General features: G+C 43.6%; 57 protein-coding genes and 1 pseudogene (2 of these 58 running past the window's edge). All 58 read left to right on the top strand.

What is annotated here, in order from left to right; all coding sequences use genetic code 11:
* Nucleotides 1-1,078, top strand: the 3' portion of a protein-coding gene (locus tag P9L93_03795) for an ATPase, T2SS/T4P/T4SS family (GenBank protein ID MDP8230207.1). It extends 593 nt beyond the left edge of the window; only the last 1,078 of its 1,671 coding nucleotides appear in the window; the start codon falls outside the window, past its left edge; the stop codon is at nt 1,076-1,078.
* On the top strand, nt 1,071-2,594 hold the full coding sequence (gspE, locus tag P9L93_03790; protein MDP8230206.1) for a type II secretion system ATPase GspE: 1,524 nt from the start codon (nt 1,071-1,073) through the stop codon (nt 2,592-2,594). Before P9L93_03795 ends, gspE begins: the two co-directional genes overlap by 8 nt.
* A 125-nt stretch (nt 2,595-2,719) precedes the next feature.
* Nucleotides 2,720-3,154, top strand: a complete 435-nt coding sequence (gspG, locus tag P9L93_03785; GenBank protein MDP8230205.1) for a type II secretion system major pseudopilin GspG — start codon at nt 2,720-2,722, stop codon at nt 3,152-3,154.
* Nucleotides 3,120-3,617 (top strand): prepilin-type N-terminal cleavage/methylation domain-containing protein, encoded by a 498-nt coding sequence (locus tag P9L93_03780; protein MDP8230204.1) that lies wholly within the window; start codon nt 3,120-3,122, stop codon nt 3,615-3,617. The genes gspG and P9L93_03780 overlap by 35 nt, the downstream gene beginning before the upstream one ends.
* A gap of 6 nt (nt 3,618-3,623) precedes the next feature.
* The gene (locus tag P9L93_03775; GenBank protein ID MDP8230203.1) at nt 3,624-4,376 is read left to right on the top strand and encodes a glycosyltransferase; all 753 of its coding nucleotides are present in this window, start codon (nt 3,624-3,626) and stop codon (nt 4,374-4,376) included.
* 149 nt (nt 4,377-4,525) lie between these two features.
* Nucleotides 4,526-6,355, top strand: a complete 1,830-nt coding sequence (locus tag P9L93_03770; protein MDP8230202.1) for a hypothetical protein — start codon at nt 4,526-4,528, stop codon at nt 6,353-6,355.
* A gap of 10 nt (nt 6,356-6,365) precedes the next feature.
* Nucleotides 6,366-6,755: a PilZ domain-containing protein gene (locus P9L93_03765; GenBank protein MDP8230201.1), complete on the top strand. Its 390-nt coding sequence runs from the start codon at nt 6,366-6,368 to the stop codon at nt 6,753-6,755.
* A 68-nt stretch (nt 6,756-6,823) separates the two neighbouring features.
* Nucleotides 6,824-7,195 carry a response regulator gene (locus tag P9L93_03760; protein MDP8230200.1) on the top strand — a complete coding sequence of 124 codons (372 nt, stop codon included), beginning with the start codon at nt 6,824-6,826 and terminating at the stop codon, nt 7,193-7,195.
* 17 nt (nt 7,196-7,212) lie between these two features.
* Nucleotides 7,213-7,581, top strand: a complete 369-nt coding sequence (locus P9L93_03755; protein MDP8230199.1) for a response regulator — start codon at nt 7,213-7,215, stop codon at nt 7,579-7,581.
* A gap of 174 nt (nt 7,582-7,755) precedes the next feature.
* Nucleotides 7,756-9,216 (top strand): two-component regulator propeller domain-containing protein, encoded by a 1,461-nt coding sequence (locus P9L93_03750; protein MDP8230198.1) that lies wholly within the window; start codon nt 7,756-7,758, stop codon nt 9,214-9,216.
* A gap of 40 nt (nt 9,217-9,256) precedes the next feature.
* Nucleotides 9,257-10,468, top strand: coding sequence for a tetratricopeptide repeat protein (locus P9L93_03745; protein ID MDP8230197.1), 1,212 nt, complete (start codon nt 9,257-9,259; stop codon nt 10,466-10,468).
* A gap of 47 nt (nt 10,469-10,515) precedes the next feature.
* Nucleotides 10,516-13,245, top strand: a complete 2,730-nt coding sequence (polA, locus tag P9L93_03740) for a DNA polymerase I (protein MDP8230196.1) — start codon at nt 10,516-10,518, stop codon at nt 13,243-13,245.
* Nucleotides 13,239-13,781, top strand: a complete 543-nt coding sequence (gene coaE, locus P9L93_03735) for a dephospho-CoA kinase (protein ID MDP8230195.1) — start codon at nt 13,239-13,241, stop codon at nt 13,779-13,781. Before polA ends, coaE begins: the two co-directional genes overlap by 7 nt.
* A gap of 1 nt (nt 13,782) precedes the next feature.
* Nucleotides 13,783-15,048 carry a transcription termination factor Rho gene (gene rho, locus P9L93_03730; GenBank protein ID MDP8230194.1) on the top strand — a complete coding sequence of 422 codons (1,266 nt, stop codon included), beginning with the start codon at nt 13,783-13,785 and terminating at the stop codon, nt 15,046-15,048.
* Between the two features lie 10 nt (nt 15,049-15,058).
* Entirely contained in the window at nt 15,059-15,259 is a 201-nt protein-coding gene (rpmE, locus tag P9L93_03725) for a 50S ribosomal protein L31 (GenBank protein ID MDP8230193.1), read from the top strand.
* Between the two features lie 3 nt (nt 15,260-15,262).
* Nucleotides 15,263-16,351 carry a peptide chain release factor 1 gene (prfA, locus tag P9L93_03720; GenBank protein MDP8230192.1) on the top strand — a complete coding sequence of 363 codons (1,089 nt, stop codon included), beginning with the start codon at nt 15,263-15,265 and terminating at the stop codon, nt 16,349-16,351.
* A 32-nt stretch (nt 16,352-16,383) separates the two neighbouring features.
* Nucleotides 16,384-17,046, top strand: a complete 663-nt coding sequence (gene prmC / locus P9L93_03715; GenBank protein MDP8230191.1) for a peptide chain release factor N(5)-glutamine methyltransferase — start codon at nt 16,384-16,386, stop codon at nt 17,044-17,046.
* On the top strand, nt 17,028-18,293 hold the full coding sequence (murA, locus tag P9L93_03710) for a UDP-N-acetylglucosamine 1-carboxyvinyltransferase (GenBank protein ID MDP8230190.1): 1,266 nt from the start codon (nt 17,028-17,030) through the stop codon (nt 18,291-18,293). Before prmC ends, murA begins: the two co-directional genes overlap by 19 nt.
* Entirely contained in the window at nt 18,293-18,535 is a 243-nt protein-coding gene (rpsP, locus tag P9L93_03705; GenBank protein ID MDP8230189.1) for a 30S ribosomal protein S16, read from the top strand. Before murA ends, rpsP begins: the two co-directional genes overlap by 1 nt.
* Before the next feature lie 11 nt (nt 18,536-18,546).
* A pseudogene (gene trmD, locus P9L93_03700) lies at nt 18,547-19,227 on the top strand (tRNA (guanosine(37)-N1)-methyltransferase TrmD).
* A gap of 20 nt (nt 19,228-19,247) precedes the next feature.
* Nucleotides 19,248-19,637: a 50S ribosomal protein L19 gene (gene rplS / locus P9L93_03695; GenBank protein ID MDP8230188.1), complete on the top strand. Its 390-nt coding sequence runs from the start codon at nt 19,248-19,250 to the stop codon at nt 19,635-19,637.
* Nucleotides 19,591-20,265, top strand: coding sequence for a ribonuclease HII (locus tag P9L93_03690; protein ID MDP8230187.1), 675 nt, complete (start codon nt 19,591-19,593; stop codon nt 20,263-20,265). The genes rplS and P9L93_03690 overlap by 47 nt, the downstream gene beginning before the upstream one ends.
* Nucleotides 20,255-20,638, top strand: a complete 384-nt coding sequence (locus P9L93_03685; GenBank protein MDP8230186.1) for a YraN family protein — start codon at nt 20,255-20,257, stop codon at nt 20,636-20,638. Before P9L93_03690 ends, P9L93_03685 begins: the two co-directional genes overlap by 11 nt.
* A gap of 63 nt (nt 20,639-20,701) precedes the next feature.
* Nucleotides 20,702-22,411, top strand: a complete 1,710-nt coding sequence (locus P9L93_03680) for a formate--tetrahydrofolate ligase (GenBank protein MDP8230185.1) — start codon at nt 20,702-20,704, stop codon at nt 22,409-22,411.
* A gap of 148 nt (nt 22,412-22,559) precedes the next feature.
* Complete coding sequence (locus tag P9L93_03675; GenBank protein ID MDP8230184.1) at nt 22,560-23,141, top strand: cyclodeaminase/cyclohydrolase family protein; 582 nt, start codon at nt 22,560-22,562, stop codon at nt 23,139-23,141.
* Complete coding sequence (locus tag P9L93_03670) at nt 23,116-23,964, top strand: bifunctional 5,10-methylenetetrahydrofolate dehydrogenase/5,10-methenyltetrahydrofolate cyclohydrolase (GenBank protein ID MDP8230183.1); 849 nt, start codon at nt 23,116-23,118, stop codon at nt 23,962-23,964. Before P9L93_03675 ends, P9L93_03670 begins: the two co-directional genes overlap by 26 nt.
* 129 nt (nt 23,965-24,093) lie before the next feature.
* Nucleotides 24,094-24,960: a methylenetetrahydrofolate reductase gene (locus tag P9L93_03665; GenBank protein ID MDP8230182.1), complete on the top strand. Its 867-nt coding sequence runs from the start codon at nt 24,094-24,096 to the stop codon at nt 24,958-24,960.
* Between the two features lie 9 nt (nt 24,961-24,969).
* The gene (cooS, locus tag P9L93_03660) at nt 24,970-26,886 is read left to right on the top strand and encodes an anaerobic carbon-monoxide dehydrogenase catalytic subunit (GenBank protein MDP8230181.1); all 1,917 of its coding nucleotides are present in this window, start codon (nt 24,970-24,972) and stop codon (nt 26,884-26,886) included.
* 4 nt (nt 26,887-26,890) lie between these two features.
* Nucleotides 26,891-27,412, top strand: a complete 522-nt coding sequence (locus P9L93_03655; protein MDP8230180.1) for a 4Fe-4S dicluster domain-containing protein — start codon at nt 26,891-26,893, stop codon at nt 27,410-27,412.
* Nucleotides 27,400-28,689 carry an FAD-dependent oxidoreductase gene (locus tag P9L93_03650; GenBank protein ID MDP8230179.1) on the top strand — a complete coding sequence of 430 codons (1,290 nt, stop codon included), beginning with the start codon at nt 27,400-27,402 and terminating at the stop codon, nt 28,687-28,689. The genes P9L93_03655 and P9L93_03650 overlap by 13 nt, the downstream gene beginning before the upstream one ends.
* A 12-nt stretch (nt 28,690-28,701) precedes the next feature.
* Nucleotides 28,702-30,879: an acetyl-CoA decarbonylase/synthase complex subunit alpha/beta gene (gene acsB, locus P9L93_03645; protein ID MDP8230178.1), complete on the top strand. Its 2,178-nt coding sequence runs from the start codon at nt 28,702-28,704 to the stop codon at nt 30,877-30,879.
* A gap of 131 nt (nt 30,880-31,010) precedes the next feature.
* Nucleotides 31,011-32,348 carry an acetyl-CoA decarbonylase/synthase complex subunit gamma gene (gene acsC / locus P9L93_03640; GenBank protein MDP8230177.1) on the top strand — a complete coding sequence of 446 codons (1,338 nt, stop codon included), beginning with the start codon at nt 31,011-31,013 and terminating at the stop codon, nt 32,346-32,348.
* Nucleotides 32,349-32,468: 120 nt separating this feature from the next.
* Complete coding sequence (gene pgsA / locus P9L93_03635) at nt 32,469-33,023, top strand: CDP-diacylglycerol--glycerol-3-phosphate 3-phosphatidyltransferase (protein ID MDP8230176.1); 555 nt, start codon at nt 32,469-32,471, stop codon at nt 33,021-33,023.
* Nucleotides 33,020-33,640 (top strand): glycerol-3-phosphate 1-O-acyltransferase PlsY, encoded by a 621-nt coding sequence (gene plsY / locus P9L93_03630; protein MDP8230175.1) that lies wholly within the window; start codon nt 33,020-33,022, stop codon nt 33,638-33,640. The genes pgsA and plsY overlap by 4 nt, the downstream gene beginning before the upstream one ends.
* A gap of 86 nt (nt 33,641-33,726) precedes the next feature.
* Nucleotides 33,727-35,784 carry a helicase C-terminal domain-containing protein gene (locus tag P9L93_03625; protein MDP8230174.1) on the top strand — a complete coding sequence of 686 codons (2,058 nt, stop codon included), beginning with the start codon at nt 33,727-33,729 and terminating at the stop codon, nt 35,782-35,784.
* Nucleotides 35,785-35,866: 82 nt separating this feature from the next.
* Nucleotides 35,867-37,327, top strand: coding sequence for a hypothetical protein (locus P9L93_03620; protein ID MDP8230173.1), 1,461 nt, complete (start codon nt 35,867-35,869; stop codon nt 37,325-37,327).
* 22 nt (nt 37,328-37,349) lie between these two features.
* On the top strand, nt 37,350-38,528 hold the full coding sequence (locus P9L93_03615; protein MDP8230172.1) for a hypothetical protein: 1,179 nt from the start codon (nt 37,350-37,352) through the stop codon (nt 38,526-38,528).
* 152 nt (nt 38,529-38,680) lie between these two features.
* Nucleotides 38,681-39,862: a tryptophan synthase subunit beta gene (trpB, locus tag P9L93_03610; GenBank protein ID MDP8230171.1), complete on the top strand. Its 1,182-nt coding sequence runs from the start codon at nt 38,681-38,683 to the stop codon at nt 39,860-39,862.
* Between the two features lie 46 nt (nt 39,863-39,908).
* Nucleotides 39,909-40,700, top strand: a complete 792-nt coding sequence (gene trpA / locus P9L93_03605) for a tryptophan synthase subunit alpha (protein MDP8230170.1) — start codon at nt 39,909-39,911, stop codon at nt 40,698-40,700.
* Nucleotides 40,688-41,737: a sugar phosphate nucleotidyltransferase gene (locus P9L93_03600; protein MDP8230169.1), complete on the top strand. Its 1,050-nt coding sequence runs from the start codon at nt 40,688-40,690 to the stop codon at nt 41,735-41,737. The genes trpA and P9L93_03600 overlap by 13 nt, the downstream gene beginning before the upstream one ends.
* Nucleotides 41,734-42,159, top strand: coding sequence for a Holliday junction resolvase RuvX (gene ruvX, locus P9L93_03595; protein MDP8230168.1), 426 nt, complete (start codon nt 41,734-41,736; stop codon nt 42,157-42,159). Before P9L93_03600 ends, ruvX begins: the two co-directional genes overlap by 4 nt.
* Nucleotides 42,137-43,408, top strand: coding sequence for a pitrilysin family protein (locus tag P9L93_03590; GenBank protein ID MDP8230167.1), 1,272 nt, complete (start codon nt 42,137-42,139; stop codon nt 43,406-43,408). Before ruvX ends, P9L93_03590 begins: the two co-directional genes overlap by 23 nt.
* Nucleotides 43,408-44,118 carry a ribulose-phosphate 3-epimerase gene (locus P9L93_03585; GenBank protein ID MDP8230166.1) on the top strand — a complete coding sequence of 237 codons (711 nt, stop codon included), beginning with the start codon at nt 43,408-43,410 and terminating at the stop codon, nt 44,116-44,118. The genes P9L93_03590 and P9L93_03585 overlap by 1 nt, the downstream gene beginning before the upstream one ends.
* Nucleotides 44,118-45,521, top strand: a complete 1,404-nt coding sequence (locus P9L93_03580) for a phosphoglucomutase/phosphomannomutase family protein (protein ID MDP8230165.1) — start codon at nt 44,118-44,120, stop codon at nt 45,519-45,521. The genes P9L93_03585 and P9L93_03580 overlap by 1 nt, the downstream gene beginning before the upstream one ends.
* 46 nt (nt 45,522-45,567) lie before the next feature.
* On the top strand, nt 45,568-47,361 hold the full coding sequence (lepA, locus tag P9L93_03575; GenBank protein MDP8230164.1) for a translation elongation factor 4: 1,794 nt from the start codon (nt 45,568-45,570) through the stop codon (nt 47,359-47,361).
* Nucleotides 47,362-47,430: 69 nt separating this feature from the next.
* Nucleotides 47,431-47,973, top strand: coding sequence for a signal peptidase I (gene lepB, locus P9L93_03570; GenBank protein ID MDP8230163.1), 543 nt, complete (start codon nt 47,431-47,433; stop codon nt 47,971-47,973).
* Between the two features lie 56 nt (nt 47,974-48,029).
* Entirely contained in the window at nt 48,030-48,332 is a 303-nt protein-coding gene (locus P9L93_03565; GenBank protein MDP8230162.1) for a glycine zipper domain-containing protein, read from the top strand.
* Between the two features lie 551 nt (nt 48,333-48,883).
* A complete protein-coding gene (locus P9L93_03560; protein MDP8230161.1) occupies nt 48,884-49,213 on the top strand; it encodes a hypothetical protein in 330 nt (109 codons plus the stop codon).
* 366 nt (nt 49,214-49,579) lie between these two features.
* Nucleotides 49,580-51,490, top strand: a complete 1,911-nt coding sequence (locus P9L93_03555; GenBank protein ID MDP8230160.1) for an ASKHA domain-containing protein — start codon at nt 49,580-49,582, stop codon at nt 51,488-51,490.
* A gap of 138 nt (nt 51,491-51,628) precedes the next feature.
* The gene (locus P9L93_03550) at nt 51,629-52,351 is read left to right on the top strand and encodes an AAA family ATPase (GenBank protein ID MDP8230159.1); all 723 of its coding nucleotides are present in this window, start codon (nt 51,629-51,631) and stop codon (nt 52,349-52,351) included.
* Nucleotides 52,339-53,292 carry an acetyl-CoA decarbonylase/synthase complex subunit delta gene (locus P9L93_03545; GenBank protein MDP8230158.1) on the top strand — a complete coding sequence of 318 codons (954 nt, stop codon included), beginning with the start codon at nt 52,339-52,341 and terminating at the stop codon, nt 53,290-53,292. The genes P9L93_03550 and P9L93_03545 overlap by 13 nt, the downstream gene beginning before the upstream one ends.
* 82 nt (nt 53,293-53,374) lie before the next feature.
* The gene (locus tag P9L93_03540; GenBank protein ID MDP8230157.1) at nt 53,375-54,169 is read left to right on the top strand and encodes a dihydropteroate synthase; all 795 of its coding nucleotides are present in this window, start codon (nt 53,375-53,377) and stop codon (nt 54,167-54,169) included.
* 59 nt (nt 54,170-54,228) lie between these two features.
* Nucleotides 54,229-54,648 (top strand): secondary thiamine-phosphate synthase enzyme YjbQ, encoded by a 420-nt coding sequence (locus P9L93_03535; GenBank protein ID MDP8230156.1) that lies wholly within the window; start codon nt 54,229-54,231, stop codon nt 54,646-54,648.
* A 67-nt stretch (nt 54,649-54,715) separates the two neighbouring features.
* Nucleotides 54,716-56,002, top strand: a complete 1,287-nt coding sequence (gene hxlA / locus P9L93_03530) for a 3-hexulose-6-phosphate synthase (GenBank protein ID MDP8230155.1) — start codon at nt 54,716-54,718, stop codon at nt 56,000-56,002.
* Nucleotides 55,999-57,099: an AAA family ATPase gene (locus P9L93_03525; protein MDP8230154.1), complete on the top strand. Its 1,101-nt coding sequence runs from the start codon at nt 55,999-56,001 to the stop codon at nt 57,097-57,099. Before hxlA ends, P9L93_03525 begins: the two co-directional genes overlap by 4 nt.
* 13 nt (nt 57,100-57,112) lie before the next feature.
* Nucleotides 57,113-57,259 (top strand): twin-arginine translocase TatA/TatE family subunit, encoded by a 147-nt coding sequence (tatA, locus tag P9L93_03520; GenBank protein ID MDP8230153.1) that lies wholly within the window; start codon nt 57,113-57,115, stop codon nt 57,257-57,259.
* 132 nt (nt 57,260-57,391) lie between these two features.
* Nucleotides 57,392-57,571 carry a 30S ribosomal protein S21 gene (gene rpsU, locus P9L93_03515; protein MDP8230152.1) on the top strand — a complete coding sequence of 60 codons (180 nt, stop codon included), beginning with the start codon at nt 57,392-57,394 and terminating at the stop codon, nt 57,569-57,571.
* Between the two features lie 43 nt (nt 57,572-57,614).
* A protein-coding gene (locus tag P9L93_03510; GenBank protein ID MDP8230151.1) for a pitrilysin family protein crosses the window boundary here: on the top strand, nt 57,615-57,671 show its 5' portion. Its footprint extends 2,541 nt past the window's final position; the window shows 57 of its 2,598 coding nt (coding positions 1-57); the start codon lies at nt 57,615-57,617; the stop codon falls past the right edge of the window.

The following is a 57,671-nucleotide window of genomic DNA, read 5'->3' as shown; positions in this document are numbered from 1 at the left end:
TAAATTTCGTGTGCGCTACAGAATAGACGGGGTCTTGTATGAGGTGCCAGGTCCTTCGCAGCGATTGCAGGGTTCTATCATAAGTAGGCTCAAGATCATGGCGGGCATGGATATTGCGGAAAAACGCCTGCCCCAGGATGGCAGGATAAAAATAGGCATTGATAAAAAGGAATTGGATCTCAGGGTATCGAGCTTACCTGGCATACATGGAGAGAGCGTTGTCATGAGGATCCTTGATAAATCAAGTTTTCTAGTCGGGCTTGAGGACCTGGGATTTATGCCGGATCAGCGAAAGGCATTTGAGAGATTGATAAACCTGCCGAATGGTATGCTGCTTGTGACTGGCCCTACAGGCAGCGGAAAAACAACCACGCTTTATGCAACACTCAGTCATGTGAATCAGAAAGAACGCAAGGTCATCACCATAGAAGATCCTGTAGAGTATCAGCTGGACGGCATAAACCAGGTGCAGGTCCATCCTCAGATAGGCCTTACATTTGCTGGCGGTCTCAGGTCGATGCTGAGACAGGCGCCTGACATTATAATGGTCGGAGAAATAAGAGACACGGAAACAGCTCAGATAGCAGTGCAGTCTGCTCTTACAGGGCATTTGATATTCAGCACACTACACACAAATGATGCGGCAGGCGCTATTACGAGAATGGTTGATATGGGCATTAAACCATATCTGACGTCTTCAACAGTGCAGGGCGTGCTGGCCCAGAGATTAGTAAGGTCCATATGCCCGTCGTGCAGGATTGGCTACAAGCCCTCTGATGAAGAATCCAAATTACTTGGTTTAAAGCCGCCAGGCCCAGACGAAAAGGTCGAACTCTATAAAGGTAAAGGGTGTTCTGCCTGCAGTGATACAGGTTTTAAAGGAAGGATAGGTATATTTGAGCTCTTGACAATGACTGACGCGATACGCGAGATGGTATTGAATAATGCCTCCAGCACTCAGATTGCCCAAAAGGCAAGAGAGGCAGGCATGCGGGGCTTAAAGGACGATGGCCTGGAAAAGGTAAGGCGAGGCTATACAACGATCCAGGAAGTGCTAAGGGTGACACAGGATGTCTGAAAAATCGCAATATAATTTATCTAATATAGACAGGGCCGCTATCAATAAGATATCAGCCTCCACTGCGAAGTTTTACAATATTGTGCCGCTAAAGATCGAGAAAGGCGCTATTATTATAGCTGTTTCTGATCCGTCAAACATGAAAATGGCGGATGACCTGCGCTTTGTAATAGGATTAAACATCAAGATGGTCGCCGCGGATGAATCTGAGATAAAAAAGGCAGTTGAGCGCTATTATGGCGAGGAAGAAGAGTCGCTCGGCGAGATCATTGATGAAGCGAAAAAGACATCTGCTAAAGTCACGAGCAAGGCAGCAGCTGATGCAGATAAGCTTAAGGAGATCGCGTCGCAGGCGCCAGTCGTGAAATTATTAAATATGGTGCTCCTTCGCGCAATAAGGGAGAAGGCATCAGATATACACTTTGAGCCGTTTGAAAAAGAATATAAAATACGCTACAGGATAGACGGTGTGTGTTATGATGCCGCGCATCCGCCAAAAGACCTTAGCCTTGCCATAAGCTCCAGGATAAAGGTCATGGCAAACCTGGATGTTGCAGAGAATAGACTTCCGCAGGACGGCAGGATCATGATGGAGATAGGCACTAAGTCTGTGGATCTGAGGGTCTCGACATTGCCGACTCTTTATGGCGAGAGCATTGTCCTGAGGGTATTGGATAAAAGTGTTGTGAGCCTGTCGCTTGACCAGCTCGGCATGAATGACGACGTTAAATCTAAGCTCAGAAAGGCAATAGACAGGCCCAATGGCATAATACTTACTACTGGTCCAACAGGTAGCGGAAAGACAACAACACTGTACTCGTGTTTACGGGAGATAAATAAGATCGAATCCAAGATAATTACTGCTGAGGACCCTGTTGAATATGACATAGAGGGTATTATACAAATAGCAATAAATACCAAGATAGACCTTACATTCGCAAAGACATTGCGCCATATGCTGAGGCAGGACCCTGATATCTTAATGGTGGGAGAGATCCGCGATTCTGAAACAGCAGAAATAGCGATTCAGTCCGCGCTCACAGGCCACCTGGTCTTTAGTACCCTGCATACCAATGACGCGCCAGGCGCTATCACAAGGCTAATGGACATGGGCGTGGAGCCATTTCTTATAACATCTACTGTGAGGGTAGTTATTGCGCAGAGGCTATTGAGACTGCTTTGCCGGAAATGCAAAAAGCCATACGAGCCCCAGAAGAATGAGATCTCTGAACTAAGCCTTTCAGCGGACGAGCTAAAAGGTGTAAAATTTTATAAAGGCAAGGGTTGTTCAGAATGCAATGGTTCAGGATATAAGGGCCGCGTAGGGATATACGAATTGTTTATAATGGAGGAAAAAATAAGAGACCTCATTGTAAAACGCGCGAGTTCCTCAGAGATCAGAATCGCTGCGCAACAACTCGGCATGAAGACATTGCGTCAGGACGGTATAGCAAAGATCATTGCTGGGGAGACTGGCGTGGAAGAGGTCTTGCGCGAGACGAAGGAGTATGTATAATCGCGGAACCCCGCGGAAGCTCAACTTTACTTGGCAAGGCTGGACCTCGGCTTTTTTAAAAAAGCCGAGGTCCAGCCTTGCCAAGTAAAGTTGAGACGCGGAAATACGCTGAAGAAAGGTGAGTTATGAAAAATAAAGGCTTTACCTTGATCGAACTCTTAGTTGTGATAGCAATCATCACCATTCTTGCTGGTATGGTAGTTAGTGGTGCGCAGCAGGCTAGGAAGCGTGGCGCCATGACTAAGGCAAAGGCGCAGATCGCCACGATGGAGACAGCCATAAGCATGTATGAGACAGACATGGGCGAATATCCTGAATCTGGCAACGTGAATTTGGTCGCAGCTTTAACAGAAGACCCAGAAGATCTTGACTGGAGCGGCCCGTATATGAAGATCAAAGACAAAGAGCGGGACGAAGAAGGCGCATATCTCGATGCATGGGGCAATCCCTATGTTTATACGAACCCTGGCGTGAACAATGAATATTCATACGACATTTATTCCCTGGGCCCAAATGGAAAAGGCGATGGAACAGAAAAAGACGACATTACGAATTGGTAAAATTGGTTTCACGTTAGTGGAGATGCTTGTTGTATTGGCTATTATTGCGATGCTTCTTGGGATTTCTTTGCCGTTTACGTCTGGATTTGGCAAGGGTTTGCGCATAAAAACTTCTGCAAGGGCTATCATGGGTACATTGCGCGTTGCAAGAAGCAATGCTATTACACACAGGGAAGAAAATACAGTTGTGTTTGATATAGAAGAGGGAGAATACTGGATAGAGGATTCTACTGGAGCTATTTTTGAAAAGAAAAGAAGACTTTCGCGTTCTATAGAATTCAAAGTCCCAGAGACTGAAGAAGGCGAGAAGGACGACCCTATAACCTTTGAAGAGGACAAAGTCACTTTTTTTTCAACAGGCGCAATAAAAGGCATAAGCGGCTCCATCACCATTGCTGACAAGCGCGGCGAATCCAGAACCATCTCAATAATCGGAAGTACAGGCAAAATCACAATAGAATGACCAGACATGATAAGCGTCATTATCCCCACCTATAATCGCCCAACTCTTTTAAAAAAGGCCATAGATTCAGTCTCATCCCAGACATATAAAGATTTTGAGTTGATCGTTATCGAAGACACTGCTCAGAAAGGCCCTGCATGGGCGCGAAATAGAGGAATAGAAAAATCCACAAAACCTTTTATAGCATTTCTCGACTCAGATGACTGGTGGGACAAAGATAAGCTTGCCATACAAATCGACGCAATGCAGAAAAGCCCCCAGCGTCTCATTTCACACACGCAAGAGATATGGTATAAAAATGGCAAACTTCTTAACCAGAAGAAAAAACACAAAAAGCATTCTGGGTATATTTTTGATAAATGTCTGCCTTTATGTGTCGTAAGCATGTCCACAGTAATGGTGCGGCGTGAACTTTTTGATAGAGTGGGAGTCTTTAACGAAAACCTCCCATGCTGCGAAGACTATGATTTCTGGCTCCGCACAAGCGTAAACCACGAATTCCTGCTGATAGACAAGCCCCTGACCTTAAAAGACGGCGGCAGACCAGACCAATTATCGTCCATTTACGCCACAGGTATCGACAAATATCGTATACAATCAATTCGCAAACTACTAGATTCAAGTGCACTCACCCCAGGCCAGCGCAATCTCGTCGCAGCTGAGCTCCAGCGCAAATGCCAAATCTACGCTAAAGGCTGCCTCAAACACGGCAAAAAAGAAGAAGGTGAGCATTATCTTGGGCTAGTAGGCCAGGTTTAAACCTGGCCTACAGCTACAGCTTTTCTGTGTGTCACAAAAATGTAAAGTTAAGTTGAAAATGGCGCATCTATATGGTATAATTATCATTAGAATAGGTATAGGAGCAATATAGCCTTATAAAAAGGGGAGGCTAATTTTTTGGGTAGATTATGAGAAAGTTTGGAAAAGGATATAATGCAGGAATCGCAGTTATCTTAATGGCCACATTGTGCCTGTCTAATGGTTTAGTGTATGGGTCTGATGTGGGATATCTAAGGAAACCCTTAATTTCACAACAAGAGATAGAAAGAGTAGAAACTCTTGCACGCGCAGCGAATTCCGATGGGGATTTGATTCAATATGAAAGTTCGGATAACTATGTCGGGCTTAGTTTTTTTGATAAGAAAATACTTATCGATCGGAGATTGTATCAGCTATTTTACACGTATAGGATGTGCAGAACTAGTGGGTCTACTTTAGATTTTCATTTATGGTGGCGTAAGAATGAATACCTGGGGGAAGAGATTTATGGGTTTGCCAGCGACTTCAATAAAGAGATAGCCAGCTTGAGCGAAGAAGAAAAATGGTGGAAAACAACAGATGAACATGTATATCTTTCTCCTGAAAATGCGGTATTTCTTCACCCTCCTTATGTATTGCAACTGATCGATCTATTAAGAATGCTGGACGATAACAATGAGTCGATAGAAGATTTTGTCGAAGATCATCCAGCGGATGTCTTGGATTTAGGTAACGATAAGTTTTGGATACTTCAAGGTCAAAATAGGACATCCATTTGTTTTGCAAAAGGCAAACGCACAAAAGCAAAGATTGTAAGGATAAAATCAGATAGAAAGGAGTTTCTTGATTATTTAAAAAAAGAGGCTTTTAGCGTAGATCCTCGTCTTTTGCAAGAGAGATACATGGGGAGTTTAGCTGCAAATATCCTCAGTTGGATCGCTAAGCTTAAAAAGGGTTACTTGGATCACAGAATGGGAACTGATTTACTGCACATGGATATCAATAATATATCGAAAATTGCAAAATCGCCAGACCATGATTTTGTGACAAAAGATATTATAAACGGCAAAGAAGTTATCAAGATAGATTTTCCTACTGAGAACATTATTGAACTCTGTTATCTTCAAAATCTTGTTCCAAGCGGTTACCTTTTGGATGCTTTACCTCTTTTTTATAAAGTAATCAGTGATATATCAGAGAGAATTAAAGTGGGCCAGGACTTTTATTTTGCAGACACTATCTTTGTCAAGGAGTCTAGGAGGCGTTTATCAGACGATAAACTAAAGATTCTTTATCTGCAGCGCAAGAATGAAGTACTTGGTACTGTAGTCGATTCAAAAGACCACTTAGGTGTTAAAGATAGAATTAGAATAGACGAGTTTTTGATAGACATTATTGATATTTTTATTTCTCTTGCAGCAGTAGGATGGATTGAAGAAGTTGAATTCCCTGTCTTTAAGCGACTCCATAATCCTAAAGAATACCCAGAGTTTGATTCATTTGTTTCAGTTCAAGCAGACAAATGGGTCGCTGTTGCTAGAGAGCCCTATCCTGCGTCATATAATGGAGATAAAAAAGACTGGGAAAAAGTGCAATCCGTTGATTTAAAATCTTTACCCATAGGTACACTTGTATATATGAAAGATTCTGAGACTTGGGTTAGCCATATGGTTGAAATTGTAAAAGGAGGATTTATAAAACTATGGGTTAATCAGAACAACGGCTGCTTTGTTGGCCCTCCTAGATTGTTAAACATTGAAGGGGAGGAGAAGACTGTACTCAAGGTACATAAAAAGCTTGGATTTCCTTATTTTAGATGGGACAATAAAGATAATTTATTAGAGTTCGATCCAATTGAAAGTGGCGACGGAGGGATAACTGATTTTTCAGATTTTTATATTTTATACCCAAAAGAAGCAAAAACCCAAATAATAAGGACAGGACAAAAGATGTTTAGATTTTTGAAAAGCTTTATCTGAGGAGAGTGTTGTGACTTATAAACCCAGGAGATATCAGAGGTATTTGGTTGAGGGGAGTGTTACGCTAAAGATCAAATCTTGTAGTATAGCTGCGGATTTGAAGGATATAAGTTTTACTGGGATGCATGTGTGTGCAGATAAGGAGATAAAGCCAGGTAGTAAGGTTAAGTTTGAAATAGTGTCTAATTTAAGCAGCGTGACTATAGCTGGCGAAGGAGAGGTTAAGTACGCAAAGAAAAAAGCAACGCATGACGCAAAACTTTTTAAAATGGGTATAGAGTTCATTAATGTCAATGAAAGCGCTATTGAGCATCTTATAAATAGGATCCAGAAGGCTATAGCTACGGAAAAGAGGAAAAAGAAAGCCAAGGCAAAGCCTTTTATAAACTGGGATTGGTAATATTTACTTGAATTTCCTTAAAAGTATGATATTCTAGGCTATATTGGTATAGAAAGAGGAGTTTGATCATGGATAAAAAGAGAATATTACTGGTTGAGGACGAAAAAGACATATCGCGCATGACAAAGTCGCGCCTGGAAAGTGATGGCTATGAAGTTATGGTAGCTTATGATGGTCATATGGCCCTCCAGGAGGCACGCAGCAAAAAACCAGATCTAATAATATTAGATGTCATGATGCCAAAGATGGACGGTTATAAGGTCTGCCGTATGTTAAAATACGACTCCGAACATAAGGACATTCCTATAGTTATGCTTACAGCCCGAGCTTTGGATTCAGATAAAAAGACAGGCGAAGAAGTGGGTACAGACGCCTATATAGTAAAGCCATTTAAGTGGGACGTTCTTACGGACAAGATCTGTGAATTGCTTGGAAAATAAGATACGGAGGATATACAATGGTTAAATTATTAATAGTTGATGATGATCTCCCAACCAGTGATTACCTGCAAAACTTTTTTAGCAAGAGAGATTACGAAGTCTTTGTAGCCAATGAAGGGAAGAGTGCTTTAGCTATAGTAAAAGAAAAGCGGCCAAGCATAGTGCTCTTAGATATAAGAATGCCTGGGCCATCAGGGATAAAGGTTTTACAGCAGATAAAAGAAATCGATAAGAATATCAAGGTCATTATGATGACAGGCGTTGATGAAAAAGTAGTAATGGACCTAGCAAAAGAATCAGGAGCAGCTGATTACATCACCAAACCCTTCAGCCTAGAAAACCTAGAAAACAACGTCATCCCAAAAATTCTAAAGCAACTCCTTTAACTTTATACTTTTCTGTGTGTCACAAAAGTATAAAGTTAAGGGGTTGGTCTGTCTCTCAGGCATTATTTTGTGACCCGTTTATGCTTGCCTTTTATCCTTCCGCAAGACTATACTGAAAAAAAATGAAAGAATTTCGCCTTCTCATGTGTCTAATATACTAAAGGGAGGTGTTTTATGAAGCATGTTTTAATTTTACTGGCGGTAATTTTGTGCTGTTCCAGCGTATTCGCCGACCACGCATGGGACATAGTAACGGGAATAAGCGAGGCTGAGATGAAAGAGGTCGCGGTGGACCCTACCAAGGTGGGTGTTATTTATGCTTCGTCTGAGAAGAAGATGTACAGGAGCGAGAACAGCGGTGAGAGTTGGACCGTAGTATTTACCGCAAGAGAGGATGGGAATAGTATTAATTTCGTAGCGGTTTCAAGAAAGGCAGTGTTTGTGTGCACGGAAAGAGGCGCATTTAAAAGCATTGATGGAAAAAGCAAATGGAAGAAGGTGTTTAAAGGTGTAGGGGCAAAAGAGAATAATGTATCGCATGTGGCCTTTTCCCGGAATGGCGATATTTATCTTGGGACAAGAAGAGGTCTTTTTATTAGCAGTGATAATTGCGCAACTTGGAAAAAAGATCAGGATCTTAGCGTAAAGTGGGTCGCGTTTCTAGGTGATCATGATTTTCTCGCGGCAGAAACAGGTGTATATAAAGGAAGAGAGGGAAAATGGAAAAGGGTATTTGTGACTGCTGTAGAAGAGTCAGAATATGACAGCGATGAAGCAGATTATGCGGCGACTTCAACTAAACCAGTCAATAGCATCGCGATTGACAAGGGAAAAATTTATCTCGCGACCGACTCAGGGATATTTACAAGCAGCAATACAGGAGAAACATGGGGCGTGTTTCCATCCAGCGGATTATTATCCCAAAAGATAAAAAGACTTTTATTTAAAGACGATCTTTATGCGGCAACAGATAAAGGCATTTTTATTTTCAATAAAAAAGACCAGAGCTGGACAGCGCTATATAAAGGCATGTCAGCGAACAAGGCTTACTCTTTATCAATCGACAGCAATAAGAGGATCTGGGTCGCAACAGATAAGGGATTGCATAATACAAAAAAGCCGAGGCCCAGCCTCGGCTTTTTTGATGAAGGAGATGTGTTTGAAGATTTTGACTATGAGCCTACGATCAGGGAGATCCAGGAAGCAGCTATTGAATACGCAGAGGTGCATCCGGATAAAATAAAAAACTGGAGGCGAGGGGCAAGAATGAAGCCTTTATTGCCGGAAGTGTCAGTGGATTATGATAAGACTATAAATTATGACAGCGGAGCAGATAGGTATTACACAGGCCCGCACGACTGGGGTGTTTCTGCTAAATGGGACCTTGGCGAAATCATCTGGAATCCTAACCAGACTACAATAGACATAAGATCAAAGCTCATGGTGCAGCTAAGGGATGATGTACTTGACGAGATCACTAGGACATATTTTGAGCGTCGCAGGTTGCAGATAGAGCTTGAGCTTTCACCGCCAACTGACATAAAGAATAAAATGGAAAGCGCGCTTCGCGTAGAAGAACTCACTGCAGATCTGGACGCCATGACTGGAGGATATTTTTCCAAAAGTATAAAATAGCCCTTGACGTAACAAAGCCCATATGATACACTTGTGAAAAATGGAGATATTAATGCGAAGGTATTTTTCGCAAGTCCTTATAATATTATTTTATCTAACACTTATATCTTTAGTAAATACTAGTTATATATATGGTGCAGTACTTAAGGATGAGGCTGCATCTTATCGTGGAAAGGGATATGAGGCACAGGAAAGAGGCGATATAGACAGTGCTATTTCCTGGTATCAAAAGTCAATTGCCCTGGATGTAGATTACGCTGCCCCGCACAATGACCTGGGGATTTTGTTTGAGGCCAAGGGTTGGCTTGATAGGGCTGAGTCAGAATATCAGAAGGCCCTGATAATAGATCCTGGCTATGAAAAGGCCCACACGAATCTAGCGCTTCTATACGAGAGAAAAGGAGAACTTGAAAAGGCCGCGTATTACTGGATGAAGCGATATAAGCTTGGCAGGCCCAATGACGCATGGACAAATGAAGCAAGGCAAAGGCTAGAGAAATTAGGATTACTTGATGCAAAAAAGATACAAGAGATCGAAAGGACTTTTGAACAGCAAGCACCAGAAGAAGAAACAGGACAGCAAAAGAAAAAAGACTCGGACGAGTGGACAAGGATAGAGCGCAAATCAGAAGAGAAGACAGTAAAAAGCGATATAAAACCAAGGCCAAAGAAAAAAATAGTAAGAAAGCGAGCGAAGCGAAGTCCTGAGCTTGTCGAAGGACCCAGGCCAAAGAAAAGAATAGTAAAGAGAAAAAGGGTTAAGAAAAAGCAGGCGAAGAAGAAAAAGACCTCTAGCGATGAATGGACAAGGCTCGGAGGTGTTCCAAAGGAAGAGGCAAGGAGATCTGATATTGATGCAGAGCTAGAGGAGTCGTTGAGGCTGGCAGAAGAAAGACTGCGAGAGGAAAAGCAAAAGACACCCGCCGTTACTACGAGTAAAAAGACTGCTAAACGCTCAAGCAGTGTTAAAAAGGCCAGGCCAGCTTCTGGTGGTGCTAGCAGCTCTTACTCAAAGGCCCGAAATTATCTGGGTAAAGGAGAATACGCAAGGGCACTTGATGCACTAAGGCTGGCAAAAAAGGATAATCCCAGTGATCCAGCGCTTTTGGAGCTGGAACAGGAAGTAAAAAATAAAATGAAGGAGGAGAGGATAGGAGATCATTATAATGAAGGCATAATGCGCTATCAGAAGGACGATTTTCCTGGCGCAAGAAAAGAGTTCGAGGCAATACTTAATATTTTGCCGGAATAGCTTCACTAATTTTCGCACATAAATCCTTCCATTTCATACAGCAATCCATGAAAAAGAAGAAATTATTTTTGATTGATGGAAATTCTTATTGTTACAGGGCTTTTTATGCCATAAAAGAGCTCAGAAACTCGAAGGGCATGCCGACAAACGCGGTCTACGGATTTGTGTTGATGCTCAAAAAGTTGCTCGCTAGCGAAAAACCGGATTATCTCGCTATAGCCTTTGATCTAAAAGGCCCGACATTCAGGCATAAGAAATTCAAGGATTATAAGATAACGCGAAAACCCATGCCAGATGACCTTGTCTCGCAGATGGCGCTCATAAAAGAGGTAGTATCGGCGTATAATATTCCGATATTTGAAAAACAGGGCTTTGAGGCAGATGATATCCTTGCCACGATCGCCAAAAAGGTTTCAAAAAAAGACATAATGACCTACGTAATGACTGGCGATAAAGATATGTTGCAGTTCGTAAGCGAGAATATAAAGATATGTTCCACGCATAAGGAAGGCCTTATTTATGATAGAAAAAAGGTGGAAGAGAGGTTTTCCGGCCTGGGGCCTGAGAGTATCGTGGATCTTATGGCGCTTGCAGGGGACCAGACAGATAACATACCAGGCGTGCACGGCATAGGCGAAAAGACAGCCATTGATTTAATAAAGGAGTTTGGTGATATAGGCATGCTCTACAAGAATCTTGATAAGATAAAAAGCGATTCAAAAAGAAAGACTTTAAAGGACGGCGAAGAGAGCGCTCACATGTCAAAGGAGCTGGCTATCCTGGATAGCGCTGTGCCTATAGATATAGACGAAGAATCCATGCGCTTGAGTGAACCTGATACACAAAGACTTTTGGGTATCTTTAAAGACCTGGAATTCAAGGCCTTTGCAAAAGAGTTTTCGTCTCAAGATTCTCAGGTGCGGCAAGAGGCCAGCTACGAGACCATAACCAATAAGGCCAAATTTGATGAGCTTGTGAAAAAATTGAAGAAGCAGGATTCGTTTGTCTTAGACTTCGAAACTACAGGCGAGGATCCTTTGCAGGCAAGGCCACTTGGTGTTTCGTTTTGCTGGGAACCAGGCAAGGCATACTATGTGGCGTTAGCGAAGGGACAAGGGACCCCATACGAAAATCAAAGATTTCGTACGGGGCAGGCAAGGGACAAGGGACAAGGGGTTGGGATGGCGTATGCGTTTAGTGCTCTGAAACCAATCCTAGAGGACGAAAAGATAAAAAAGATCGGGCAAAATATCAAGTATGAAAAGCTTATCCTGGCAATGCAGGGTATAGAGCTTAAGGGGATCGAGTTCGATACGATGATCGCGTCGTATTTATTAAATCCTTCAAAGCTTAATCATAATCTCGATGACATTGCATTTGAATACCTTGACCACAAGATGATATCAATGACAGATCTTTTAGGCTCTGGCAAAAAAAAGATAAACATGGACGAGGTGCCCCTGGATAGCCTTTCTGAATATTCCTGCGAGGATAGCGATGTTACGTTGAGACTGAAACAGATCTTAGAAAAAGAGCTTTTCAAAAAGGAACTGTCCAGCCTTTTTAATGATATAGAGATGCCTTTGGTAGAAGTGCTGTCGCAGATAGAGAGAAATGGCGTAAAGATAGACACTGCCTTATTAAAGAAGGAATCAAAAGAGGTAGAGGCGATTTTAGCTGACACAGTAAAAAATATTTATAAAATGGCAGGGGGTGAATTTAATATAAATTCACCAAAGCAGCTGAGCAAGATCCTGTTTGAGCAGCTGGAACTGCCAGTGATAAAAAAGACAAAGACAGGCTTTTCAACGGATGTAGGTGTATTGGAGAGATTATCGAGCGTGCATCCATTACCAAAAGAACTTTTGCTGTATAGAGAACTGTCAAAGCTGAAATCAACATATATAGACGCGCTGCCCGAACTTATAAATAAAAAAACAGGGAGGCTTCACACGTCGTTTAATCAAACAGTTACAGCTACAGGCAGGCTTTCTTCCAGTAAGCCAAACCTGCAAAATATACCTATTAAGACAGAGCAGGGTAGAAGAATCAGAAAGGCGTTTATTGGAGAAAAAGATAGATATATCGTGGCAGCGGATTACTCGCAGATCGAACTGAGGATCCTGGCGCATTTATCAGGCGACGAGGAGCTGGTAGACGCATTTGAAAAAGACATAGATGTACACACGCATACCGCGTCCCTGATCTTTGACGTAGATGAAAAGGGCGTTACCCCTGAGATGCGTTCGAATGCCAAGACAGTAAACTTTGGTATTGTCTATGGTATTAGCGCGTTTGGTTTGTCTCGAGGCCTTTCTATTGATCCGGCAAGCGCACAACAGTTTATAGACGCATATTTCGAGAGATATCCGCGCGTAAAGACTTATATGGAGGATACGATCGAGAGCGCCAGGGATATAGGGTACGTAACAACGCTTTTTAACAGACGAAGATATATCCCTGAGATAAATACAGGCGGCGCCAGAGAACAGCAGCAGGCTGAGAGGATAGCGATCAATGCGCCTGTACAGGGCTCAGCAGCTGACCTTATAAAGATCGCAATGATAGATATTCACAAGGAAATAAAAAAGCAAAAACTCTCTTCTGTGATGACGCTCCAGGTGCATGATGAACTGGTGTTCGAGGCGCCGAAGAAAGAGCTTGAGACAATGAAGGAGCTTATCCGCACAAAGATGGAGGGAGCTGTAAAATTGCGCGTGCCTGTAAAGGTAACAGTGAAGTGCGGGAAGAATTGGCTGGAGATGGAAGAATGTTAATAGGAATCACGGGTAATTATGGCAGCGGCAAGAGTACTGTTGCAAAGATGTTTGCGAGGTGCGGCGCCTTTGTGATCGACGCTGACAGGGTTTGCCATTCCCTGATGGAGCGCCCTAAACAAGTGTACAAAAAGATCATTAAGCATTTCGGAGCAGGCATACTTGATGCGAGAAAGAATATCCACAGGCACAGGCTTGCAGAGATCGTGTTTAGTAATAGATCGAGATTGGATCTATTGAATAAATTAGTACATCCATCTGCGATAAAAGAAATAAATAAAATAATTCGAAGAAATAAAAAGAGAAAGATTGTTGTGGATGCCGCGCTTCTGATAGAGAGTGATTTTTATAAAAATATGGACAAAATAATCGTTGTCAAAGCCGACTCAAGGAAAAAGGACAGCTTACAGAGAATAAGGATGCAGGCGAGTTTAAAAAAAAAGCTGACGCTTGCAGACTTTACCATAGATAATAGCGGATCGAAGAAAAAAACACTATCCCAGGTCAGGAAGATCTGGAAACAATTAGGAGTGTGACATGAATGTAAAAGAGAAATTAGATATTGAAAAACTTAAATCCTTGAAAGTGTCAGAGCTGAACAAGGTGGCGGTAGATCTAAAGGTCAATGGTGTGAGTGGGCTGAGAAAGCAGGAGCTGATATTTAAGGTGCTTCAGGCGCAGACAGAAAAGGCAGGCCTCATATTTGGCGAGGGCGTGCTGGAGACGCTTCCTGATGGATTTGGATTTTTGCGCTCTGTCAATTACAATTATCTTCCAGGTCCGGATGATATATATGTCTCACCTTCGCAGATTAAAAAATTTAGCATGCGCACGGGCGATACTGTGAGCGGGCAGATAAGGCCGCCAAAGGAGGGTGAAAAATATTTTGCGCTCCTTAAGGTAGAGGCGATAAATTTTGAAGGGCCTGAGGCCTCAAAGGATAAGATATTATTCGATAACCTTACACCTCTTTATCCGAACGAGAGATTTAAATTGGAAACAAAAAAGGATGAGCTTTCAACACGGGTAATGGATCTATTGACACCCATAGGAAAAGGGCAGAGGGGTATGATAGTCGCCCCGCCTTACAGTGGAAAAACCATTATCATGCAGAAGGTGGCGAATAGCATAGCGATAAACTGTCCTGATGCCTCTATAATGGTACTTCTTATAGATGAGAGACCTGAAGAGGTTACGGATATGCAGCGCTCAGTAAAAGGCGAGGTAGTAAGTTCGACATTTGACGAGCCTGCTGAGAGGCACGTGCAGGTGGCAGAGATGGTGCTTGCGAAGGCAAGGCGGCTTGTCGAGCATAAGAAGGATGTCGTGATACTTCTCGATAGCATAACGCGTTTGGCAAGGGCGTATAACACAGTTGTGCCGCATTCTGGAAAGATACTTTCAGGCGGTGTGGATTCGAGCGCGCTTCATAAACCAAAGAGATTCTTCGGCGCTGCCAGGAACATAGAAGAGGGCGGGAGCCTTACGATAATAGCTACTGCCTTAGTTGACACAGGCAGTAGGATGGACGAGGTCATATTCGAGGAATTTAAAGGAACTGGAAACATGGAGCTGCAGATGGATAGAAACCTGTTCCAGAGAAGGGTCTACCCAGCGATCGACATCAAAAGATCAAACACAAGAAAAGAAGAGCTTTTGATGAGCGAGAAAGAACTGCAGAGGGTGTGGATATTAAGAAAGGTCCTGAATGAGCTAAACAGTATTGAGGCAATGGAGCTTCTTCTTGGCAAGCTCAGAAGGACAAAGTCGAACGAGGAATTTTTAGAGAGCATGAACCAATAAGGAGGAGAACATGAGGGAGAAGATACATCCGAATTACAAGGATACGACCATTATATGCGCGTGTGGTGAGGTTATTCATACACGCTCTACAAAGCAGAATATCCGCGTGGAGATATGTTCCAAATGTCACCCATTCTTCACGGGCAAGCAAAAATTCATTGATTCTGCCGGCAGGGTCGAGAAGTTCTTGAAGAAATACAAGAAGAAATAAATTATGTTTGAGAAATTTGATGCTCAGCTAAAACGCTATGAAGAGATCCATGGTTTTATGATGGATAGTGGGGTGGTTTCTGACAGGGAGAGATATCAGAAGCTTGCCAAGGAACTTGCGTCCCTGGAAGATACCGTAGCGAAATACAAAGAATACAAGAAGATCCTTGCTGAGATAAGCGACACAGAGAGGCTTTTGGAAAAAGAGTCGCATGCTGAGCTTATTGACATGGCAAAGAAGGAGATCAGCGAGCTGAAAAAGAAGAAGGGTGGATTGCAACTCAAGCTCGAAGAGATGATCCTGGATGAGGATGTAGATGCCGCTAAAGACGTCATTATGGAGATAAGGGCAGGCACAGGAGGCGCGGAGGCATCGTTATTCGCGGGAGATCTTTTCAGAATGTATTCCAAGCATGCTGTAAAGGCTGGCTGGAAGATAGAGGTGATGGATAGCCACATTGCAGAGGCTGGAGGCTTCAAGGAAGTAATATTTTCCATAAAAGGAAAGAATGTCTATAAAAAATTAAAGCATGAAAAGGGAGCGCACAGAGTGCAGCGCGTTCCTACCACTGAGTCTTCTGGCAGGATACATACCTCTGCCGTAACTGTGGCTGTCTTGCCTGAAGCAGAGGATGTGGATATGCAGATAAATCCGCAGGATTTGAAGATAGATACTTATCGTGCGGGTGGCGCAGGAGGTCAGCATGTGAATGTCACGGATTCTGCTGTAAGGATCACGCATATCCCGACCGGGACAGTGGTGCAATGTCAGAATGAGCGATCTCAACACAAAAACAAGGCCGCCGCAATGAAGGTGCTTAAAGCGAGGGTGCTTGATAATCTGCGGCGGGAACAGCAAAAAAAGACAGCAAGCGATAGAAAAAACCAGGTAGGCACAGGCGATCGCAGCGAAAAGATACGGACGTATAATTTTCCAGATAGGCGCGTGACTGACCACAGGATAGGATTTACGATTCACAAGCTGGACAGGGTAATGGAAGGTGAGATAGACGAGATCATAGACGCGCTTTTGCAGGCAGAGAGAAAATTAAAACTGGGACAGGGTGCCCAAGGCGAAACCTCCGCCACATAACATGACGGAGGTTTCGCCTTACTCGACATGACATGATTGAACCTATTCAATATACAGAAGGTCGTACTGATTTCATGGGACTGGACTTTGTCGTGAATAAAGACGTGTTTATTCCGAGGCCGGAGACGGAGATGCTTGTTTGGGAGGTGTTGGAAGGGACAAGGGGCAGGGGACAAGGGACAAGGGTGTTGGATCTCTGTACTGGGTCGGGGAATATTGCTGTTAGTTTGGCGCATGCGCTTCCTGATGCAGAAATCGTTGCTACGGATATTTCAGGGGCAAGTCTTGAGATTGCAAGAAAAAATGCTACGCGTCATAAGGTTGAGAAGAACATTACATTTTACGAAGGCGATCTTTTTAAAGGTTTACCGTTGGAAAAAAGAGAGAAATTTGATATAATAGTATGCAACCCGCCGTATGTAAAAAAGGCTGATTTTGAATGGCTGCAGGAAGAGGTGCGCTGCGAGCCAAGAAGAGCCCTGTATGGCGGAGAGGATGGCTTGGATTTTTACAGGCGCATAGAGAATGAGGCGCCAGTGTATTTAAGAGAGAAGGGCTCTATATTTTTAGAGATAGGTTTTGGGCAGAGGGATGCAATATTGGATATATTTGGGGCAAAAAGTATATATAGGATATATAGGGTAAAAAGGGACTTTAGTGACATAGATAGGATTGTATGGATAAGTTTATTGTAGAAGGCGGGGTAAGGTTAAAAGGCAGCGTTGAGTTAAGCGGCGCAAAGAACGCGGCGCTCCCTATTCTGGCAGCAACACTTTTAACAGACAGAAAATCAATAATAAAAAATGTGCCGCCACTGAGAGACGTCTATACTATGCTTCGGATAATGCGTTATCTGGGCGCAAAGGTGGCAATGGAAGACGATACTGTTATAGTGGAGCCAGCTGGTTATTCCAATTATACTGCGCCATATAAGCTGGTGAGTACAATGAGGGCTTCTATATGCGTGCTTGGCCCTGTATTGGCTAAGCTAAAGCATGCAGAAGTTTCAATGCCTGGCGGATGCGTCATAGGTCCAAGGCCTATTGATTTACATGTAAAAGGGTTGCGTTCAATAGGAGCTGATATCAAGATCGAACATGGTTATATAGTAGCAAATGCGAAAGAGCTTCGAGGGAGCAGGGTGTATCTTGGTGGAAATTTTGGTTCAAGTGTCCTGGCAACTGCAAATCTTATGATGGCTGCGACACTCGCAAAAGGTAAGACTGTGATTGAAAGCGCTGCATGCGAACCAGAGATAGATGATCTGGCAAGATTTCTTATTAAGATGGGCGCTAAGATAAAAGGAAACGGAACACCTGTCATAGAGATAGATGGTGTACGCTCGCTTCATGGCGCAGAGCACTCAGTGATTTACGACAGGATCGAGGCAGGCACCTTTATGATAGCGAGCGCTATTACAGGGGGAGACATATTTATAAAGCATGCCAGGATAGAGCATGTAGGGGCCTTGGTAGATAAATTAAAGAGTGTTGGGATAAAGGTTACGAGTGTCAAAGATGGTCTGCACGTTAAAAAGTCCCGCTCTTTAAAGCCAGTAGATGTTGCGACTCTGCCATACCCTGGCTTTCCAACTGATATGCAGGCGCAGATGATGGCGCTTATGACAGCGACAAAGGGCATCAGTGTCATCACTGAGAAGATATATCCTGAAAGGTTTATGCACGTGAGCGAGCTCGCAAGGATGGGCGCGCAGGTATTTCTCGAAGGGCCAAGCGCGATCGTGAAGGGAGCTACGCGGCTTAGCGGCGCGCCAGTAATGGCGTCAGATCTTCGCGCGTCCGCGGCATTGATACTCGCGGGCTTGGTTGCCAAAGGAAAGACAGAGATATCCAGGATCTATCATATAGACAGGGGATATCACAACATCGAAGAAAAGCTAGAAAAATTAGGAGCTAAAATAAAAAGAGAGAAGGAGGAATAATGGCAGTACGAATTAGACTCAAGAGGTTTGGTACAAAGAAAAAGCCGCATCAGAGAATCGTTGTGGCAGACAAAAAACGCGCAAGAGACGGCAAGACAATAGATGAGATAGGTTACTACGATCCATCAAAGAAGCCGCCAGCCATAAAGCTCGACAAAGAGAGAGCCAAATACTGGATAAGTAATGGCGCTACGCCATCTGAGATCGTGCGTGTCTTGCTTAAGAAGCAAGGTGTAATTTAAACGCGGAACTTATGCGCATAGATGTTGTCACTATATTTCCAAAGATGTTTGATGCTGTGCTGGGCGAGTCTATCATAAAGCGGGCGCAGAAAAAAGGCGTTGTCGAAATAGACATAGTAGACTTGAGAGAGTTTACTAGCGATAAGCATAGGAAAGTAGATGACAAGCCATTCGGCGGCGGACCTGGCATGGTCATGAACGCCGAGCCATTTTTTGAAGTAGTAAATTATATAAGACAAAAGACTAAAGACAAAAGACTAAAGACCAGAGTTGTTTTGTTGAGCCCAAAGGGCAAGACATTTAATCACAAGCTGGCAAAAAAATTATCTAAATATGAGCATATGGTCTTGCTATGCGGGCATTATGAAGGCATTGATGAGAGGGTGCAGGAACACCTTGTTGATGATGAGATTTCAATAGGAGATTATGTTTTGACCGGAGGGGAACTTCCAGCAATGGTAGTCATAGATGCTGTTACAAGGCTTTTACCTGGCGCGCTGGGAAACGAAGACTCTTCTGAGAACGAGTCCTTTTCAAAGGGAACATTGGAGTATCCGCAATACACAAGGCCTGCTGACTATAAAGGCATGAAGGTCCCTGATGCGCTTTTGTCAGGTGATCATGAAAAAATAAAGGAGTGGCGCAAAAAAGAGTCTTTAAAAGCAACGAAGAAAAAAAGACCGGATTTACTAAAGAAAAAGAAAGGGGATTTATGAACAAGATCAGTGAGATAGAAAAAGATTTTATGAAAAAGAATGTGCCTATGTTTAATGTGGGGGATACGCTGAAAGTATCCATCAAGATAAAAGAAGGTGATAAGACTCGACTTCAGGCCTATGAGGGCACGTGTATAGCAAAGAAGGGCTCTGGAGTCAGGGAGACCTTTTCAGTAAGGCGTATATCATATGGCGAAGGTGTAGAAAGGCTTTTTCAATTGCACTCGCCTGTGATCGACTCTATAAAGGTAGTAAAAAAAGGCAAGGTCAGACGCGCCAAACTGTATTATTTAAGGAAAAGAATTGGAAAGCACACGAAGATCGAAGAAGAGCGTGAGTTTGAGAAAAAAGCGGATGCTTCTCTGGGAGAAAAAGGCATTTCTTGATGGAGCGTCTTTAATAATAGGCATGGATGAGGCGGGCCGCGGCCCTCTGGCAGGGCCAGTAGTGGCAGGCGCGGTGAGTCTGAAGCGATCTCCTCTAAAGAGATTTAGCTTGCCTCAGTATAGAGAAAGAATCGACGATTCCAAGAAGATAGCTCAAGGACAGAGAGAAAAGAGTTTTTGCGAGATCTCAAAAAAGGCTGTATTTGGTATAGGTAAAAAGGATCATCAGTTCATTGATAAAAAGAATATACGCGTTGCGACTCTTTCAGCCATGAGAGAGGCTGTAAAAAATCTTCTCAAGGACTATTGCCGCGTAAATAATAAAAAAGAGTCTCAGATAAGAAAGAAGGTTTGTGTACTTGTCGATGGCAATATGGACCCAGGACTCCCGTATCGCACGGTGCGCATTATAAAGGGGGACTCGAAGAGCCTTTCAATAGCAGCAGCGTCGATTATTGCCAAGGTCACGCGGGATAGGATGATGGACTTTTTTGACAGGAGATTCCCTCGATATGGATTTTCGAGGCATAAGGGGTATGGCACAAAGGCGCATTTAGAGGCAATAAAGACGTATGGCCCGTGCCAGATCCACAGAAAAAGCTTCGCGCCTATGAAAAATGACTTTTGAGAGATTGTCGACAGGAAAACGCGGTGAAGACCTGGCGCTTTTATATTTAAAGAAGCAGGGTTATAAGATAATTGGAAAAAATTACAGGACAAAAATGGGTGAAATAGATATAATAGGTACTGATAAAGATGTAATTTCTTTTATCGAAGTCCGGTCTATAAATAGCGCGACATCGGTATCTCCAGAATATACCATTAACAAGAAAAAACAGGATCAAATCACGAAAACAGCTCTTTCCTATATAAAAAGTAATGGCCTTGAAGATAAGGACTGTAGATTTGACGTGGTGTGCGTTGAAGGCGTCAGAAACTCTTTGCCAAACATAAGACTCATAAAGGATGCCTTTGAATTAGCATTGCGCTACAGATATTGAGGCCTAACCTCGGCTTTTTTAAAAAAGCCGAGGTTAGACCTCGGCTTTGGAGAAGGAGAATACATGAAAAAGGTTCCGAGTGACCTCGATATAGCACAAGCCGCAAAGCTAAAACCTATTGTTAAAATTGCCCGTCACATAGGAATAAGAGAAGACGAGCTGGAATTATATGGTAAATACAAAGCAAAGATATCCCTTTCAATATTAGAGCGCCTCAAAAATAAACCCCAGGGAAAATATATAGATGTTACAGCTGTTACGCCTACTCCGCTGGGAGAAGGCAAGACAGTTACTACTATAGGTCTGAGCCTGGGCCTTGCAAAGCTCGGCAAGAAGGTTATCACTACATTGCGCCAGCCTTCTATGGGGCCTGTTTTTGGCATAAAGGGCGGTGCTGCTGGAGGCGGTTACTCGCAGGTCCTGCCCATGGAGGATATTAATCTACATTTTACAGGCGATATCCATGCTGTGGGCGCGGCGAATAATCTGCTGGCAGCATTTATCGATAATCATTTACTAAAAGGCAATTTGCTTAAAATTGATCCTGATAGTATTGTCACTCGCAGGGTAGTTGATATAAGCGATAGGGCCTTGCGCCAGATAAAAATCGGCCTTGGCGGACCTGAAAATGGTATACCCAGGGATACTGGATTTGACATAACAGTGGCGAGCGAGGTCATGGCTATCCTGGCGCTTGCAGAAAGCCTGACTGATTTAAGGAAGCGACTCTCCAGGATGGTGGTTGCATCTACAAAGGATGGTAACCCTGTCACAGCTGAGGATTTAAAATGCGCCGGCGCAATGACTGTGCTTTTAAAGGACGCGCTTAAGCCAAATCTTATTCAGACAACAGAGAATACGCCCTGCATCATGCACGCTGGTCCTTTTGCCAATATCGCGCATGGCAATAATTCTGTTCTGGCAGACATGATCGCATTGAGATTAGGGGATTACGTAGTAACAGAGAGTGGTTTTGGCGCGGATTGCGGCGCGGAAAAGTTTTTAGATATAAAATGTAGATCCAAGGCGCTTAAGCCTCCAGACGGCATCGTGCTTGTTTGTACTGTAAAGGCATTAAAGATGCATGGTGGAGGGTTCGAGGCAATACCTGGAAGGCCGCTGGACATGGAGATCGTGAAAAAAGAAAATGTCGAGGCTGTGAAAAAAGGCGCTGAGAATTTAGTGAAGCATATTGAGAACATGAAACTCTTTGGCGTACCTGTAGTTGTTGCCATAAATAGATTTTTGTATGATACAGAAAAAGAGATCGATGTAATTAAAGACATCGCCAAAAAGGCCGGCGCATTTGATGTTGCATTGAGCGAGGTTTGGGAAAAAGGCGGAGAAGGCGGCAGGGAATTAGCAAAGGCAGCCTTGAAGATGTGCGAGAAAAAGAGTGATTTCAAATTCCTGTATCCTCTGGAGATGCCCATAAAAGAGAAGATCGAGACAATTGCAAAAAAGATCTATGGCGCAAAGGATGTGGAGTACTCAGAAGAGGCGGAAAAGAAAATCGCGTCTTATACCAGGCAAGGCTATGATAAATTACCAATAAACATGGCAAAGACACATCTTTCGATCTCGCATGACCCTAAATTAAAAGGTAGGCCCAGCGGGTTTACTTTACCTGTACGAGATATCAGGATCTCAGCAGGCGCGGGATTTTTGTATCCTTTATGCGGAAAAATGCGCACTATGCCAGGCCTGCCATCAGTACCCGCGGGCACAAAGGTAGACATTGACAAGAACGGAAGGATAGTCGGATTGTTTTAGGAGATGTATAAATGAGTTGTGAGGGTGTGTTGTGAGTTGTGTGTCGAGTTGTGGGGGTGAGTTGTGAGGCGTTAACTCACTACCCACAACTCAAAACTCGACCCACAACCCATAACTCATCCTCACCCTCACAGCCAAAAGGAGTAACATGTATATCAATAAATCTCTAAAGAAGTATATCGACGATCTTGCGGCAAAACTTCCAGCGCCAGGCGGAGGAAGCGCGGCTGCCTTGTCAGGGGCGCTGGGCATTGCCTTATTGGAGATGGTGTGTAATTTTACCATTGGCAAGGAAAAATACAAGGCTGTGGAGCAGGATGTCCAGGCTCACCTCGACTCTTTAAAAAAGATCCGTGAGGAGTTTAGCGCGCTTATAGACGAAGATGTAGCAACATATACCTCTATATGCAGCGCCTATAAGTCAAAAGACAAAAAACTTATTGATAAGGCATTGAAAAATGGGTATGATATCTCTTTAAAAATGTGTAAGTTATCAAAAAATGCGATAGAGATAGCAAAAGATCTTTCTAAAAAAGGAAACCCTAATTTAATAACAGATGTAGGGTGCGGTACTGAATTATTAGATGCCGCGTTTAATAGCGGCATAATCAATGCCAGGATAAATCTCAAGGGCATAGAGGATAAGGATTTTGTTTCAAAAGAAAATAAGGCGTTGGACACATTAAAAAAAGAATGGAGCGGAGATGGCTGCGAAATTATTGGATGGTAAGGCACTGGCTGCAAGCATAAAAGAAAAAATAAAAGCTGAGGTGGCACAGCTCAAGGCAGCGCCAAGGCTCGTGAGCGTACAAGCAGGAGAAAATCCAGCTTCAGAGGTATATCTCAGATCCCAGCGCAAGAATGCAGAAAATCTCGGCATAGATTATCATATTGAAAAACTCGCCTCAGATGTCTCGCAGGCAGACCTTATAAAGACCATTGAGAAATTAAATAAAGATGCTGCGGTTAATGGCATAATTATTCAGATGCCGCTTCCTTCTCACATAGATGCCAAGTCAATATCCAAGCACATAGCGCCTTTAAAAGATGTAGAGGCAGTGCACCCGCAGAACATGGGCGAGATCGTGTTTGGCAACGCAAAGGTCTTGCCGTGCACAGCTGCAGCGTGTATGGAGATATTAAATTCGATCGAAGGATTGAAGCTTTACGGAAAAGAGGTTGTTGTAGTAGGGCATAGCGAGATAGTCGGAAAACCGCTGGCGCTCATGCTGCTAAATAAATTTGCGACTACTACTGTGTGTCATATTGCTACAGGCGAAAGAGGAAACTTACCCGAATTTGTAAAAAAGGCAGAGATTCTGATAGTTGCAGTGGGCAAAGCAGGGCTCATAAAGGGCGAGTGGATAAAAGAAGGCGCGATTGTTATTGATGTAGGCATAAATCGAGTAGAAGGCAAGTTGGTTGGAGACGTGGAATTTGATAAGGCGCAGGAAAGAGCCGCGTATATCACGCCTGTTCCAGGCGGCGTAGGCCCTTTAACCGTAGCCATACTTATGAAGAATCTGCTGGAAACGACTAAGTTGCAGAAGTAATGAGGGTGTGGGTGGGTTATGGGTTGTGGGTCGAGTTGTGAGTTGTGGGTAGTGAGTTAGCGCCTCACAACCCACCCCCACAACCCGACTCATAACACATAACTCACCCTCACAACCAAAAGGAGCAACATGTCTTTATGCGAAAGAATCAAGACAGAGAAGTTCATAATTACCTCTGAGATAGGGCCACCTAAGGGTACGGATATTGAAGAGGTGTTAAAAGACGCAGAGCTTATTAAAGGTAAAGTGGATGCGATAAATGTCACTGATCTACAGAGCTCAGTGATGCGCGTGGGGTCTTTGGCTATATGCAAGCTTTTGATCGAGCAAGGCTTAGAGCCAGTATTTCAGATGACATGTAGGGATAGGAACCGGCTTGCTCTTCAGTCTGATCTTCTCTCAGCAGCGGTCCTGGGCATAGAGAATGTGTTGGCGCTAACAGGTGATCATCCTGCATTAGGTGATCATCCTGATGCAAAGCCTGTGTTTGACATGGATTCAGTGCAGCTTTTAGATGCGATCAGGACGCTCGAGTCAGGAAAAGACATGGCAGGAAAGGAATTAAAGGGCGCTCCAAAATTCTGCACAGGCGCGGTTGTGAATCCAGGCGCAGATCCTATAGAGCCAGAAGTTATAAAGATGGAGAAGAAGATCGAAGCTGGCGCGCAGTTTTTCCAGACCCAGGCGATTTACGATATAGAACTGTTCAAGAAATTTTTAGACGCGTCAAAGCATTTAAAAACCACGATTATTGCAGGCATTGTGCTTTTAAAATCAGCAGGCATGGCAAAATTCATGAATAAAAATGTGAGCGGCGTGTTTGTGCCTGACGATCTCATTCAGGAGATGGACAAGGCGCAGGATAGAAGCGCTAAATCAATAGAGATAGCAGCACGGCTAATAAAAGAACTAAAACCCATGTGCCATGGTATTCACATCATGCCTATTGGCTGGGATAAGAAAGTACCTTTAGTATTGGATGCAGCTGGATTATAAGGAGGCAAGATGACGAAGTATTCAGAGAGGTCTGCAGATAAAGCGTCTCAACATATTCTAAAACAGGCAGAGAAAGATTCAGTACAGCTTGCGTGGGACAGGCTGGAGGCGATGCAGCCGCAATGCGGCTTTGGCGAGCTGGGCGTGTGTTGCACGAATTGCAGGATGGGTCCGTGCAGAATAGACCCGTTTGGCGAAGGCGCGCAGGTCGGCGTATGCGGCGCTAATGCTGACACAATAGTTGCAAGAAACCTGCTCAACCACATAGCAGTTGGCGCAGCAGCGCATTCAGACCATGGCAGGGATGTGGCCCATACGCTAGCCCTTGTTGGCGAAGGAAAAACGCACGATTATGGCATTTCAGACAAAATAAAACTCATAGAGATTGCCAGGATATACGAGATCTCTGTAGATGGAAAGTCAGATATCGAAATAGCCAAAGAGATTGCTGAAAAGGCGCTTTCTGAATTTGGGCAGCAGCATGGCGAGCTGAAATTTGTTTCAAGGGCGCCCAAGAAAAGGGTGGAGCTGTGGAGAAAGTTGGGCATTATGCCTCGGGGAATAGACAGAGAAATAGTCGAATCACTGCACAGAGTTCACATGGGTGTGGACAATGATTATAAAAACATAATCACACATGGCATGCGGTGTTCATTGGGCGACGGCTGGGGCGGCTCAATGATAGCTACTGAGTTACAGGACATAATGCTAGGCAGCCCCCAACCCATAAGGAGCAAGGTAAATCTTGGGGTCTTAAAAGAGGATGAGGTCAATGTTGTAGTACATGGCCATGAGCCTACGCTTTCAGAAATGGCTGTTAAGGCGTGCAAAGATCCAGAATTATTGGAACTGGCAAAAAAACAAGGCGCAAAAGGAATCAATCTAGTGGGTATGTGCTGCACTGCCAATGAAATACTGATGCGCCACGGTGTACACACTGCCGGGAATTTTCTCCAGCAGGAGTTAGCGATCCTTACAGGGTCGGTAGAAGTCATGATGGTGGATGTACAGTGTATTATGCCTGCATTGACAGACCTGGCGCAGTGTTTTCATACAGAGATCGTCACTACCTCGCCTAAGTTGAAATTTCCAGGAGTAACTCACATTGAATTCAAGGAAGAAAAGGCCTACGAGGTAGCAAAAAGCATAATAAAGCGAGCAGTCGACAATTATAAAAAGCGAGATAAGAATAGAGTGAATATCCCAAAAGAGATAATGGACTTAGTGGCTGGGTTTACAGCAGAACAGGTTAAGCAGATATTGGGCGGCCGTTTTAGGAGCACTTACAGGCCATTAAACGATGCAATAATATCTGGAAGGATTCGCGGCATAGGAGGAGTGGTTGGATGCAATAATCCAAAGATAAAACATGATTGGGCCCATATCGAAATGGTTAAGGAGTTGATCAAAAACGACGTCATAGTATTGCAGACTGGCTGCTCAGCTATCGCATGCGCAAAGGCAGGCCTTATGACGCCCGAAGCAGCAATGGAAATGGCAGGCCCTGGCCTAAGAGAGGTCTGCGAGGCAGTGGGTATTCCTCCTGTTCTTCACGTGGGCTCTTGCGTGGATAATTCGCGTATCCTGATAGCTGCAGCCGAAGTTGTAAAGGAAGGTGGGCTGGGCGAAGATATTTCTGATCTGCCTGCAGCAGGCGCTGCGCCTGAATGGATGAGCCAGAAGGCCATATCCATAGGTATGTATTTTGTTGCTTCAGGTGTTTTTACAATTTTTGGAGGTGCTCAACCTGTATTAGGAAGTAAAAATGTCACTAATTATATATGCAATGAGATTGAAGAAGTCGTTGGTGGTAAATTCGCTTTTGAGGAGGATCCCATAAAGGCAGCGCATATGATGATAGAGCACATAGATAGAAAACGCAAGGCATTAAAGTTGAAACCCAGGATGTACGCTACTGCGGCATAAGGTTATGAAAAAAATATATTGTGATATTAAAAAATGCATAGGCTGCAGGGCATGCGAGATTGCATGCGCAGTGGAGCATTCTAAATCCAAAAAGCTTGATGAGGCAATAAAAGAAAGGCCGCTGCCAATAAAAAGGCGCAAGGCTGAATCAATCGAGGGAGACGTGCCCCGTTCCAAATTTCCTAAAATTACAGAAGCTGGCAATTTGGAATGGGGTATAGTTATTTCAACAGGCTGTCATCACTGCGAGGACGCGCCGTGCGTAGCAGCGTGCATGTCTAGTGCGATGTATAAAGACAAGAAGACCGGTCAGACAAAACATGATGAAGAAAAATGCGTGGGCTGCTGGATGTGCATAATGAGCTGTCCATTTGGCGCACTTTCAAGGCAGAAACAAGATAAGATCATTGTAAAGTGCGACCTTTGTCCTGATAGGGATATACCCGCATGCGTAGAGGCATGCCAGACAGCCGCGTTATTCTTAGGCACAGAAAAGGAGTTTAAGAAAAAATTATGCAATACGTGATCATTGGCTCCAGCGCTGCTGGCATAAACGCGATAGAGGCCATTCGCTCAAAGGATAAAAAATCCAAGATAGTAGTTTTATCTGACGAAAAAACACCTCTTTACTCCAGATGCCTGATCTCATATTTTCTGGCAGGGACTATTGACGAGAAAAAAATATGGTACCGGTCTGAAAATTTCTTCAAGGAAAACAAGGTCGATACCGTTTTAGGGGTCAGGGCAGAAAAAATAGACACTGACAAAAAAGAGATCACTCTCGCGAACAAAGAAAAGATAAAATTCGACAAGCTTCTTATTGCAACAGGCGCGTCCGCAAAGATGGAAAGCGTAAAAGGCGTTGACAAAAAAGGTGTATTTCCTTTAAGGACTATAGAGCATGCCTTGGAAATGCAATCCATGCTGGGCAGGGTCAAGCAGGTCGCAGTACTGGGTGGCGGTCTTGTGGGTCTGCGAGCTGCATACGCGCTTAAGAATAGAGGTAAAGAGGTCACAGTATTTGTGCGGTCGCCTCAGATCCTTTCCCAAATAATAGACAAAGGTTCTGCTGACATAATGCAGGCACATATAGAAGAAAAAGGCATAAAGATCAAGACTGGAAGCGCTGCAACCGAGATCAAAGGAAGCGATTCTGTTAAAAATTTGATCATCGACAATAGATCTGAATATCCCTGCGAGCTGGTTATTATAGGTAAAGGGGTCAGCCCAAATATAGCTATAGCAAAAGACGCGGGAATAAAGACAAACTGGGGGATATTAGCGGACGGATTTTTAAAGACGGATAACAAAGATATCTTTGCAGCCGGTGATGTTGCTGAGGCGCATGACATTGCTCTAGAAGAGAACTCGATAAACGCGATCTGGCCAGCTGCCTGCGAACAAGGCAGGATCGCTGGTTTAAATATGACAGGTGAGAAAGAATCTTATGAAGGTTCTCTTGCCATGAATTCTTTGGAGTTTTTTGGCCTGCCTGTGATCTCAATAGGGATCACAAAGCCCAAGAAAGATATATACGAAGAACTGATAAAAAAAGACGAGAATAGAAAGATCTACAAGAAAATAGTTTTGCGTAACGGCATTATTGTAGGCGCCATAACGCTAAACGCAGTTGAAACAATCGGTATCCTGGGTACCTTGATCAAGAATAAAGTAGATGTAAGCGCAATAAAAGATACGATCCTCGAAGACCATTTTAATTATGGCAAGATAGTCAATATTGTAAAGAACTCAAAGCAGGGCTTTAAGCAAAAGGAATTCAAAGAAACAACAATGACATTATAATCAGGAGGAGATATGTCGAAGATCATTGCATCGGCTGCTATTAGAGGCGCGCAGAAAATTTATAAAGAAGCAGAAGATTTTCTATTAAAGGCTATAAAAGAGAAGGGCGAGTCATGTGAGGTCAAGTTTCCAGAGACAGCTTTTTATTTTCCTATGGCATACGCGCTGCTTGGAAAAGAAGTGCAGACCTTGAGCGGCGCCAAAGAGGTCCTGGATTTTTCAAAGACACTGCTTCACGATGAGCCCACGCAGAAGATATGGCTGCCATATTTAGGAGATACTCTGGATTCAGGTATAGCTGCGTTACTATGCGAAGAGATCATAATGGCATTGCGCTACCTGTATAATCAGGAACCGCAAAAGGACTGCAATGGATTTTTCTCAGATACGATCCTGCGTACGCTTGGCATTCAGCTTGTGGATGGCAGGATGCCTGGATTTGCAGCGATCTTAGGCGCTGCGCCAGACAATAAGACAGCTGTTTATATTGTACGCGAGCTACAAAAACGCAGCATAATGACCTTTGTCGGCAGCAATGTCAACGGTAGGAGTATAATCGACCAGTTACTAGAAGAAAAAGTAGAAATGGGCTGGGATACCTATATAGTGCCTTACGGCAGAGATACCCTGAGCGCCATATATCCTTTAAACTGGGCTATTCGCGGCGCGCTTACATTTGGCGGCCACAGAAAAGGCGAGGCACTGAAATGCCTAAAATATTGTAAAGACAGAGTATTTGCGTTTGGAATGGTCTTGGATGAGTTGGATGATGTAAAATACGCAACAGGCGCAGGCGCCATAAACATGGGTTTTCCAATAATAGCTGATACAAATATACCTGAGATCAGGCCAACAGGTATCTGCACATACGAACATGTGATAAGAGAATTGGATCATAAAAAAATAGTACCCGCGGCCATTGAACTTCGAGGCATAAAACTAAAGGTCTCAGAGATCCCCATACCAGTTTCTTATTCTCCGGCATTCGAGGGCGAGAGAGTTCGGCGCGAGCAGATGTATGCGCAGTTCGGCGGAAAATACTCCGATGCATTCGAGTTTGTCAAAATGGTAGATGCGGCTAAAGTAGAGGATGGGAAGATCGAGGTCATTGGACCAGAAATCGATGATATCAAAGAAGGCAAGGCCATACCTCTTGGTATTGTTGTCGAGGTAGCAGGCAGAAAGATGCAAAAGGATTTTGAGCCAATACTCGAGAGACAGATACATAGTTTCTTGAACGAGGCCATGGGTATTTTTCATATGGGCCAGAGAGACATGTGCTGGATAAGGATCTCGAAAGATGCCAAAAACAAAGGCCTTAAGCTAAAACATTTTGGCGTGATTCTGCATGCAAGGTTTCATGATGTGTTTAGCGCAATAGCTGATAAAGTACAGGTCACCGTATATACAAAGCAGGAAGATATTGAAAAAAATATAGAAGGGGCACAAAAGGCCTATGATGAAAGGGATGCGCGTGTCGCTGGCATGACAGATGAGAGCGTAGATCTATTCTGGACATGTACGCTTTGTCAGAGTTTTGCGCCAAATCATGTATGCATAATAAAGCCTGAGAGGCTGGGCCTTTGCGGCGCTTATAACTGGTTGGACGCAAAGGCATCTAATGAGCTGAATCCTGCAGGGCCAAATCAACCTATTAAAAAAGGCCAGTGTCTTGACCCTGTTAAAGGTGAGTGGACAGGTGTAAATGAAGCTGTTGCGCAAAAATCTAATCGCAGCCTGGATAGATTCTGCGGTTATTCTATCATGGATTCGCCAGAGACAAGCTGCGGGTGCTTTGAATGTATAATCGCGATATTGCCTGAGGCAAATGGTTTTATGGTGGTAAATAGAGAATACGCAGGCCCGACGCCAGCTGGTATGGGATTTTCTACATTGGCGGGAACTATAGGCGGAGGCCAGCAAACACCTGGTTTCATGGGTGTTGGAAGACTGTACATTGCCAGCAAGAAATTCATTTCAGCGGAAGGCGGGCTCAAAAGAGTCGTATGGATGCCTAAGGAATTAAAAGAGGTTCTATCTGATAAATTAAAAAAGAGATGCGAAGAGTTGGGTGATCCAGATTTTATAAATAAAATAGCTGACGAGACCGTTGCTACAGACATGGAAAAGTTATTGCCGCATCTGGAAAAGGTCGGTCATCCGGCACTAACAATGGAAGCGGTAATGTGAGAATCGCGGAACTTACGCGGAAGCTAAAGTAGACAAAACAGTCACTGACTGTTTTGTCTACTTTAGACGCGGAACTACGCCCCGTTCCAAAATCAGAGATTTTGGAACGGGGCACGCGGAAGGAGAGATTAATGGCTTTATCGGGTTTAGATATATATAAGTTGCTACCAAAAACAAACTGCAAGAAATGTGGTTCGCCTACTTGTCTTGCTTTTGCAATGAAGCTGGCTATGAAAAAGGCGTCACTGGATGATTGTCCTGATGTGACAGAGGAAGCAAAAGCTGCGCTTGATGCTGCGTCAAAGCCGCCTATTGCAACTATATCGCTGGGTTCTGGAGATGCTAAGGTTGAAACAGGCGGCGAGACAGTGCTTTTCAGGCACGAGAAGACCTTTTATCACCAAACTCCCATAGCAATCAGTGTCGAAGATACGCTATCTGACTCAGATCTCTTGCAAAGAGTCAAGGCTATAGAAGAAATGGGCTTTGAGCGAATTGGCCAGCATATTGTTATTGATATGATAGCCCTGGTCAATAAAAGCGCTTCTCCTGAAAAATTTGCAAACGCCCTGGATAAAATAATCGCGAATTCAAAAAAGCCCCTGGTCCTGGCAAGCGATGATCCAAAGACAATAGAACAGGCCCTGAAAAAATGCGCTGACAGAAAACCCCTTATATACGCCGCGACCAGCGCGAATTTAAAAGACATGTGTCAGATCGCAAAGACCCACAAAGCAGCGCTTACATTAAAAGCAAAGGGATTGGAAGAGCTTGACAAACTTTCCCAGGAAGCAGCATCATTAGGAGTGCAGGAGTTAATGCTTGACCCAGACTCTGATATATTAAATCAAACCTTGAATGATTTTACGCACATCAGAAGGTTGAGCCTGAAGAAAAGCCACAGGGTCTTTGGTTACCCTCTAGTAAGAGTTATAAAACAAAGCGATAAATATAAATTAGTACAAGAGGCATGTACGCTGATAGCAAAATACGCGGGCTTAATAGTGCTTGATTCTCTGGATAAAGAGGTGTTGCTTCCTATTATTACGCTTCGCCAAAATATCTACACTGACCCGCAAAAGCCGGTTACAGTCGAACCGAAACTCTATGCCTTTGGTCAGGTCAATGAAAATTCACCTGTCATGGTGACGACCAATTTTTCGCTTACCTTTTATACTGTTTCGCCTGAGATCGAGGCAAGTAAGATCCCGTCTTATTTACTTGTGACAGATTCAGAGGGTATGAGCGTATTGACAGCATGGGCAGCTGAGAAATTCACGCCTGAGGTGATAGCCGAGACAATGAAAAAATTCGAGACTGAAAAAGCAGTCTCGCATAAAAATATTATCATCCCGGGATATGCCTCTATCTTGAGCGGAAAACTCGAAGACGCGTCAGGCTGGAAGGTGCTGGTGGGACCAAAAGAGGCCTCAGGCATACCAAAATATCTTAAGGAGCTATGTCAGTAAAATCCCAAATCCCAATAATACCAATACTACCAAATAAATCCCAATTTCTAAATCCCAAACATGCTTTGGGATTTTGGATTTATTTGGGATTTGGTAGTATTTGAATTTGGGATTTATCTTATGAATCTTGCCAATAAAATAACTATATTCCGCATTCTCATAATCCCATTTTTTATAGCCAGTGTCTTGTATTATGGCGATGCCATGCCGCATCTGAGATTTGTGGCGCTCGCTATATTCGCTCTCGCAGCCTTTTCAGACGCCATTGATGGTGGTATTGCGCGAAGCCGCGGCCAAATTACAGAATTAGGCATAATACTTGATCCCATAGCTGATAAACTATTGATCGCGAGCGCTTTTATATCATTGTCCATAGTCAAAAGTATACCGCAGGATTTTCGCATACCTGCTTGGGCAGTGCTTGTGGTATTGACTCGCGACATAATCATTGTCATAGGTTCTATGATCATGTATTTCTTAAAAGGCGAGATCAAGATAAAGCCCAGCTGGCTTGGAAAGATAACTACCTTTTTTCAGATGATAGCGATATTGGCGATCCTCATAACATTTAAATACAATAAATTTTTTATCTATCCCGCAGTATTTTTTACAATCCTTTCCGGAATAGACTATATCTGGCGCGGCTCAAAAGAACTCGAAGGCGCAAAACTGTGATTATATTGTTAGTCGGACTCATAGCTAGTTATCTTATTGGTTCAATTCCCACAGCCTACATATTTGGACGTTTATTTAAAGGTGTGGACATAAGGGAATATGGAAGCGGCAATGTAGGCGCGACAAATGTCTTTAGAGTAGTTGGGAAAGTGCCTGGCTTTATCGCGCTTGCGCTGGATATCTTTAAGGGATTTTTGTGCGCGACATACATCGCCAGTTTTTTCATGCATCTTGCGCCAGTAGCGCGGCCTGAACTATACAGGATCTTAGCAGGTTTAGCCGCGATAGCTGGCCATAGCTGGACAATATTTTTGAGATTTAAAGGGGGCAAAGGCGTTGCAACAAGCGCGGGTGTCGTAGTCGGTCTGATACCAAAGATATTCTGGCTTGGTTTTCTGGTGTGGGGCATTGCTTTTTCTTTAACAGGTTTTGTATCTGCGGCATCCATTATAGCGTCCATATCAATACCCATATTCGCGCTCGTATTCGGAGAAGCAACCGAGATAGTGATTTTCACGAGCCTCTTATGTCTCCTGATCACCTATAAACACCGTCCAAACATATCCCGCCTGATAAAAGGGGAAGAAAAACGTATATCCTTATTTAAGAAACGCTAAAGCAGACCTGGCAAGGCTGGACCTCGGCTTTTAAAAAAGCCGAGGTCCAGCCTTGCCAGGTCTGACAGAGGAGGGGCTGAAGCGACATGAGAGATGTGTTTGGGCAAGATGGACCTATTGCGAGGGCTCTCGAGAGCTATGAGGAGCGGCCTGAGCAGATAGAGATGGCAGGCGCTATTGCTGATGCTATACTGCGCTCGCAGACACTCGTTGTCGAGGCAGGCACAGGCGTTGGCAAGAGCTTTGCGTATCTTGTGCCAGTCGCAAGGCACGTACTTGCAACAGACTCCACAGCTATAATCTCCACAAATACAATAAGCCTGCAGGAACAAATCATCCACAAAGACATACCATTTCTTGAAAAGGCCTTGGGCATGGAGTTTAAGGCCGCGCTTGTTAAAGGCCGCAGGAATTATCTTTGCCTGCGCAGGCTTCGCAGGTCAGACCTGAAACAAAAAGACCTGTTTAATGACGAGTACGAGATGAAGCACTTTGCAAAGATAGCGGCATGGTCATACAGGACAGAGGATGGGTCGCTATATGACTTGGACGAGAAGCCAGATCCTAAGGTGTGGGACATGGTCTCAGCTAATACAGAAAACTGTCTTGGCAAAAAATGCCCTCACCACAAACAATGTTTTTTTCAAAAAGCAAGAGAGCGGATGCGCGATGCCCGCATCCTGATCGTAAACCACCATCTATTTTTTTCGAACATGGCTATTGAAGACGAAGAAAAGGCCATACTTCCTCAGAGCGAAGTCCTGGTGTTTGACGAGGCCCATTCCATTGAAGGCGTGGCAACAGAGCATCTTGGCGCGAGTGTCAGTAGCTCTGGCATAAAGTATCTAATGGATCTTTTATTCAATGCCAGGAAGCAAAAAGGATTTCTTCTTACTGTAGGTAATCAGGACTCTATGGAGTGGATAGAGATTATTAGAAAGCGCTCAGACGCGTTTTTTAAAGATGTAAAAGAGTATTTCGAGGCAAGAAAATTAAACGGCGAATCAGATTCACTCAGGATAAGAAAACCAAATTTTGTGGCTAATGAAATTTCCCTGCCGCTTTCCAAGTTAGTAGAGTCGCTCATAGATGCTAAGCGCAATGCAAGGAATAAAGAGGATGAGATTGAGATAAGCGCATTTATTAAAAAGATAAATGATTTAAATACCTCCTTGGATATTATCCTGAGCCAGGACTTGGAGAACTATGCGTGCCCCGTTCGAAAAGAAGCTGATTTAGACAATAAGGCCTTTTCGAATGGGGTTTACTGGCTAGAGTGTTCAAAGAAGAAGATCTCGATTAATGCAGCACCTATAGATGTAGGCGCTATATTAAAGGAAAGGCTTCTCTCAAGCCCCATACCTATAATCTTAACAAGCGCAACCCTTTCTGTAGGAAATGGCGTTGCGCCTTTTAGCTATCTTAAAAAGAGACTAGGCATAAGCGAGTCCAAAGACCTTAAACTTGGCTCATCTTTTGATTACAAGAACCAGGTCCGTATGTACATTGCCAAAAACATGCCTTTGCCTAGTAGGATCACAGAATATTCCGAGGCCTTAGCAGATAGGATTAAGAGATTCCTTGATCTTACCAATGGCAATGCCTTTGTCTTGTTTACAAGCTATTCGCTTATGAACATAGTGCATGAAGAGCTGATAGATTATTTAGATGAAAAGGGCTTTAATGTCCTGAAACAGGGCGCAGGCCTTGGTAGGAGCAAGATGCTTTCAAGATTCAAGGAAGAAAGAGGTTCAGTGCTCTTTGGCGTGGACAGCTTCTGGCAGGGCATAGATGTGCAGGGCAAGGCACTTTCAAATGTAATCATAACAAAGCTGCCTTTTTCAGTGCCTGACCACCCAGTAATAGAGGCAAGGACAGAGGAGATACAGAGAAGAGGAGGTGACGCGTTCCTGGAATACAATCTGCCTGAAGCAGTGCTTAAATTCAAACAGGGCTTTGGCCGGCTCATAAGGAGCAAGCAGGATACAGGCATAATAGCCATACTTGACAGCCGCATCATCAATAAATCCTATGGCCAAGCGTTTTTAAAGTCTATTCCTGAGTGTGAGGTAATAATAGAAGATGCCATTCACGCGTATGCCCCGTACCCGAGCGAAGCGAGTGGTACGGGGAAAAATAATTAAAAAAATGTTTGACAGAATTCGATCAAGATGATATAATTATATTGATTATAAAAGCTTTAAGAAAAGGTACAGGAGGCTATAAATGAAGAATACCGGAAAAATAGCTCTTATTTTTTTGCTCCTTTTTGTAAACGCTATCGTAATGTCTTGCCCTAGTTATGCTGCAAGCATCTGGGATAAGCGCAAAGGCGCTACAGGAAAGACAACCCAGGCCCCAGAACCAGTTGAAGAAACAACAGAAGCACTTGAAGAGCTCGAAGAACTCCCCTTTGAAGACCTATTAACTGACGCACTCGACCCGGAAGACATATTTATCCCTGACCAATACGGAAGCATAATCGAGACCCACAAAGGCACTAATGGCAAGCTGATTATCCATGTCCAGGATGCACATGCAAACTACGAGGGCCAGATTAATGCTGCAAAAATCCTTGAGTCTCTTATAGAAGATGTAAACCTTAACGTAATATTGCCAGAGGGTCAATTTGATGAAAGAGGTTATAAATATTTACGAGATAGACTGCCTTTAGAAGAAAGAATAGAGGTTGCAGATCGCCTTGTAAAAAATGGATATTTTACTTGTATAAACTACCTGGATTTAGCCACTGACTATCAAACAAAGGTATTAGCCTTGGAGGATGAAGCCCTGTACGATACGCATGCTGATGCATTATGGAAGATAGATGAATTTAAAGACTTAGCTAGTGAATATGTCAGTAAATTAATTACTGTCTCTGATGTTATAAAGCCAAAGATCTACAATGAAGGTCTTGTAGCCCTGGACAGCAAAAAGAAAGAATATGATGCAGAAACAATAGATCTTCTGGCATACTATGAATTCCTTTATAATCAGGCTGAAGAGAACGAGATACCTCTATACACATTCCCGAATTTTCAGAACCTCATAAAAGCTAGTGAATTAGAAAAGAAGATCGACCTTGTAAAAGTACGTGATGGTAGTGCCTCAGCTGAAGAAATGAATATGTATAATGAATATATAGAAGCCACAAGGGACCTGAATGTTAATGAGCTATTTAAAGAAGAGCCTTTGCTCGAGGATGTCTTGCAGGATACATTAGCTGAAACCTATGATCAGAAAAAGCTCATAAGGGTTTCTAATGCTTTAGCAATAATGAAAAATCTCCTGAGGATAAAAGTTGTGCCTGAGGAATATAAATATTTCACAGAAAATAAGAAAGATTTTGACCCTAAATTCTGGTCTAATTTCTTAAAGGAAAAATCTCAGGAGCTAAACCTTTCTTTAACCATACCTGAAAATTACTTTATAATCAGCGATAACCTTTCGAATCTAGAGGAGTTTTATGGCATAGCATTTAAAAGAGACAAGATCTTTGTAAAAATGACAGAAGAACACTTAAAGAACGAAGGTGTAGATCTAGCAGCACTTGTAGCAGGTGGTTTTCATACGCCAACTCTAACTAAGTTACTAGCTGATAAAGGCTATTCATATATTGTAATAAGTCCAAAGGTTACCACAGAAACAGATGATGAACACTACCGATGGACCTTAAAGATGGAATAGGCAAATAAAAAAGGAGGGGAATATGTTTAGAAAAATATTTACAATTTCAGCTATTTTAATGCTGGTAAGCACCTTTCTAATAGCTGATTCAGGGTATGCATTAAAGAAGAAAAGCGTAACAGATGATGGAATAGAAATAGTTGACGGAGAGACTAAAAAATCTGCTCTTGCTGGAATCGATACCTTGATCGAAGAAGCTGAGTTTCTGCAAGGACAGACATTTACAACAGATAAATTTAGACAAATGAGACGTGAGTATGGTCGAAGAAAAACCGGTAATAAGAAATGGGACATCGGCAATACTATGCTGACCAATGAATTAAACGACATGATAATGTTGGGTTTAATTGAACGCACCAGCACAGGTAACTATAAAATTCTTCAACCCATGAATAAGAATCAAATGAAGGCTATTGACGCGGCGTTCGGGACACAGATAAAACCTTTGACTAGAAAAGATGGCTCGAGAGAGGCGAATATAGGCCTTAATTCATTTGATTTAATAGGTAGAACCAGTGATGAAGAAAAGACTCAGATGAAGCGGATAGTTAGCAATGTTTCAGTTGTCGAGGAGGTACTGAAAAACACCAACAGACTGGATCTGCTGAAAAATCCACTAGCTCTTGAAGCTATATTTGCTTTTAAGAGCGGAAGTATAGTGCGAACAAAGGCAGAAGACATATTAAAATCCGCTAATGTTGATATCGGCAGCATCTTTGATGATTTATCCGACACGTCAAGGGTAGTCACTGCAGCGAAACCTCAGCCAGCAGGCTCAGAGCTTGCAAAACTCGGAGAAACGGCACAAGATAGCGGCGTACCTGCCGTAACCAAGCCTATCTTAAAGGAGAGATTCAATCAATTCTCAAACACTCGAGTAATAACTATAACAGAAGCAGGTCTAATAGGCCTGCCTGCATCAGCAAGACAAAAAATAAAAGACAAGGTAATAAACGAGGGTTATGCTCTTGCAATAGCTACTAATGATGAGGAACTTTTTGAGGAAGGTAAAGCTGAAGCCCTTATTAAAGAAAAACTTTCTGGGCTCGAAAAGTCAATTAATACTAAGGTGTTCTTTAGTCTTATAAAAGATGCGAAGACATGGAGTGACCTTGAGAAGGTTATTCAAAAAGGCGTGGAGTTGGGCGTATTAGACGAATCACAGGCTATTGCAATAAGGAATGCGTTGGAAAAAGGCTAATCTAACCAGGTTAGATTTTAGCAGATTACAATCCCGTCCGCCATTGGCGGACGGGATTTTTTTATGTGGATTCCCGCTTTCGCGGGAATGACAGGACTTGACACCTCACCTTTTATAATATATAATTTATAAGCTATATAAGGGAGAAATGTATGCTACCTGATAAGAATGGTAAATTCAGGGGATTTGGTGGGAAGTTTGTGCCTGAGACGCTTATGGTAGCGCTTGAGGAGCTGGAGAGGGAATATAAAAAGGCTCTTAAAGATGCTAAGTTTAAGCGTGAATTAGGTGAATTGCTGGAGGTCTATGCAGGTCGGCCCACGCCGCTTTATTTTGCCAAGAACCTGTCCAGAAAAACAGGCACAAGAATCTATCTTAAACGCGAGGATCTGCTGCATACAGGCGCGCATAAGATAAATAATACGCTTGGCCAGGTGCTTTTGGCTGTAAAGATGGGCAAGTCGCGCATTATAGCTGAGACAGGCGCTGGCCAGCATGGTGTTGCCACAGCTACTGCTGCAGCTATGTTTGGGCTTCCTTGCGAAGTATATATGGGCATAGAGGACATAGAGCGTCAAGCGTTGAATGTATTAAAAATGAAGCTTCTTGGCACAAAGGTAATACCTGTTTATTCAGGAAGCAAGACTCTTAAAGACGCGACCAATGAAGCAATAAGAGACTGGGTTACAAATGTTCGTACAACTCATTATATAATAGGCTCTGTAGTAGGCCCACACCCATATCCTGCAATGGTTCGTGATTTTCAGGCAGTTATTGGCAAAGAGACAAAGAAACAGATCTTAAAATATGAAGGCCGACTTCCAGATTACATGGTGGCATGCGTTGGCGGAGGAAGCAATTCCATAGGATTTTTCCACACGTTTTTTAAGACAAGGGTGAAATTTATCGGCGTAGAAGCAGGCGGCTTAGGTTTAGCAAGCGGCAAACACGGTGCAGCACTCTGTAAAGGTAAACCCGGGGTTTTGCATGGAAGTAAGAGCTATTTGTTACAGGATAAAGACGGCCAGGTAAAAGTCGCGCATTCGATCTCCGCAGGCCTGGACTACCCAGGCGTAGGCCCGGAGCATTCGTATTACAAAGACATTGGCCGCGCCCAGTATGTGGCTGTAAATGATAAAGAAGGTTTAGAAGGCTTTAGAATGTTATCTGAGACAGAAGGCATTATCCCAGCCCTTGAGCCAAGCCATGCCATATACTATGCAGTAAAAAAACTAGCGCCGAAGCTGAACAAAAATAAAATCATAGCCATCTGCCTATCCGGTAGAGGCGACAAGGATATAGATATCATTAAAGGCAAGGGCCTACATTTGTAGACCAGGTTTAAACCTGGTCTACAAATGTAGGGACGTTGTGAGAATTATGAATCGTATAGATAAGAAATTCAAAGAACTAAAGAAAAAACGCAAGAAGGCATTTGCGGCCTTTATAATGGCTGGCGATCCATCGCTGGCTATTACAAAGAAGCTCATATTTGAATTGGAGAAAAATGGCGCTGATATAATCGAATTAGGCGTGCCATTTTCAGATCCGCTTGCAGATGGCCCTACTATCCAGCGCTCATCCGAACGCGCCATAAAGCGCAAAGCAACCATAAACTCTGTTTCTAACCTGGTTAGAAATGTCCGATTACAAACGCAGATTCCAATAGCATTTTTAACTTACTATAATCTTATACACCACTATGGCCTGGAAAAGTTTGTGCAAAAGGCAAAATCATGCGGGGTCGACGGCGTAATAATCCCAGACCTGCCGCCTGAAGAGTCACAGGAACTGCGCCGCATTGCAAAAAAGAAAAACCTGTCAATAATACATCTTGCAGCACCCACAAGCTCAAGAGAGCGACTCAAAAAAATCGCAGACGCCTCAACCGGCTTTATCTATTATGTCTCGCTTACAGGCACAACAGGCGCGAGAAGAGAATTACCAAAAGAGCTCTCAGCCAGCCTCAGGGCAATAAAGAGAGTGACCAGGAAGCCTGTATGCGTGGGCTTTGGCATTTCCAGGCCCGACCAGGTAAAATCAATATCAAAAATAGCTGATGGCGTAATAGTCGGGAGCGCTATCATAAAGGTGATCGAGAAGAATATAGGCAAAAAAGATTTGATAAAAAAAGTAGGTAGTTTTGTTAGGAGGCTTACATGTATGCTGTAATAATGGCTGGGGGTAAGGGCGAGAGGTTGTGGCCGAAGAGCACTCGCGGCAAGGCAAAGCACATGCTTAGCTTTGGTACCAGGAACGTGATGATCCAGGAGACTATAAAGAGGCTGTGCCAGTACCTGCCAATAGAAAATATATTACTTATTACTACAAAGAAACAATATACTGTGCTCAGGCCCTATATCTCGACATTAAAAAAGGATAATGTGATCCTGGAGCCTGAAGGAAAAGATACTGCCGCGGCCATATGCCTGGCAGCGCTTATAATCGAAAGAAGATTTGGCAACGCGTCAATGGTAGTCCTGCCGGCAGATCACATAATAAAGAATTCAAAATCATTCCATAAGAATCTCTTGTCTGCTGAAAAATTAGCCTGTTCGAATTCGCATCTTGCCACTATAGGTATAAAACCAAAATATCCGTCCATCGGGTATGGTTATATAAAGACTGGCAGAAAGATCCGGGGCCATTATGTAGTAAAGGGATTCATTGAAAAGCCACAGAAGAAAAGGGCGGAGAAATTTTACAAAAAAGCGAATTTTTTGTGGAATAGCGGCATATTCGTATGGAAAGTGGATTCGATCCTGGCAGCGCTAAAGAGATTTATGCCTAATTTATATTACAGTCTAAAAGACGCTGTAGCATTTAAAGGCAAAAAGGGTTATGCTATAAAACTAGCGAGCGAATACGCAAGGCTCAAGCCCATGTCCATAGACTATGGCGTAATGGAGCCGAGCGCGAGAAACAGGTCACAGAAGATATGCTGCGTAAAAGGGGATTTTGATTGGGTAGACATAGGTTCCTGGTCCAGTGTGGAGGAGATATACGATAGGGATGCCAGTGGCAACATAGTGCTTTCTGCAGGAGCGCTTATAGATGTTAAGAATTCGACTATAATAGGCGAGCGGGGTCATAAAATAGGTGTAATAGGGGTGGATAACCTCATAATAGTGCAGACCAAATCAGGCACGCTCGTGTGTAACAAGGATGATGCCCAAAGAGTAAAGGCCCTGGTTAAAAAGCTCAGATGAGGATACTTGCGCTGGATGTAGGGGAAAAGCGGATAGGTGTTGCGCTGAGCGACGCGCTAAACCTTATTGCGCAGGGATTAGAGACAATAAAAAGGGCAGACGACAAAGAAACCCTGACTAAGATCAAAGAGCTGATAAAACAACACGATGTTGGCAAGATCATTGTTGGCATGCCCCTTAACATGGATGGTTCAAAAGGCCCAAGTGCCCGGTCCATGGAAGATTTTATTTCTCTGATGAAAAAGGATATAGAGGTAGGTATTGAGGTGGTAGACGAAAGGCTTACCACTGCGCAGGGCGAGCGTATACTCTTAGAGGCGGATGTCTCGAGAAAAAAACGAAAACGCTCTATAGACAAGATCGCAGCGCAGCTAATTTTACAAACATACCTGGAGTTACATGCACAAAAAAATCATTCTTAAAAACGGTCTTCGTGTAGTACTGCATCACATGAGCCACATGGAATCAGCAGTGATAGGGCTGTGGATTGGTGCGGGTTCTCGGAATGAAAAAAAATCACTATGCGGCATATCTCATTTTCTGGAGCACATAGTGTTTAAAGGGACGCCCACAAGAGGCTCGCGCCAGATAAAAGAAGAAATAGAAGGACGCGGCGGCTCGTTAAATGGTTTTACTTCTGAAGAAGTGACATGCTATCTTACGAAAGTGAGCAGCCAGCACGCAGATATAGCCTTGAACGTATTGTCTGATATGGCTCTAAATGCCTCTATGCGTAAACAGGATATCGAGCGAGAGCGCGGCGTTATAACAGAAGAGATCAAGATGTACCGTGACCTGCCTCATCACCAGGTACATGACACGCTATATGAGATCATGTGGCCTTCGCATCCTCTGGGCCTCCCTATAGCAGGAAGTATCAAATCTGTAAATTCCATTACACGGCAGGACCTGGTAGACTACAAAAATGAAGAGTATATTTCAAAAAATATTGTCCTGGTCTTATGCGGCAATTTAAAAGAAATACCGCCGGTTAAAAAAATAGAAAAACTATTCCCTTTGGATCCAAAAAAGACCTCGAGTCCTGTTGTCAGCTTCAAAAATAAACAGACTGCTCCGCAGCTAAAGATATTTTATAAACAAACAGCGCAGACGCGCATCTCAATGGGCCTGCATGCATTCGGAAGGACGCATAAAGATAAGTTCGTCTTGAGCCTCCTGCATATAATCCTGGGCGCAAACATGTCGTCAAGATTATTTGAAAAAGTAAGAGAGCAAAAAGGGCTTGCTTATGAGATAGGCACAGAGGTAAAGCGGCATTATGAGACAGGCGGATTTATTGTAAATGCAGGCATAGAGCATACCAAGCTCAAGAAAGCGCTCGGACTTATAATAAAGGAATTGAGGAAGATCAAGACCAGCGGCGTCAGCGCCAATGAATTAAAAAGGGCCAAGGAATTTTTTAAGGTGCAGTTGCTGCTTGCCCTTGAAGACACGATGGAGCGTATGCTCTGGCTGGGAGATAATGTAACGGCGCTGGACAAACTTCCTGATAAAGACGATATCATCAGGAAGGTAACCGCGATATCGTCTGCGGATCTATTGCGGGTTGCAAAGGATATATTCAATAATGAGGGGTTGAATCTGGCAGTTGTCGGCCCTATAGATGATAAAGAGAGAAAAGGTCTTGAAGGGGAATTGAAGGAGCTATGATGAAAAAGATATTGGTAGCGCCGAGCATATTGTCGGCTGATTTTGCAAGGCTGAGCGATGAGATAAAAAGGATCGAAGATGCCGGAGCAGACTTGATACACGTTGATGTAATGGACGGGCGTTTCGTGCCTAACATTACTATAGGGCCGCTTATTGTAGAGGCAGTGAAGAGATGTACTAAATTGCCTCTAGATGTTCATCTCATGATCGACCAGCCGCATAAGCTTTTGAAGGCATTTGCAGATGCCGGAAGCGATATCATCACTGTGCATGCGGAGACTTATACGTTAGGGACAAGCGACAAGCAACAAGCGACAAGGGTGGAGACTTCGAGGTCTGTGGATAAGATAGATGAAGTGCGTGTTAAAAAGGTCCTGAGCGAGATAAAGTCTCTTGGCAAAAAGGCAGGGTTGTCGCTTAATCCTGATTCGTCCTTCTGCATAGAAGGCGTACTGGGTGAAGTCGACATGATTCTTCTAATGTCAGTTCATCCTGGGTTCGGAGGGCAGAAATTTATTGATTCAGTAATACCAAAAATAAAACAGGCTCGAAAACTATATGCTGGAGATATAGAGGTCGACGGTGGGATAAATGATAAAAATGTTAAGTTAGTTTTAGACGCTGGTGCAAATGTGATTGTAGCCGGCTCTTATTTCTTTGGAGCAAAAGATGCTAAAGAGGCAGTGAGAAAATTACACGGAGGAAAGTGATGGCGATTAAGTTTGGCACCGATGGATGGAGAGCGATAATATCAGAGGATTTTACTTTTGAGAATGTAGAGATAGTCTCGCAGGCCATCGCAGATCATTTCAAGGGTAATGGCGCAACAATGGTCATAGGCTATGACTGGAGGTTTCTGTCCGAGAAATATGCTGAGCTGGTCGCATGTGTGCTCGCAGCTAATGGCATAAAGGTGTTGCTTTCAGACAAGGCAGTTCCTACACCATTTGTAAGCCTTGCGATAAAAAATAAAAAATTAGCAGGTGGAGTGATGATCACCGCCAGCCACAACCCACCTTCTTATAACGGTATAAAAATAAAGGCGCATTACGCAAGCACCGCGGACGAGGGCATAACTAAATCTGTTGAATCTTTTCTTGGGAAGAACGAGATAAAAAGCACACCTTTAAAAGAGGCTGTTGCTTCAGGGGCAGTGAAGATGGTGGATCTAAAACCAGACTATATGAAATTTGTAAAATCTTATATAGATGGGAAGGCCCTGAAGAAAGCAAAGCTCAATGTCCTGGTAGACTGCATGCATGGGGTCGGGGATGGTTATATAAAGGAAATCCTGAAAGATACAGGCATTCAGGTCACTCAGATGAGAACAGGCCGTGACCCACTTTTCGGCGGCATAAACCCTGAACCTATCCCTAAAAATTTAGAGGCAGTGTTTAAGGAAATGAAAAAAGGCAAGTTTGATATCGCGATAGTAAATGACGGCGACGCGGACAGGATCGCGGCAGTTGTGCCAAAAGGCGGATACATGAATGCCGGCCAGATAATGGCGCTGCTCTTACTTCATTTTGTAGAGGATAAAAAATGGAGCGGCGGAGTAGTCAAGACAGTTTCCAACACCACTCTTATAGAACGCATTGCAAAAAAATATAATCTGAAACTATACGAGACACCTGTGGGTTTTAAGTATATATGCAGGCTTATGCTCGATGAAGATATCCTTATAGGAGGAGAAGAATCAGGAGGAATAGGGGTCAAGGGTTACATACCTGAGAGAGACGGGATGCTTTTAGGGATATTGCTTATCGAAATGATGGCACACAGGAAAAAAGGCATACTGGAAATACTGGCTGATGTGGAAAAGGAATACGGAAGTTTTTGTTATACAAGGATAGATATCATGGATTATCCCGACGACAAAAAGAAAAAACTGATGGAATTCTTAAAAACCACGCCTCTCAAAAAAATCCTGGAAAGGCCTGTAAAAGAGACAAAGACATGTGATGGTTACAAATTTATCGTGGAGGATGACAGCTGGCTTATGCTGAGACTTTCTGGAACAGAGCCTATTCTCAGGATCTACGCAGAAGCGCCAAGCAACAAGATGGCCAAGGATTACCTGGAATTCGGCAAAAAAATCGCAGCGCAAGTTTGAGGTCCAGCCTCGGCTTTTTCAAAAGCCGAGGCTGGACCTCGGTATTATGAATATATCTAAAATCAGAAATTTTTGCATAATTGCGCATATAGATCATGGTAAGTCTACGCTTGCGGACCGGCTGCTGCAGTTCACGCATACAGTGGATGAGCGGCAGTTCAGGGCGCAGATCCTCGACGACATGGATCTGGAGAGGGAGCGCGGGATCACGATCAAGGCTAGTGCTGTGCGCATGTCCTATAAGGCCAAGGATGGTAATGTATACGAATTAAACCTCATTGATACGCCTGGCCACGTGGATTTTAGCTACGAAGTCTCAAAGTCCCTGTCAGCATGCGAAGGCGCGTTGCTTCTGGTGGACGCTGCGCAAGGCGTAGAGGCCCAGACAGTAGCGAATCTTCAGCAGGCGCTTGATAAGGAGTTAAAGATCATACCTGTTATAAATAAAATCGACCTTCAGAACGCTGAGCCAGACAGAGTAAAAGAGGAGATGAAGAGCATATTGAAATTAGAGGAAGATACAGTTATAATGGCAAGCGCAAAGGAAGGCATAGGCACAGAAGAAATACTCGAGCGCATAGTAAAAGACGTACCTCCTCCAGGGGGGAAGAAAAAAGAACTGCTCCAGGCATTGATATTTGATTCAAAGTACGATGTCTATAGAGGCGTTATCATTTACGTAAGGGTGGTAAACGGAGCATTGCAAAAAGGTATGCACGTAACCATGATGTCCTCAGGTAAGAAATACGAGGTGCAGGAACTTGGTATATTTCGTCCAAAAATGGAACCTGTTGAGTCGCTTTCCTGCGGAGAGGTAGGGTATGTTACTTGCCAGATCAAAGAGGCCAAAGAGGTAACCAATGGTGACACAGTCACAGATGCAAGCCATCCTGCGAAAGAGACATTGCCAGGTTACAAACAGTTAAAGTCAATGGTCTTTTGCGGGATCTATCCTGTGAACGCAAAGGACTTTGACGCATTGAAAAAAGCTGTTGATAAATTAAAGCTGAGCGACTCCTCTTTTATTTACGAAGCTGAGAGCTCGCAGTCACTTGGATTTGGGTTCAGGTGCGGTTTCTTAGGGCTTCTTCACATGGAGATAGTGCAGGAACGCCTTGAGAGAGAATACGATCTCGATCTCGTACTTACAACACCAAGCGTCGTATATAAGATCAAGGATAATAAGCAGAAATTAATCGAGGTGGATAATCCAAGCAGGCTCCCTGATCCGCAGGATATACTTGAGACATTTGAGCCATACGCAAGGACATACATCATGATACCGCAGGAAAGCCTGAGCATAGTCATTGATTTTTGTAAGACAAAAAGAGGTGAGTATAAATCCACAGAGTATATTTCTCACGATAAGATAAAACTCGTCTTTGAAATGCCATTGGCTGAGCTCATAGTGGATTTTTATGACAAGATAAAGTCAATGACAAAAGGCTATGGTTCCCTGGACTATGAAGTAATAGGCTACAGGTCAAGTGATCTGGTCAAGCTTGATATATTGATAAATAGTCAGATATGCGAGGCGCTTTCCTCTATTGCGCACAGAGAAAAGGCGCAGTTTAAAGGCAGGGCCCTTGCTGAGAAGTTAAAAGAACTGATCCCTCGCCAGCTCTTTGAGGTGATCATACAGGCTGCCATAGGCAGTAAGATCCTTGCGCGGTCAAGGGTGGCGCCTGTAGGAAAAAACGTAACCAGCAAATGCTACGGCGGGGACATTACCAGAAAACGAAAACTCTGGGAGAAGCAAAAAGCAGGAAAAAAACGAATGAAGCAATTCGGCAGAATACAAATACCACAAGAGGCATTTCTGGCAGCGCTTAAGATATAATATTGCCGAGGTCCAGCCTCGGCTTTTTCAAAAGCCGAGGCTGGACCTCGGCTCGAGACTGGAGACTATATGAATCCCAAACTACGTTATTTCATGAAGGAGTGGGTCGAGCCGATAATTATAGCTGTAATATTGGCGCTTATAATCAGGACATTTATTGTGCAGGCATTTAAGATACCCACTGGTTCTATGAGGCCTACTTTAATGGAAGGCGATAGGATCATGGTGAGTAAATTTATATACAAATTCAAAAAACCAGAGAGGGGCGATGTGATCGTGTTTGTCTCGCCTGAGGACAAGAAAAAGGATTTTATAAAGAGGCTTGTGGGGCTACCTGGGGAGAGTCTAGAAATATCAAATGGCACGATTCTTATTGGTAATAAGGCTGTTGACGCGAGCTCTATCATAAAGGAGAGGTATTATTACAATAGGGGCGATTACGGCGAAAAAGATCAGGTTTTAGAAATACCAGACAATGACTATTATGTGCTCGGAGATAATAGCATCTCGAGCAGGGACTCGAGGTACTGGGGATTTTTGCCGAAAAAATATGTCAAGGGCAAGGCCTTCCTGATCTACTGGCCACCAACTAGGATCAGATTAATTAAGTAGCGCTCTTGTTTTTATTGGATACAATGCTATAATTGAAATAGAGGGAGGATGTAGATATGAAAAAATACACTGTAGTAGCATTAGTAATTATGTTGGCCTTTGTTGTTGGTTGCACAGGTACGCAAAAGGGCGCTGGCATGGGCACCTTGATCGGAGCAGGAGCAGGCGCGATCATAGGCCACCAGTCAGGCCATACTGCTGAAGGCGCTCTAATAGGCGGAGCAGCAGGAGCAGCAGGCGGCGCCTTAATAGGCGATGCAATGGACACAAAATTCTGCCCTGAATGCGGATCAGACCATACCTCAGGCGTCCAATATTGCCCAACCTGCGGCACGGAGCTAAAGGTCAAGCAGAAGTAACCAGAAATGTCATTCCCGCGCAAGCGGGAATCCAAAAGGCCTCGCCCACTCGCGAGGCCTTTTTCTGTCTAATCCTACACTAAAATGTAGCGCCATACACGATAAAAGCTAAAAGGAAGACCTGTTCGCTCAGATGAAAATTTCCCTCCTCGCTTCGCCCCGCCCTTTCTACGAAAGGGCGGGACTCCGCTCGGAAACAGGTCGTCTTTTATTCCGCATTTTGGCGGGACCGAAAAAACTTCACCCACACCATAGGTGTGGGTGTCGAACAGTTTTCGGCCTTTTGGGCTCATATAATGAGCCATAGAAACCGCCAAAATGCTACATAAAAGACTAAATTTTCAAATTCGCTACCAGGTCTTCCTTTTAGCTTTTATCGTGCAATTTAAACAATTGTCTTCTCTTGCTTTAAGTGGTAACATAATACTATATAAGTCGCGATAGACAGTATGCTCGGCTATAGAATAAGACGTTCTAAGCTGCTACTAATAGCAAAGAATAGTAGATTCGCCTATTAATTGTTAGCTGAGAAAATAAAAAAGGAGAAAAATGTGAAAAATCGAAAAATAATTACAGTAATTATGGCTATATTTGTTGTTCTCTCTCTACTCTATCTTCGATTTTCTATCTCAAAATTGATGATTACAATCCAAACATCTCAAAGCATGACAGGCCCAAAAAGTATATGGAAAGATAATGATATTCGTGTTAATTCTAGTGGTAGCGGCACAGCGCAAGCTTATCATGTTGAACAAAAACAAATCAGCGATACTTCGACACAAAATAGCAAGAATTTAAACATATCGTGGCATTTGACTTTCAGTACGGCGATAACACTATTTTCATTATCATCTTTAGTCTCTTTGCTTTTTAAAAATTAAAAAATTTTTAAGATTTCTTGACATTTCTAACCAGGTTAGATTTAATCAGATTGCAAGCACAGATTTTTTAAACAGGGAATCTTAAAAGCTAAAAGCAGACCTGGGAGCGAATTGAAAATTTAGTCTTTTATTTTGTGTTTTGGTGGTTTATTCCGTCACATTTTATGAGACAAAAAGGTCGAAAACTGTTCGACCCCGACACCTATGGTGTCGGGTAAGTTTTTTCGGCCCCACCAAAATGCAAAATAAAAGACGACCCCGCAAGGGGGAAATTTTCACCTGAGCGCACAGGTCTGCTTTTAGCTTTTACGCCAACCTCATTTCCCTTGACCATCGCCCAACCCGCGTGTTAAAATCATAGCTATTATGAAGGATATTAAGATTACATTTCTGCCTGAGAAGAAGGCTATTAGTGTAGATAAGGGCACGGATCTACTTACTGCATCTATTAAAGCTGGGATACATATATATAATAGCTGTGGGGGAGAGGGTGTGTGCGGTAGGTGCAAGGTTATTGTTAAAAAAGGTAAGTATGATACTGAATATAGCGGTAGAATTTCCGAGAAAGAACGCAAGAAAGGCTATGTGCTTGCCTGCAGGACCATACCCCAGTCTGATCTGGAAGTCCTGATCCCTGAGGAATCAAGATTAGGCGACATAGAGGTGCTTACAGAAGAGACAAAGACAAAGCGGCTCGCAGGCCTATATACGCCAGCTGAAAAAATAGAAGAAGAGCACCACAAGACAAGGGCAAAGGTATTCAAGCATGGCCCGCTTTCCACAAAACTATCTCTAAAGCTCCCGCCACCCTCCATTGATGATAATTGCGGCGATGTAGAGCGCTTATTCAGAGAGATACGAAAGGATAAAAATATCCCTGTCATGCAGATGGGACTCGCAAACATAAAAAAACTCCCGCGACTACTAAGAGAAAGTAACTGGGAAGTCACAGTAACCCTTGGCAACAGAAACGGCACCACAGAAATAGTGCTTGTTGAGCCAGGCAGTCGCTCAGCGAAAAATCTCGGCGTAGCGCTTGATATCGGCACCACTACCATAGTCGCGTACCTCATTGATCTAAAATCCCAACAAGTCCTGGCTGCAAAGGCAAGCTATAACCCACAGGTCGATTTTGGCGAAGATGTAATCTCAAGAATTGTATACGCAAAAGAAGGGCGAGGCCTTGAAAAACTCCACCACGCAGTAATAGATACTGTAAACATGCTCGTATATAACCTGGCAAAGGAGCGCGGCCTAACACTCGATGACATCACAGCAGTAATGTGCGCAGGCAATACAACAATGACGCATCTTCTCTTAAAGATAGATCCTGAATACATAAGAAAAGACCCCTATATACCAGCTGTAAACTTTATGCCAGTTATCCGTGCCGCGGAAGCAGGTATAAAAATAAATCCACGCGGCCTTTTATCGTGCCTGCCTTCAATAGGCAGTTATGTGGGCGGAGACATTATAAGTGGTGTCTTGGCATCTGGCATGGATAGCAGTAAAGACCTGTCGCTTTTTATTGACCTGGGCACAAACGGTGAAGTGGTTGTGGGCAACAAAGAATACTACATGGCATGTTCCACATCTGCTGGCCCATGCTTTGAAGGCGGCGGCCTGTCCTCAGGTATCAGGGCAATGAAAGGCGCGATCGAAGATGTATCCATAAAGAAAAACAAACTCTGCGTAAAGACCATAGGCAATGCGCCTGCAAAAGGCATATGTGGTTCTGGAATAATAAGCTGTCTTAGCGCGCTTCTAAAACACGGGATCATTGATCGCTCTGGCAGGATCAATGACAACAAGATCTGCAAGGTAAAAGAGGTGAATGGCGTAAAGGCCGTAGTCCTCACGGGCAAGATAATTATCGATGAGAACGATATCAAAAATATCATCCATTCAAAAGGTGCCATCTATACTGGCATCGAGGTACTTTTAAAAGAATCAGGCTATAAAAAGTCTGACTTAAAGCACGTATTTATTGCAGGCGGCCTTGGTACAGCACTGGACATACGCTCAGCCATAAACATTGGGCTCTTGCCAGATTTTCCAGAGTCAAAATTTGAATTTCTGGGCAATACTTCGATAACAGGGGCAAAGATGGCGATCCTTTCAAGCGAGGCAATGGATAAGGCTCATTTGATCGCTGATAAAATGACATACCTTGACTTAAGCGTGAATTCATCTTTTATGAATAATTACAGCGCAGCGCTATTTTTGCCGCACACGGACATAGAGCTGTTCCCGTCGGTGAAAAAGTGGCTGCTGTGAGTTGTGAGGGTGGGGGTGTGTTGTGAGTTGTGAGTCGGGTTGTGTGGATGAGTTGTGGGTTTTAACTCACTACTCACAACCCACAACTCGACCCACAACCCATAACTCACCCTCACAACACACAACAAAATATATCAAATGCCATACATAATAGCTATTGCTGGAAAAGGCGGGGTTGGCAAGACTACAGTTAGCGCGTTACTAATCAGGCGCCTTCTGAAAATAGATAGGCCAATACTGGCAATTGACGCTGACCCGAATGCCAATCTCAATGTAGCGTTAGGACTTGAATATAACGAGACCATTTCAGATATACGCGAAGAGGCAAAAAAATCTTCTTCAGCAAGTTTTTCCAAAAGTGATCTTTTCAACATGAGGCTGGAGGAGATAATTACAGAAGGAGAAGGCATAGACCTTCTTGTTATGGGAAGACCAGAAGGGCCTGGCTGTTATTGCGCCATAAACAATATCCTGAGAGAATACCTGTCAAAACTCGGTAAGAATTATAAATATATCGTGATAGACAACGAAGCTGGCATGGAACACCTTAGCCGGCGTACAGCAGATCGCGTAGATAAGCTTTTATTGGTCAGCGACACAACCGCAGTTGGTGTACGATCAGCTATAAACGCATTCGAAACTGCAAAAAAGGCTGGCCTAAAGGTAAAAAGCGCCTCGCTCATTATAAATAAGTCAAAAGGGACTATTGAGAAGAAAAGTCAGGAACTAATAAATAATTCTGGCTTAACTGTAGAATGTCATATTCCTTTTCAGGAAGAGATACAAAAAATAAGTGAGACAGGTGAAAAAATACCAGAGACAATAGAATTTGAACTTAAGGAGACAGTATGGACAGGGTAATTGAAAAATGGCAGGACACAATAAGTGAGGTTGCGCTGGGAGTGACAAGTGACAAGGGACAAGGGACAAGGGTTACTGTTGGTGGGGAGACGGGTATATTTTTCATAAAAGGTGAGGATAAATGTCCGAATTCCCCTAAGGTGGCAATGGAGGTGTGGGATATGGAGCCGCCTGAGTGGCCAGAGGACTTAAAGGCTAATTTCGGCGCTGCGTTAAAGGATCCAGTTGCATGGGCAAAGCTCTGTGTAGAGAAATTCTCAGCAGATTTGATATGTCTTCGCCTTGCAAGCGCGCACCCGGATACGAAAAACGCCTCTGGGCAAGATGCCGGCAAGACACTGGAAAACATCTTAAAGGCTGTGGATGTGCCGCTTATTGTAATAGGCAGCGGGACTGCACAAAAGGATAGCGACGTAATGGTACATTGCACAGATGTTGCAAAAGGCAAAAACTGTCTTTTTGGTATTGCGACACAGGAAAATTACAAGACCCTGACCGCAGCGTGCTTGAGCGGAGGTCATGCTATTATTTCTGAGGCACCGATTGACATAAATATTGCAAAGCAGCTGAACATACTTATCTGCGATATGCAATTCCCGCAGGATAAAATAGTGATTCATCACGCAACAGGCGCGCTGGGCTATGGCCTGGAATACACTTATTCAATAATGGAAAGGACGCGGCTTGCTGGTCTATCAGGCGACAAGATGCTTTCAATGCCTCTCATAAATTTTGTGGGGCAAGAGGTCTGGCGTACTAAAGAGGCAAAGACTGGCGACGAGGCTGCGAAAGACTGGGGACCTAGCAAAGACAGGGGTGCATTGTATGAGACAGCCACTGCTGTAGCGTATCTCAATGCAGGTTCAGACATCCTTGTCATGAACCATCCTCGGGCGGTTGAGGAGACTAAAAAGATCATACAGGACTTGTGTAAGGTGTAATGTTTAATGTGTAATGTACCAAGCTATCCCGGTTACATTACACCTTACACCTTACACATTACACAGAACACAGGAGCTTAACATGTTTATTATCGGTGAGCGAATCAACGGGATGTTTAAGGATGTGGCGCAGGCAATACAGAAAAAAGATAAATCTGTAATACAGGACCTTGCGAAAAAGCAGACTTCAGCTGGCGCAAGCGCGCTTGATGTAAATGTTGGCCCATCATCAGACAACCCAAAAGAGGCAATGGAGTGGCTTGTAAAAACCATTACCGAAGTCAGCGATGCGCCACTTGCGATTGATACAACAAAAAAAGATGTAATGGAAGCCGGTCTATCAGCATGTAAATCAAAACCCATAATAAATTCCGTAAACGCCAACCAGGATAAAATGGATTCGCTGTTTACTCTAGCAAAAAAATACAATGCCTCAGTCATAGGCTTGACCATGGACAAAGCAGGCATACCAAAGGATACCGAAGGCAGGCTCGAGCTCGGCATGAAGATCGTAGCATCTGCCATGGAGCATGGCATTAACCTGTCAGATCTATACCTGGATGCTGTGATACTCCCTGTAAACGTTGCGCAGGTGCATGCAAAAGAGGTGCTAAGGACTATACGAGAGTCAAAGATGCTCGCAGATCCCGCGCCAAAGACCATACTTGGCCTTTCCAATGTTTCACAGGGCGCGCCTTCTCAATGTAAAAGCATCATTAACAGGACATTTCTAGCAATGGCAATAGCCAACGGCCTTGACGCAGCTATCATGGACGCCACAGACAAAGAACTAGTAGACGCTGCGATAACAGCAGAGCTACTCATGGAAAAGCAGCTCTACTGCGACTCATTCCTCAACGCATATAGGAAGAAATAAATTATTAGACCTCGTAGGTCGGATTTAAATCCGACCTACGAGGTCAGACAGGGTAAAACATGTCAGTCGTTACTAAAAAGATAAAACTTAGCACTAAAGGTGACACGGATATTATTGACATAACTGCTCAAGTGGCCAGTGCCCTATCTAAGTCCAAATTAGGCTCTGGCATTGTTACTGTATTTGTGTCTGGTTCAACAGGCGGACTTACTACAGTGGAATACGAACCAGGGTTAGTGCAAGACCTTAAAGATTATTTTGAAAAAATAGCGCCGAAATCCAGCCACTACGAACACAACGTGAGATGGCATGATGGAAATGGCTATGCGCACGTAAGGGCATCGTTTCTAGGTCCCAGTATCTCAGTTCCTTTTGTCAATGGCCAGATGCAGCTTGGCACGTGGCAACAGATCATATTCATAGATTTTGACAATAGACCACGTTCGCGTGAATTATTGGTTCAAATAATGGGTGAATAGACGAAGGAGGCGAAACCTCCGCACATCATTGATGTGCGGAGGTTTCGCCTCCTTCCTAGGAGAATAAATGAAACCGATATTACAGGTCGCATTAGATTTTGTTAATCTTTCCCGCGCCATGAAATGCGCTGAAGAGGCTGTAGCAGGTGGCGTAGATTGGATAGAGGCAGGCACGCCTCTGATAAAGAGCGAAGGATTAAATGCTGTCCGCAAGCTGCGCGAGAAATTTCCGAAAAAGATCATAGTGGCTGACATGAAGATAATGGATGCTGGCCGCACAGAAGTGGAGATCGCGGCAAAGGCAGGCGCGAACATAGTATGTGTGCTCGGCGCTGCCAGCGACTCGACCATAAAAGAATGCGTTGAGGCAGCGCATAATTATGGCGCAAAGATCCAGGCAGACCTGATTGCAATAAAAGACCCTGAAAAAAGAGCAAAAGAGATAGAGGCGCTCGGCGTAGACTACATCGGGATCCACTGCGCCATTGATGACCAGATGAAGGCAAAAGACCCGTTTAGTCAGCTTAAGAAGATCTCAAAAAAGATAAATACGCAAATAGCTGTTGCGGGTGGCATAAATTCTGAAACAGCACCTTTAGCAGTAAAATCAGGCGCGTCTATAGTCGTAGTCGGAGGAGCTATCAATAAATCTAAAAACGCAAAAAAGGCCACAGCTGATATAAAAAAATCACTACAGACAATGAAAAAGGTCAAAACAGAATTATTCAAGCGAGTCTCTGAAAAAGATATAGAAAAGGTCCTGGCTAAGGTCTCGACTGCAAATATTTCAGATGCGATGCACCGCACAGGAGACCTAAAGTTTTTAAAAGCAATTACGCCAGACGTAAAGATGTTCGGAAGAGCTCTTACAGTCAGGACATATCCTGGTGACTGGGCAAAGACAGTCGAGGCCATTGACATTGCAGAGCCTGGCCAGGTCATTGTGATCGATGCTGGTGGAGTCGGACCTGCTGTATGGGGGGAGCTGGCAACGCATGGCGCTATGCAGAAAAAAATAGCAGGTGTTGTTATTGACGGAGCGATAAGGGATGTAGGAGAGATAAGAAAACTTGGCTTTCCCGCGTTTAGTAAGCTCGCTTCGCCATCTGCCGGAGAGCCAAAAGGTTTTGGAGAAATTGGCATACCTGTTAACATCAGCGACACAAAGGTCTTTAGTGAAGATTATATAGTAGGCGATGACGATGGCGTGGTCGTAATCCCGGCACAAAAGGCATTGGAAATAGCAAATAGGGCCATGAATGTCCTTGAAATGGAAAATCGCGTAAGAAAAGAAATAGACGAAGGCAGTACCCTGGCAAAAGTAATAGAGCTATTGAGGTGGGAGAAGAAATGACAAAAGGTAAGATATTTATAGCCGCTACAAAGCAGAATGACGGTAAGACCACGATATCCCTGGGACTTATAAACGCGTTTAAGAAAAGATTCAGGAGTGTTGGTTTTATAAAACCTGTTGGTCAGAGATATGTTATTGAAGACGGGTTTAAGGCTGACGAAGATTCTGTGCTGATCGAAAAGGTGTGCGGCACAAAATGTCGCTTAAAAGACATGAGCCCCATAGCCATTGAAAAGGGCTTTACGGAAAAATATATAAAAAAAGGCGGCCATGAAAAACTGGTCAGCAACATAATCGACTCATTCGAACGCGTATCAAAGAAAAAAGAGCTTGTTGTCATCGAAGGCACAGGTCATGCTGGCGTAGGTTCTGTCTTTGACCTCTCGAACGCAAGGGTGGCAAATCTTTTAGGCGCAAAGGTGATACTTGTAACAGCAGGCGGGATAGGAAGGCCGATTGATGAGATAGAGCTAAACATGGCCTTATTTGAAAAGGAAGGCGTTGATGTCATAGGTGTTATCGTAAACAAGGTTCTACCGTCTAAGTATAAAAAGGTAAAAAGAATAGTAAAGATTGGCCTTGGAAAAAGAGGGATCGATGTGCTGGGTGTTATACCATACACATCCTCATTGTCCAGACCCACGATAAAGCATATCATGGAAGAGACAGGCATTAAGCTCATTTCAAAAAAGGTCGGCATGCACAATAAAGTCCAAAATATCCTGGTAGGCGCGATGCAGCCGCACGCGGCACTGGATTATATTGAAAATGGCTCACTTCTAATAACGCCTGGTGACAGAGAGGACATACTGATGACGTTACTCAGCGCGCACCTCCTGAAAAGGCCAAAAAGGAACGTCTCTATCGCAGGCATAGTGCTTACAGGTGGGATAGTGCCTGATAAGAAGATCACAACGCTTATAGAAGAGGCAAAGATACCAGTTCTCATGAGCAAGAAACATACTTATGCCACAGCTGCCGAAATACATGATCTCGCCATAAAGATACGACCAGATGACAAAGAAAAGACAAAGACAGCTGAGAGATTAGTGGAAGAGTACGTGGATATAGAAAAGATACTAAGCAAGATTAAATAAGACGGAGGTCATTATGTTTGGTATAGGCATGCCGGAACTTATCGTAATTCTCGTAATATGCCTTTTAATCTTCGGGGCAGCAAAGCTTCCAGAGATCGCCAGAAATCTGGGAAAAGGCATAAAGGCATTTAAAAAAGAGATGAAAGACCCTGAAAAATAAGCTTATCCTCCTTCTGTAGGCCAGGTTTAAACCTGGCCTACAGAAGATAAGACTTGTTTAGGGAATGTCCTTGACAGGGTAGGGGTTTTTGGATAGAATACAGGCTAAAACTTGGAAAAGAGGTGAGGATAAATGTCGAGAATAGAGGTAGGGCAAGGTGAACCCTTGGAAAGGGCGCTCAGGCGTTTCAAGAAGAAGATAGAGCGCGAAGGCATTCTAAAACAGCTAAAGGCGCGTAAACATTACGAAAAACCAAGCGAGAAAAAGAGGAAAAGACTAAGAGCAGCCAAGACATCACAAAGACCAAGATAGGCCCTGTTACATAATAGCTATAATGAGAGGCAAAGGAAGGTTCATGCGACACTCATCAAATATTTGTAACAGGGTAAGCATTGCCAAAATAATCACCTTG

The sequence above is a fragment of the Candidatus Gorgyraea atricola genome (genome assembly GCA_030765235.1).
GTDB lineage: Bacteria > Omnitrophota > Gorgyraeia > Gorgyraeales > Gorgyraeaceae > Gorgyraea > Gorgyraea atricola.
The sequence above is the reverse complement of the archived record's forward strand: the minus strand, read 5'-3'. Positions and strand labels throughout refer to the sequence as shown.

Coding starts and splice junctions, on each gene's coding strand:
- gspE (MDP8230206.1), top strand. CDS start 1,071: ATGTCTGAAAAATCGCAATATAATTTATCTAATATAGACAGGGCCGCT.
- gspG (MDP8230205.1), top strand. CDS start 2,720: ATGAAAAATAAAGGCTTTACCTTGATCGAACTCTTAGTTGTGATAGCA.
- P9L93_03780 (MDP8230204.1), top strand. CDS start 3,120: ATGGAACAGAAAAAGACGACATTACGAATTGGTAAAATTGGTTTCACG.
- P9L93_03775 (MDP8230203.1), top strand. CDS start 3,624: ATGATAAGCGTCATTATCCCCACCTATAATCGCCCAACTCTTTTAAAA.
- P9L93_03770 (MDP8230202.1), top strand. CDS start 4,526: ATGAGAAAGTTTGGAAAAGGATATAATGCAGGAATCGCAGTTATCTTA.
- P9L93_03760 (MDP8230200.1), top strand. CDS start 6,824: ATGGATAAAAAGAGAATATTACTGGTTGAGGACGAAAAAGACATATCG.
- P9L93_03755 (MDP8230199.1), top strand. CDS start 7,213: ATGGTTAAATTATTAATAGTTGATGATGATCTCCCAACCAGTGATTAC.
- P9L93_03750 (MDP8230198.1), top strand. CDS start 7,756: ATGAAGCATGTTTTAATTTTACTGGCGGTAATTTTGTGCTGTTCCAGC.
- P9L93_03745 (MDP8230197.1), top strand. CDS start 9,257: ATGGAGATATTAATGCGAAGGTATTTTTCGCAAGTCCTTATAATATTA.
- polA (MDP8230196.1), top strand. CDS start 10,516: ATGAAAAAGAAGAAATTATTTTTGATTGATGGAAATTCTTATTGTTAC.
- coaE (MDP8230195.1), top strand. CDS start 13,239: ATGTTAATAGGAATCACGGGTAATTATGGCAGCGGCAAGAGTACTGTT.
- rho (MDP8230194.1), top strand. CDS start 13,783: ATGAATGTAAAAGAGAAATTAGATATTGAAAAACTTAAATCCTTGAAA.
- rpmE (MDP8230193.1), top strand. CDS start 15,059: ATGAGGGAGAAGATACATCCGAATTACAAGGATACGACCATTATATGC.
- prfA (MDP8230192.1), top strand. CDS start 15,263: ATGTTTGAGAAATTTGATGCTCAGCTAAAACGCTATGAAGAGATCCAT.
- prmC (MDP8230191.1), top strand. CDS start 16,384: ATGATTGAACCTATTCAATATACAGAAGGTCGTACTGATTTCATGGGA.
- murA (MDP8230190.1), top strand. CDS start 17,028: ATGGATAAGTTTATTGTAGAAGGCGGGGTAAGGTTAAAAGGCAGCGTT.
- rpsP (MDP8230189.1), top strand. CDS start 18,293: ATGGCAGTACGAATTAGACTCAAGAGGTTTGGTACAAAGAAAAAGCCG.
- rplS (MDP8230188.1), top strand. CDS start 19,248: ATGAACAAGATCAGTGAGATAGAAAAAGATTTTATGAAAAAGAATGTG.
- P9L93_03685 (MDP8230186.1), top strand. CDS start 20,255: ATGACTTTTGAGAGATTGTCGACAGGAAAACGCGGTGAAGACCTGGCG.
- P9L93_03680 (MDP8230185.1), top strand. CDS start 20,702: ATGAAAAAGGTTCCGAGTGACCTCGATATAGCACAAGCCGCAAAGCTA.
- P9L93_03675 (MDP8230184.1), top strand. CDS start 22,560: ATGTATATCAATAAATCTCTAAAGAAGTATATCGACGATCTTGCGGCA.
- P9L93_03670 (MDP8230183.1), top strand. CDS start 23,116: ATGGCTGCGAAATTATTGGATGGTAAGGCACTGGCTGCAAGCATAAAA.
- P9L93_03665 (MDP8230182.1), top strand. CDS start 24,094: ATGTCTTTATGCGAAAGAATCAAGACAGAGAAGTTCATAATTACCTCT.
- cooS (MDP8230181.1), top strand. CDS start 24,970: ATGACGAAGTATTCAGAGAGGTCTGCAGATAAAGCGTCTCAACATATT.
- P9L93_03655 (MDP8230180.1), top strand. CDS start 26,891: ATGAAAAAAATATATTGTGATATTAAAAAATGCATAGGCTGCAGGGCA.
- P9L93_03650 (MDP8230179.1), top strand. CDS start 27,400: ATGCAATACGTGATCATTGGCTCCAGCGCTGCTGGCATAAACGCGATA.
- acsB (MDP8230178.1), top strand. CDS start 28,702: ATGTCGAAGATCATTGCATCGGCTGCTATTAGAGGCGCGCAGAAAATT.
- acsC (MDP8230177.1), top strand. CDS start 31,011: ATGGCTTTATCGGGTTTAGATATATATAAGTTGCTACCAAAAACAAAC.
- pgsA (MDP8230176.1), top strand. CDS start 32,469: ATGAATCTTGCCAATAAAATAACTATATTCCGCATTCTCATAATCCCA.
- P9L93_03625 (MDP8230174.1), top strand. CDS start 33,727: ATGAGAGATGTGTTTGGGCAAGATGGACCTATTGCGAGGGCTCTCGAG.
- P9L93_03620 (MDP8230173.1), top strand. CDS start 35,867: ATGAAGAATACCGGAAAAATAGCTCTTATTTTTTTGCTCCTTTTTGTA.
- P9L93_03615 (MDP8230172.1), top strand. CDS start 37,350: ATGTTTAGAAAAATATTTACAATTTCAGCTATTTTAATGCTGGTAAGC.
- trpB (MDP8230171.1), top strand. CDS start 38,681: ATGCTACCTGATAAGAATGGTAAATTCAGGGGATTTGGTGGGAAGTTT.
- trpA (MDP8230170.1), top strand. CDS start 39,909: ATGAATCGTATAGATAAGAAATTCAAAGAACTAAAGAAAAAACGCAAG.
- P9L93_03600 (MDP8230169.1), top strand. CDS start 40,688: ATGTATGCTGTAATAATGGCTGGGGGTAAGGGCGAGAGGTTGTGGCCG.
- ruvX (MDP8230168.1), top strand. CDS start 41,734: ATGAGGATACTTGCGCTGGATGTAGGGGAAAAGCGGATAGGTGTTGCG.
- P9L93_03590 (MDP8230167.1), top strand. CDS start 42,137: ATGCACAAAAAAATCATTCTTAAAAACGGTCTTCGTGTAGTACTGCAT.
- P9L93_03585 (MDP8230166.1), top strand. CDS start 43,408: ATGAAAAAGATATTGGTAGCGCCGAGCATATTGTCGGCTGATTTTGCA.
- P9L93_03580 (MDP8230165.1), top strand. CDS start 44,118: ATGGCGATTAAGTTTGGCACCGATGGATGGAGAGCGATAATATCAGAG.
- lepA (MDP8230164.1), top strand. CDS start 45,568: ATGAATATATCTAAAATCAGAAATTTTTGCATAATTGCGCATATAGAT.
- lepB (MDP8230163.1), top strand. CDS start 47,431: ATGAATCCCAAACTACGTTATTTCATGAAGGAGTGGGTCGAGCCGATA.
- P9L93_03565 (MDP8230162.1), top strand. CDS start 48,030: ATGAAAAAATACACTGTAGTAGCATTAGTAATTATGTTGGCCTTTGTT.
- P9L93_03555 (MDP8230160.1), top strand. CDS start 49,580: ATGAAGGATATTAAGATTACATTTCTGCCTGAGAAGAAGGCTATTAGT.
- P9L93_03550 (MDP8230159.1), top strand. CDS start 51,629: ATGCCATACATAATAGCTATTGCTGGAAAAGGCGGGGTTGGCAAGACT.
- P9L93_03545 (MDP8230158.1), top strand. CDS start 52,339: ATGGACAGGGTAATTGAAAAATGGCAGGACACAATAAGTGAGGTTGCG.
- P9L93_03540 (MDP8230157.1), top strand. CDS start 53,375: ATGTTTATTATCGGTGAGCGAATCAACGGGATGTTTAAGGATGTGGCG.
- P9L93_03535 (MDP8230156.1), top strand. CDS start 54,229: ATGTCAGTCGTTACTAAAAAGATAAAACTTAGCACTAAAGGTGACACG.
- hxlA (MDP8230155.1), top strand. CDS start 54,716: ATGAAACCGATATTACAGGTCGCATTAGATTTTGTTAATCTTTCCCGC.
- P9L93_03525 (MDP8230154.1), top strand. CDS start 55,999: ATGACAAAAGGTAAGATATTTATAGCCGCTACAAAGCAGAATGACGGT.
- tatA (MDP8230153.1), top strand. CDS start 57,113: ATGTTTGGTATAGGCATGCCGGAACTTATCGTAATTCTCGTAATATGC.
- rpsU (MDP8230152.1), top strand. CDS start 57,392: ATGTCGAGAATAGAGGTAGGGCAAGGTGAACCCTTGGAAAGGGCGCTC.